Here is a 56,867-nt window from a genome sequence, read left to right on the forward strand (position 1 = left end):
TCAGTTTTTCTAAAAGATGTTCCAAGATTTGCTCCGGCTAGTTGATGTGGCTGATGTTGAAAATTAAAAAATGCAAAAATTAAAAGCGGGCAGAACCAAGCTGCCCGCAGATTTTATAGCTTAATTATTAAGTTGTGATTATGCCGCTTGTTGCTGAATGAGGTGCACATTATTACTGTCATCAATCGCAATTTTGCGGGGTTTCAGCGCTTCGGGCACTTCACGCAACAGTTCAATGTGCAGCAAACCTTTATCCAGCTTGGCGCTGAGGACTTTTACATGGTCAGCTAACTGAAAGCTATGCTGAAAGTCTCTGGCCGCAATGCCACGGTGCAGATAAGTAGCGTCATCAGCATCATCTTTCTGCTTACGGCCGACAATTTTCAGCGTTTGCTTTTCGGTTTCAATCTCAATCTCTGAGCGGTCAAAACCAGCCACTGCCATCACAATACGGTATTTATCTTCGCCCAATAACGCAATGTTATAAGGCGGATAGTTGGTTTCATTTTCGCCGCGTTGGGCTTCATTAATCAGTCTTGCCAAACGGTCAAAACCAATAGCAGAGCGGTAGAGTGGACTTAAGTCATAAGTACGCATGATGTATCCTTTCAAAAAATAAGCGATTATCAAAAGTGCGAACCTCAATTGAGCATTCGCTGAAACTTAAAATATGTGCGCTCGCTTATTTTTCAAGAGGATTACAACAAAAATCAGCTATTTTTTTGCAATAACTCTTCCCAGCGCCCCATGAGTTTTGTCACCTTTTCGCTAATTTCATCAAGGCGAGCTTGATATTGTTTCACCTGCGCAGGGGCGTCACGATAGATGTTGCTATCAGTCAGCGAAACGTTGATTTTAGCCTGTTCAGTTTCCAGCACTTCAATCTGGTCTGGCAGCTTTTCCAGTTCCTGCGTTTCTTTAAAGCTTAGCTTTGTCGCAGGTTTACCAACGGATTTGCTGGCTTCAGATTTTTTGGGTTCAGCTTTGGTTTTACTTGCAGCTTCTTCAGCTGCGCGTTGTGTAGTAAAGCGCTGCCAGTCGTCATAGCCGCCACCGAACTCGGTCAACACGCCATTACCTTCAAACGCAATTACCTGTGTGACGGTGTTTTCGAGAAATGCGCGGTCATGGCTGACCAGGAATAGAGTGCCAGCAAACTCTTGCAACAGACTTTCCAGCAATTCCAGTGTGTCAATATCCAAGTCATTGGTTGGTTCATCGAGCACCAGCACATTGGCTGGACGCGCAAACAAACGCGCCAGTAGCAAGCGGTTACGTTCGCCGCCTGACAATGATTTGACTGGTGAACGTGAACGCTGCGGCGGGAACAAAAAGTCTTCCAGATAGCTGATGACATGTTTGCGCTCATTGCCGATCTGCACGAATTCAGAGCCTGGACTGATGGTGTCTGCGAGTGTAGCCTCGTCATCCAGTTGCTCACGCATCTGGTCGAAATAGGCAATATTGAGGTTGGTGCCGCGCTGGATACTGCCGCTATCAGCCTCCAGTTCGCCCAGTATCATTTTTAGCAGCGTTGATTTTCCAATGCCGTTAGGCCCTAACAGGCCGATGCGGTCGCCACGCAGAATGCGGGTGCTAAAGCCATTGATCAGTGTTCTATCACCATACGATTTCCGCACATCTTCAAGCTCGGCTACCAGCTTGCCAGAGCGGTCGCCGCTATCCAGTGTTAGTTTCACATTGCCTTGACGCTCGCGTCTGGCGGCGCGCTCTAGGCGTAGCCTTTCAAGCTGTCTTACGCGGCCTTCGTTACGGGTACGGCGTGCCTTGATACCTTGGCGGATCCAGGCTTCTTCTTGTGCCAGTACCTTATCAAATTTGGCAGCATGCGTAGCTTCGACCGCTAGCAACTCTTCTTTTTTCACCAGGTAATTCGAGTAAGTGCCAACAAAATCGGTCAAGTTGCCGCGATCCAATTCGGTGATGCGGGTAGCCAGTCGATCCAGAAAACGTCGATCATGGGTGATAAACAGCACGCTACCATTGAAGCCTAGCAACAGTTCTTCCAGCCATTCGATGGCTTCTAAGTCCAGATGGTTGGTTGGCTCATCCAGTAACAGCACTTCAGGCTCCGCGACCAGCGCACGACCCAAAGCCACACGTTTGCGCCAACCGCCAGAGAGGCTAGCCACAGGGCTGTCAGCATCAAGCTTGAGGCGCGTTAGTACTGCATCAACACGTGCCTGTGATTGCCAGCCATTCTTGCTATCCAGCTCATGCTGCAAAATTTGCATGCGCTCTAGCAATGCTTCGATGTCGGCATCTGGTTCGCCCATTTGGTGCGATACACTGTGGTAATCCACCAGTATCTGCTGCAATTCGCCCAGACCTTCAGCCACAGCTTCAAATACGGTATGTGTTTCGATTAGCACGGGTTCTTGTGGCACATAAACTACACGAGCAGATGGCGAGCGCCAAAGAGTGCCGTCATCCAGCTTGCTTTCTCCTGCGATAACCTTAAGCAGGCTGGATTTGCCAGCACCATTGCGACCAATCAAGCCTACACGTTCGCCGTTATCGAGCTGGAAGCTGGCATGGTCAAGTAGGGGGTGGTGTCCGTAAGCAAGACTAGCTTGGTCTAATGTAATAAGAGGCATAGCTGCTATTTTAACAGGCTATCTAAGTAGCTAATGAAATCTATGTGACTTTTGCCGGAATGTAGTCTGGATGAATATCGCATAGGCAATGCACACTCAGTTATAGTGATTTTGTAATTTCAGCCACGATAGACTGTAGAGATGCAAGTGGATTTGTGGCTTGAGTAATGGGTCTACCGACGACCAGGTAACTTGCACCGAGTTGCAATGCTTTAGCTGGTGTCACTATGCGAGTCTGGTCATCAGACTTTGCATCTGCTGGTCTGATACCTGGAGTCACTAGGCAAAAATCAGCGCCTAGATGTTGACGTAAAACTGGAGCTTCTTGTGCTGAACAAACCACCCCATCTAATCCAGCTTGTTGTGTGAGTTGAGCAAGCTTTAATACTTGATCTTGTAGATTGCCAGCAATGCCGATTTGATTGAGTGTAGCTTGATCCATGCTAGTTAAAACGGTGACAGCTATCAACAATGGTTGTTGGCCACTTTTTGCTACCCCTTCTTTTGCCGCTTGCATCATTGCTAATCCACCAGAAGCATGCACATTGAGCATCCACACGCCTAGTCGGCTAGCGGCTTCACAGGCCTTGGCAACTGTGTTGGGAATATCGTGGAATTTAAGGTCGAGAAATACGTTAAAGCCTTTATTGACTAGCGTTTCAACCAGATGAGGCCCTGCCGCTGTAAATAGTTCTTTGCCTACTTTCAGGCCACATAATGCTGGATTTAATTGATTAACTAGCGCTAGTGCACTGGTGGCATCTGCGTAATCTAAAGCAACTATAATTTTTGATGCGTGAATTTTAGGGTTCAGTTGACTCATATTGCTGCTTCACTTGGTTCTGGCGGTAGTGATTCCCATGCGTTACATGCAGGGCATTGCCAATGATAGTTTTTGGCGCGGAAACCGCACTGATCGCAGCAATAGGCATTACGTTTGCCAATGGCGCGGCGGACAGTTTGCTGCATCAGTAGCGTATCTTGCTGCTCATTATTATCAATTTGGGCGCGGGCTTCTAGGAGTTGGTCTAGCGTTTGTAGGCTAGGTTGTTTTGCCAGCTCATCTCTGGCCAGCTTTGCCGCATTCTCTGGGCCTTCTTCAGCGAGTGTTGCTTGGTAGACTACATTCAGCAGGGCTGGTAGTTTGTAGGTTTGCTGGTAATACTTGAGCAGTTGCAAACCCTCTTCAATTTCACCAATGGCGCGATAACTGTTTAACAGTTTGTCGGCAATCAAACTCAAAAACTCTGGATCTTGTAATTCAATCCGTTTCCAGATGGAAATCGCAATTTTATGCGTGCCATTCACGGCTTCCATATCGCCCAACATGATATTGGCGCGTACGCAGTTTTTATTGGAATCCAGCGCCTTCTCAAGCTCGTATCTGGCCGTGTGGGTATCATTATTGAAGATGGATTTTACGGCCATTTCGCAATAGAACTGGGCCACTTCTTTACGGAAAGGCACGCCGGAGATGCGCTCTAGCTCAATGGTGGTTTTTACTGCACGTTCCCATTCACGCTCTCGTGTATAGATTTCAAGTAGTGCACGCAGGGCGGGTTGTTTGTAGCGTGTGTCATCAAGCGATTTGAATAGTTCTTCTGCACGGTCAAATAAGCCAGCTTTCAGGTAATCCTGCGCTAGCTCTGCCATGACGGCGAGTTTTTGTGGTTCTGGTAACTCTTTACGATCTAGCAGGCTCAAGTGTAAGTGAATGGCTCGATCTACCTCGCCACGACGGCGAAACAGGCTACCTAGCGCGAAATGCAGCTCGAGCGAATCTGCATTGGCTTCTACAGCTTCAGTGAATGCTTCAATGGCTTTGTCATGCTGATCTGAAATCAGGAAATTCAAGCCCTTGAAATAGGCCGCAGGTAGGGTGGTGGATTCTGAGAGCAGCTGTTTGATATCCACGCGAGCTGCGATCCAGCCTAGTGTGAAAAACAGCGGCAATGCCAGCAGCCACCAGTATTCAAACTCCATCATGATTGCGCTTCTTTATGTATTGGAGGTTGATGAAGTATTAGAAGCTGAGCTATTTATCACCGAGCTACTGGTCCTGAGAGACTTCAGCTCCCGTTGTATCGCAATTAATTTGCGGCGTTGCTTGATCAGCGGGCTAACGCAGGCAATCAGGCCAAACACTAGGCCAAGCGCAAATGTTGCTAACAGTACCAATGATAGAGGTGCTTCCCAGACAAAGCCCAAGTAATATCGAATCTGCACAGGTTCTGCGTTCTTGAATGCAAAGCCCAGCACAAAGATAAACAGGACCAGGCTAATTAAATTATATAAATATCGCATATCAAGATTTTACCTAAGCCAACTAGAAATAGCCCACTAAATCGTACAAAAAAGCCATAAAAAAAGCTGACTTCTTTATTGAAGTCAGCTTTTTAATTTGGTTTTATCAACTCGACGAGTTTTTAAAACCTATTTAAACCCGCCATTTAACCGTCAACGCGTTCACGTAACTCTTTGCCTGCCTTAAAGTGCGGTACGTATTTTTCTGGTACTTGCACTTTGGAGCCAGTTTTTGGATTACGCCCGAGACGAGGAGGACGGTAGTTCAAGCTGAAGCTACCAAACCCCCTGATTTCAATGCGTTCACCAGTCGAAAGATTATCCGACATGGAGTCAAGAATGGTTTTTACAGAAAGCTCTGCATCCTTAACAACTAGTTGCGGAAAACGTGCTGCCAGATTGGCAATCAGTTCAGATTTTGTCATGGCAGTTGCCTTGCTTACTCGTTATTTTTGCCATCAAGTTTCGCTTTCAACAGGGCACCAAGATTGGTGGTACCTGCTGCACCTGCAGAAGCGTCGTTGCTGTATTTTTGTACGGCATCGGCTTCTTCAGCGATATCTTTGGCTTTAATAGACAAGGTAATTGCACGTGTTTTGCGGTCTACGTTAGTAATACGTGCTTCGATTTCATCGCCAACCTTCAATGCAGTGGTCGCATCTTCGATTTTTTCGCGTGAGATATCAGCAGCACGAACGTAACCTTCAACTTCGCCATCTAAGGTAATTGTAGCGCCCTTAGCTTCAACTGACTTAACGGTACCCTTAACGATTGCACCCTTGTCATTCACAGTGGTGTAAGCGCCGAACGGATCGCTATCCATTTGTTTTACGCCCAGAGAGATACGTTCTTTTTCAACATCAATGCTAAGCACTAATGCTTCAAGTTCGTCACCCTTCTTAAAGTTGCGGATGGCTTCTTCGCCAGTTTGGTTCCATGACAAATCAGACAAGTGAACTAGGCCATCAATACCACCTGGCAAGCCGATGAATACACCAAAGTCAGTAATAGACTTGATCTGGCCAGATACTTTGTCACCCTTTTTGTGGGCTGCAGCAAAGTCATCCCATGGGTTAGCTTGGCACTGCTTCATGCCCAGTGACAGACGGCGACGATCTTCGTCGATCTCAAGAATCATGACTTCAACTTCATCACCCAATTGAGCGATCTTAGCTGGGTGTACGTTCTTGTTGGTCCAATCCATTTCAGAAACGTGTACCAGACCTTCGATACCTGGTTCAATTTCAACGAATGCGCCGTAGTCGGTCAGGTTGGTTACTTTGCCGAACAGGCGTGTGCTAACTGGGTAACGGCGGGTTAATGCAACCCATGGGTCATCGCCCAATTGCTTGATACCTAGTGATACACGGTTTTTGTCTTGATCGAACTTGAGGATCTTAGCTTCAACTTCTTCACCAACGGTGAGGACTTCTGAAGGATGCTTAACACGGCGCCATGCCAAGTCAGTAATGTGCAACAGGCCATCAATACCACCGAGGTCAACGAATGCACCGTAGTCGGTGATGTTCTTGACGATACCCTTAACGATTGCGCCTTCTTTCAGTGAGCCGATTAGTGCTTCACGGTCAGCACCCATGTTCTCTTCAAGTACAGCGCGGCGTGAAACCACAACGTTGTTACGTTTGCGATCCAGCTTGATAACTTTGAAATCCCATTCCTTGTTTTCGAATGGTGTAGTGTCTTTAACAGGACGCAAATCAACCAGTGAACCTGGAAGGAAAGCACGGATGCTGTTAACCATGACAGTCAAGCCACCCTTAACGCGGCCATTGACCATACCCTTAATGATGCGCGCTTCATTCATCGCGTTTTCAAGGTCTAGCCATGCAGCCAGGCGTTTAGCCTTTTCACGAGATAGCTTGGTTGAACCATAGCCATCTTCAAGTGTTTCGATCGCTACTTGAACGAAGTCGCCAACGCTAACTTCTAATTCGCCGCGATCGTTATGGAATTCTGTGGTCGGGATGATACTTTCAGATTTGAGGCCTGCATTAACGATAACGAAGTCGTCGTCAATTGAGATCACTTCTGCAGTAATCACTTCGCCAGAGCGCATTTCCTGACGAGCTAAACTTTCCTCAAAAAGGGCTGCAAAACTTTCGGTGTTGGTAGTGCTGGTTGCAATGGTAGACATTAAAAAAGATACCTAAATATAATCCCGCCGAGCAGCGGGGAAAATTAAAAAAAGCCATGAACTCGTGAAGTCCACGGCGCCTATTACTCACTTCTTGTGTTACTAGTTGCTTTGATCAAGAACAAACCTCACGGCTTGTTCTATACTTAAATCACTTGTTTCAAGCAATATTGCATCTTTTGCTTGTTGCAATGGCGCTACCGTTCTTTGCTGGTCACGCGCATCACGTTGCTGCAAGTCTAACAATATATCCGCTAGATTAGCATGGATTCCTTTTGACATCAACTGCTTATACCTTCTTTCGGCACGCACTTCAGCCGTCGCGGTTAAATAGATTTTGGTGTTGGCATCGGGGAATATGACAGTTGCCATATCACGCCCATCTGCCACCAAACCAGGCGCTTTGCGGAAACTATGTTGCAGTGATACCAACTCCAGCCTCAATGCGGGATGCACGGCTACTTGTGATGCGCCTTTACCCATTTCTTCGGTGCGCACCTCTTCGCTGACATTTTGTTCATTCAGGTAAATTTCGCCATCTTTAAAGCTAATGTTGAGCTTGCTTGCTAAATCTGCAAGCGATAGTCCATCCTGCCAAGAAATATTTTGAGCTTTAGCCGCAAGGGCGACGATGCGATAAAGCGCCCCAGAGTCCAGATAGTGATACCCGAGTTTTTTAGCGACCAATTGCGCCACTGTACCTTTGCCAGATGCTGAAGGACCATCTATCGCGATAACGGGAATATGTTGTTGGTTGCTCATATTGGCTTTAGTTTTGCGTAATTTGTGCGAAACGTTCGAAGTAATCTGGGAATGTTTTAGCCACGCAACCTGGGTCATTGATGGTGATTGGCACGCCACCTAGTGAAACCAGCGAAAAACACATCGCCATGCGATGATCATCGTAGGTATCAATCACAGCGTTCGGTGTTAACTTTTCTGGAGGCGTAATTCTTATATAGTCAGCGCCTTCTTCAACCGTAGCACCGACTTTACGAAGTTCGGTTGCCATGGCTGCCAAACGGTCAGTTTCTTTCACTCGCCAACTGGCGATATTGCGTAAAGTTGTTGTGCCGTCAGCAAATAGTGCTGCTATCGCTAATGTCATTGCGGCGTCTGGGATATGGTTGCAGTCCATATTTAATGCTTTAAGCTTATTATTAGTTGGACCTTTGGAAACTATCCAATTATCGCCCCAACTAATATTCCCATCCATTTTTGATAGTGCTTCTGTAAACTTTATATCGCCTTGGATACTATTTTTAGTTATGCCCTGAACACGCACTGGCCCAGCCCCAATAGCACCTGCAGCTAGGAAATAAGAAGCTGAAGAAGCATCGCCTTCTACAAAAATTCTTCCAGGACTTTTATAGTGACTATTCGCGGTAATCACAAAACGTTGCCAACCATCACGCTCAACTTCAACCCCAAATTTCGCCATTAGGTTCAGGGTGATTTCAATATAAGGTTTGGAGATTAACTCTCCAATGACTTCTATCGTGACGGTTTGCTTGGTCAATGGCGCTGCCATCAGCAACGCAGTCAGAAATTGGCTGGAGACATCACCGCGTATCTTGATGGGCTTGGATGCATCAATGCTTGCAGGCGATATTTTTAATGGTGGGAAACCTGAATTACCCAAATACTCAATATCAGCGCCAGCTTGGAGTAATGCATCCACCAAGTCACCGATAGGGCGCTCATGCATGCGTGCCACACCAGACAGGGTGTAATCGCCACCCAAAAAGGCAAGTGCTGCCGTAATCGGGCGAAAAGCCGTACCTGCGTTGCCGAGGAAAAGTTCAGCTTGTTTTATGTCAAAAGCCCCGTTGTTTCCCGTTACTTGCCAATCACGCTCACCTGTTTTTTGCAGCTTAATACCCAGCTTTTGCAATACATCCAGCATGCGATCGGTGTCGTCTGAAGCCAGTAAGTCGCGAATCTCTGTAGTACCGCTTGCCAGCGCAGCCAGCAATAAAGTGCGGTTAGAAATACTCTTGGAGCCAGGCAAAGTGATTGTGCCGCTAGCCTTTGTGTGTGGTTTGAGTGCTAATGATTCCATTATTGCTTATCAGTTTGTTCTTTATCGGTGATAGCTTGTTGATGCGCCCAAGCATTGCGCGCTGCACTTGCTCGCTCAAATAAACTTTGCAAGCCTGCACTATCATTATTTTTCAGTAGATTTTCAATCAGGCTTAATTGCGTTTGGTAAGCAGCTAGTTCCCCCAATAAAGCCTTGCTGTTGGCCAAGCTTATGTCGCGCCACATCTCGGGTGAGCTGCCTGCAATACGGGTGAAGTCTCTAAACCCGCTGGCTGCAAACTTGAAGAAGTCCTGCGCATCTGGTCGAGTGGCTAGTTCTTCTACCAATGCAAATGCCAGCAAGTGTGGTAAATGGCTAACGGCGGCAAAAATGCTGTCATGTTGAGTAGGGGGCATTCGATTGATCACCGCGCCTGTAGCCTGCCACATAGCGGTTACCATATCAATCGCTGTTGAGTTTGTGCCTGCGATAGGTGTAATAATCACGTTTTTGCCGAAATAAAGCGTGGCATTTGCAGCAGTTACACCACTTTTTTCAGCGCCAGCGATAGGGTGTGCAGGTACAAACTGGCTAACACGTTCACCTAGGATGCTGGTTGCGTAATCCACTACATCTGCTTTCGTGCTGCCAGCATCTGTGATTACGGTGTTTTTGTTCAGGTGCGGCAAGATGAATTGCAAAATGGCTGGTGTTTGCGCAACAGGCGTTGCAATCAAAATCAGCGTGGCGCTTTCTAGTGCCTGGCCTAAATCGATGCCAATTTCATCGATGACACCTAGCTTCTGTGCTGTTTGCAGGTTGGTATCATGCAATTGCAGTGCCCGACCAATGCCAACGATATGTAGTTCTGGGTATGCTTTGCGCAACGCAAGCGCAACGGAGCCGCCAATTAGCCCAACTCCAAAAATCACCAGTTTTTTCACAGATGAAACCCTGAAAACCAAACCAGTATTGTAGCATTCTTCAAATTCACTGGCTTAGCCCTTAAGAGCAATGTAAATTCAGTATTGTTGACCTATTTGGAATATATCTAACGATGCCATTATTCAATCCATTCAGAAATCGATTGCCTACAAGCAAACGCTTGGCAATCTTTTTTGTATTTATATAGTTCTTGATTGGAGGCATTGGCCACTTTGTTAAGCCTGAGTTTTTCCTGAAAATTATGCCGCCATATTTGCCTTACCCACTTGCCTTGGTTTATATCAGTGGTTTCTTTGAGTTGCTCGGCGCGTTTGGATTGTTACTGGCAAAGTATCGAAAATGGGCCGGTAATGGCTTGGTGTTATTGACCATTTGCGTAACGCCAGCGAATATTTATATGTGGCAACACCCTGATTTATTCCGTGACATTCCTGAATCGTTGCTTGCTTTCAGGCTGGTGTTTCAGGTGGCGTTTATTATATGTATTTGGTGGTCAACTCGTCCCAACAAACGTCGCTTCTTTAATTTCTCATGATGAAATTAAAACGTAACCAGAGCCTTCGATCACTAAATTTATCAACCAAGCGCTAAATAAATATAGAATAGTGGTTCTTTAAGTTTGCCTTTCAGCCCTATCAATTCACACGGTTTATCGCCACTTTCTTAGACTACCCATGCCACGCTATTCAACCGACTTCCTGTCTCGCAAATCCGTCCTCTTTTTGGTTGTTGTTGGATTGTGCTTATTAGCGGTTATTCGTTCTGTGTATGGGTTTTATCAGCCGATTCCGTTGCAGGTGGATGAAGCTCAGTATCTGGGCTGGGCACATGATATCGCAGCTGGTTATTACTCTAAACCGCCTTTTATTGCTTGGGCATTGGGTGGCGGGGCAGCTATTTGCAACGGCTTAGGTATTCAGCAGATTGAAGGCTGTACCCGCATGCTGCAATCGCCCGCGCTTTTGCTATCAGCAATTGCCATCGCACTCACGGCTTTTCAACTGTTTGGCAGCAGAAAAATAGCGGTTGCCAGCGCATTGCTGTTTCTGACTATGCCTTTGAGTGGTTTTTACGGATTAGTGGCCAGTACAGATGCATGGCTATTTTTATGGTGGTCTTTTGCTTTACTGGCCTTTGTGGTGGCGCAGAAAGAAGATAACTCTAGTTTAGTGCCTTGGATTTTATGTGGCATTGCTCTAGGTTTTGGATTGCTAACCAAATACTCCATGGGGATATTCGTATTCAGCGCGGTCATCTGGTTATTGATGCAGAAAAGACTGTTTACCAAAGCGCCTTTTATTGCTGGTCTTACCGCTTTTATCGTATTTCTACCCAATATACTCTGGAACATAAAAACAGGGTTCCCCACACTTACGCACCATCTGGAGCTTTCACATGTAGATACGGCCGTCTCTGCGGGGTGGGATTTATATGAGCGCTTTAACGAGTTGTTCGGGTTTTTTAGCGCGCAGTTCTTGATGTTTGGCCCACTGGCATTTTTGGCATTACTGATTATCAGCAGCGGGTTTGGCGGGCAAGGGTTCACCGCGGTCGAGCGCAAAAGTCAGGGATTATTGCTGGTATTTACTTGGCCTATGCTGGGTATTATTCTGCTACAGGCGTTCATGAGCCGTGCGCATGGTAACTGGGCAGCGCCAGCTTATGTCGCAGCGAGCATTCTCGTGACCGCTTACTGGTTGGGCGTGCAAGATAACAGGCTGGGTGCAAAGCCCAAGATTGCCCTGCGTACTAGTGCATTCTCCACCACGATTATTGTTGGCCTGATTGTTTCTGTTCTTATCATGATTGCGCCGCACTGGAGTGCCAGTCATGAAGAAGTCCGCACCTCACAAAAAAACCCGTTACGTAAATTAAAAGGCTGGAAAGAAGCCGCTTTGTGGGCACAGCAACGAGTCCAGCAACAGCCGATGCATGTGATGTCTGATGATCGAGATATGCTGGCGGCATTGTCTTCTTATGGCTATCCCGAAATCTATCCTCCGCTTGCATGGAACCCCAGCCAGCATAAAGACAGCCATTACCGCTGGTTTTATGATGTTAAAGATGCGACGGAGTTGAATAAAGGCGAGATACTAGTCCTATTGGTTGGCCCATCGACTGGGATTGATTTAGGCCAGCTTGAGCGTAGTTTTGAGCAGGTCACGCCTATCGATGATGCCAATCTGGCAGCGATTCCACTGGGTGGCAACAATTACAGAGCTTGGGCATTCATCGTACGTGGTTTCAAGGGTTATCAATAATGACTAATCTAGCCCTTCAGTCTTATATTGATTTAGCCCAGAAAAGAAGTATTCAAGCCCTTAAATACGCCATTCCTTTGGCTTTATTGCTTGCTGCCATTTTTTATTTATTCCCTAGTATTGATCTTACGGCGAGTGCGTGGTTTTACGACCACCAGTTGCGCATTCATCAACTGGCGAACGCATTGAGTCAGCCTGAAACCGATTTATCCATCAACACTGGCTTTCCATTAGCGACTTCCAGATTTCTCATTTTTGTCTATGCCGCGGTTGATGTGCTTTCAAGGGCTGCACTGATTATTTCAATGTTACTATGCGTCTTTTTCGCTATCAGGAAAAACGCTCGCTTTCTGCCAGCATTAATCGTAACTTTAAGCCTGATCGCGGGGCCGATTTTAGCTGTCAACGGTGGATTAAAAGAGCATTGGGGCAGGGCGCGTCCGAGAGACGTGGTGGAGTTTGGCGGCACACAGCAGTTCACGCCAGCCTGGGTAATCTCAGATCAATGTACTCATAATTGCTCTTTTGTCACAGGGCATGGTGCTGCAGCATTTGCTGTGACCATAGGTTTTTTTGTGAGCAGGCGTAAGGCCTGGTTGGCGGGCGGATTGCTATTCGGCGGATTGATTGGCCTGACAAGAATGATGAATGGCGCGCATTTCTTAAGTGATGTGACATTTTCGTTCTTTGTGGTGTTCATTGCTGCGGCGCTTGTCGCTTTTATCGTCTCAAAAGTTTGGCCAGTAAAACAGGGTGTACTAAACACCTCAGCTAATAAGTAAAAGGGTTTTATGAAAAAAGTCTCTGTTGTTATTCCCGTCTATAACGAAGTCGAGAATATTGAAGCCATGGTCAAAGCAGTGGGCGATGCTTTACTGCCAACCAAGCGCGAATTCGAATTGATATTGATTGATGACGGCTCACGCGATGGCTCACGCAAAATCATACAGCAAGTAGCCAAAACGACTGCTTGGCTGAAACCACTGTATTTTGCGCGCAATTATGGCCAGTCAACGGCGATGCAGGCGGGTTTTGACCATGCTGTTGGTGACTATATCGTGACGCTGGATGGTGACTTGCAGAATGATCCAGCTGATATTCCCACCTTACTCAAAATGCTGGACGATGATCCTGAGATTGACTGTGTCAGTGGCTGGCGTAAAGACCGTCAGGATGCAACGCTCTCACGCAAGATTCCTTCCATGATTGCCAACGCACTCATTTCTAAGATTACCCGTGTGCAACTGCATGATTACGGCTGTGCCTTGAAAGCTTATCGTGGCCAGATTTTGCGTGACTTGAAACTATATGGCGAATTACATCGCTTCATCCCCGCATTGGCGGTGGAAGTGGGTGCAACCATTGTAGAAGTGCCAGTGAACCACAGAGCGCGTGTGGCTGGTGTATCAAAATACGGCATTGATCGTACTATCCGTGTATTGCTGGATTTGCTCTGGATCCGCTTTACCATGCGCTTCTTGCATCGCCCTATCCATGCGTTTGGTGGTATTGCCATGCTGATGCTAGTCCTAGGTCTAGGTACATTAGGCTGGCTCACCTTTGAAAAATTGATTATGGGTGTTGATATCGGTGGCCGTCCCTTGCTAATGCTGGGTGTGTTATTCACTTTGGTCGGCATTCAATTGCTTGCTACGGGCCTGATCGGTGAATTGCTGATTCGTATCTATCACGAGCCTGAAGGCCGCAAACAGTACATCCTAAAAGACATGGATAGTCATTAATTGCAGCTAAGCCATTCATATCGGGCGGTTTCAGCCTATGTTTTGCTCATCCTGATAGCACTTTGGCTAGGGTTTCTGTTTGAGAAAAGTGCACTAAACGGTGCCATTTTTACAGCAATCAATTCACAAATGCCTGTGTGGGGCGGCCCCTATATCTGGGGTTTTCTCACTTCACTAGGTGATACAGCTGTTGCCGTTGTTCTGCTATGGCTGTTGTTACCCAAAACCAAAGCTTGTTTGGCGCGCTTATCAATTGCGGTATTAGTTGGCGGCATTGCATCTAATGCGCTCAAGGCATTTTTTCACTACCCACGCCCTTTGGCATTGACGCCAGATGTAATGGTGGTAGGCCCATCCTTGCACCACAATGCATTTGTTTCGGGCCATACCCTGACTGCGTTTCTAGTCGCAGCATTGTTGATGCTGACCTACAAAAAACAGGGCTTGGCATTGATATTATTGATCGCTTGTTTTGTTGGTATATCAAGAGTGATGGTAGGGGCACACTGGCCTGCTGATGTGTTGACAGGCGCAATCGTTGGCTGGAGCCTGGGGGCTATCATCAATCTTCTCACGGACAATATTCAGCCAACATTAGAACGTGTGCTGGCTTATGCTGGCTGGGTGTTGGTCGTTATTGCGCTAGTGTTCATGCTGCTTGGCAAAATGCAGAATATTCATAAAGTGATTGTGTTCTGGCAGGCATTTGCCGTATTCGGGTTTGCTATGCTGATTCCGAAATTCCGGCATGCCTTGAGCAGGCTGTTTGCCAATAAAAAGCCAGTTTCGCCTGCTTAGCTGAATCCTTAACGTGTCTAAACACCCAATTATCAATCGAATCATCAAACGCTTTTTTCGCCCAGTGTTAGGGTTGGTACTAATTGCTTTGCTGATCAGCCAGCTTGATACAAAAAAGCTACTCAATGTGCTCGCCAATGCGGACTATGGCTGGTTCTTTCTGGCTTGTATTTTGTTAATCATTTCAAATCTACTTTCGGTCGCCCGCTGGAAAAAAATCGTTAATCATCTGGGCCTGGCGATTAGCTACATCAGGCTGGTATTCCTTTATGCGCAAGCATTATCGGCGAATATAGTATTGCCGGGCGGCATAGTGGGCGGCGATGTTTGGCGGTCGCTGGGTCTAGTCCGTTACAGGGAAAAGATTGTGACGCAAGTGCCAGCATTTACTCATGCCGATGCTGCTGCCAGCGTATTGCTGGATAGAGTAGGTGGGCTATGGAGTTTGTGCCTATTTTCTTTTGTAGCAAGCCTGCTTGTTTTAGGCATGGCGACTGAGAATAACTTACAGGGCATCACCCAGAGCTTGCTGGTTAGCTACGTTGTATTTCTCGGCGCTGCGGTAATCGTTCCGATTCTCCTTGGTTTCGTGGCATTACCATTGCTAGAAGCGGCAATCACTTTAGCTACCCATAGAGTTTTGAAAGCGGGAATTGAAACGCTACTCAAAATCGCGACAAACATGCATCTGCTTTTTAGCACTTTGATAGAGTCGCTACTAGTGCAAGCTACAGCAATTGCCGCCCTGTATCTCTGCTTAAAGGCAGTCGGAGTGGAGATGAGTTTTGCACTGGTTGCTGCGGTAAGCCTAGCGATATTTTTGGCGGCGATTATTCCAGCCGCTATCAGTGGTTTTGGCGCACGTGAATTAGCTGCTGTCGTCGTGCTTGGTTATTTAGGCGTGCACGCTGAGTCTGCTTTTGCTGCGTCTGTACTTTTCGGCCTCGCAGGTACTTTGCAAGGGTTTATCGGGATTTACTTCTGGATTAAGAAAGAACCTCAGGAAATAACTGTTTGATGCAAAACGCTAAACTCACAAACCTCTTACTTTGGGCGCTAGCCGCCATTATCATGATCTGGGGCATAGGCCATGTACCGCTCACAGATGTTGACGAAGGTGCCTTCGCTGAGGCCAGCCGTGAAATGCTTTCTCGCGGCGATTTTATCTCGCCTTGGCTGCTAGATGCACCACGTTTTGACAAACCTGCCCTGATTCACTGGCTACAGATCGCATCCATGCAGGTATTTGGTATCAATGCCTTTGGCGCGCGATTGCCATCTGCATTGGCGGGGCTGTTATGGCTATTTGTGGTAGCGCAATGGAGTAAAGACATTGCTGCCCGCGTTGGTGTTTCTGGTAACGCAAGATATTTTGGCCTGCTGATCGCCATGACTTCTATCGCAGTGCCAGCGATTTCAAGGGTAGCCACGGCGGATGCGCTATTGAATGGATTGCTGGCAGTTTCACTCTACTTTCTCTGGCGAGCTTTGCTTGCAGTAGATGATGCCAGTTTAAAAAAATATGGGCGCCTAACGGCCATATTCATAGCCCTTGGTTTGTTGACCAAAGGCCCAATTGCAGTGCTAGTGCCAGCTGCAGCAAGTTTTCTCACTGTTTTAGTCGTTCCAAGCAGATTTAAAAATTGGCGCAAAGTCGCGTTTGATCCTATCGCATGGACTTTGGTGATTGGGATTGCGCTGCCTTGGTATGTGTTGCAATACCAGGCACAAGGCATGGCATTCATTCAGGGGTTTTTCGGCAAACATAATCTCGGCCGCTACACAGGTACCATGCTCGGTTTCAGTGGTGGTTTTTGGTATTACCCAGCATGGATGCTGGTCTCGCTATTGCCTTGGATACCTTTATTGTTCCGCACGCTGGCTGAATTACTGTTCAAACGTAGTAGCCCGTTACGTCAATCTGTAGCGACCTTGCTCTGGGTGTTGCCCTTATTCGTGCTGGTATTTTTCTCTTTCTCGGCCACCAAGCTGCCCCATTATGGGTTTTATGGATTAACGGGATTATTTGTCATGATGGCACTCACGCTGGCCATCAAATCAAACCCGATTGAAGTGACAAAGCCTTCACCATTGTTGGTGGATAGACTCTGGATTTCAGCGCTATTAACGGTATTCGTATGTACCCATCTCTGGGCAGGCAAGCTTTCCAGCCTAACCAGCGAGCCATATTACAAGCTCGTGTTGGAGAATGCTGGCGCAATGCTTGTGCAACATGCAGATTGGTCGGTGGGTATCGCGGCGCTAGGTATCGCCTTATTATTGCTGCCCCAGGACCTGATTAAACGTATTGCTGGTTTACATACCATTCCATCTAACGCTTGGCGTTTAGGTGCCGGTGCGGTGAGTTTTGCTATTTGTCTGCATTTGATTTTTGTTCCTACCGTGATTGCTGCATTGAGAGCCCCGATATTGAACGCAGCGTTGGAAGTTAGAGCAATTCAAACGCCAGTAGTCAGTTGGCAACTATCAGCGCCCAGTCTTTCATTTTCTGCACAGCGGGTGATTCCATCGCAAGAGCCTAAGCCAGGCGATACGGTGGTGATGTTTGAGAAACATCACCAACAATTGATGGAGTTACTAGCGACAAAATATGCTGGCGTGAGTGTTACGCAGCTTTGGCATGAGGGTGGAGTGGAAATTGTTAAGCTTAGTGAGTAACTTAAAGCAGTTGCCATTCACCATCAATCAATGCTTCTTGCGGTACAAAGTTCTGTTTGTAGGCCATCTTGGGGCTCTCTTTTATCCAGTAGCCCAAATATAGATAATCGAGTTTGAGCCGTTTGCACCATTTGATCAGCCACATCACGTTATAAGTGCCATAGCTGGCATGAGCATCGCTGGCATCGTAAAACGTATAAACCGCAGATATGCCATCGCTGACGATATCCACTACGCTCACCATTTTGAGCTGATCGCCTAGCCTGAATTCCACCATCACGCTTTCCACATTGCTTTGAACGAGAAAATTGCGATACTGCTCGGCGGATTCCTGATCTTTGTTACCTGAATGGCGTGCTACTTGGTAAGCGGTATAAAGCGCAAAATGCTCCTCGCTGAACTCCAGTGGAATGATGGCGACAGAAAGACTCTCGTGGGACTTGACTGCACGGCGCTGGCTACGTTTAGGGATGAAATCATTGATAGGGATACGCACGGGAATACACGCATTGCAAAGCTCGCAATGTGGGCGATAAACGAATTTACCACTCCGTCTAAAGCCCAGTTGAATCAAGCCATTGTAGGTTTTGGCATCTACTAAGTGCTGTGGCGAGGCAATCAGCGATTGCGCCAATTTACTTTCAATATAGCCGCAGGCATACGGCGTAGTGACGTAGAACTGTAGCTTTGAAAGCGGAGCATCGTTAGGCAGGGTCATCTGACAAGTGTATCAATTTCGCCAGCCGTTGTGAAAATTCTGCGCGATCAATTTCGCGTGCGCCAAATGATGCCAGATGCGCAGTTTTCATCTGGCAATCAATCATCTCTACTCCTTCGGACTCTAATTTTTTGACGAGTGATACAAAGGCCAGCTTGGAGGCATCGGTCACATGATGAAACATGGATTCTCCATAAAACATGCGGCCTATTTTTACACCATATAATCCACCCACTAATTGGTTATCTATCCATGTTTCTGCGCTAACTGCATAGCCAAGTTCATGTAGCTTGCAATAGCCCTCGATAATGACATCTGTGATCCAAGTGCCGTCCTGGTCTGGTCTTGATGCCATCGCACACGCTTTCATTACCTGTTTAAATGCTGTGTTATAGCGTACTTCGTAGTCAGCTTTTTTCAGGCGTTTGTTGAGCGAGCGGGAAACGATGAGTTCATCGGGGAATAACACCATGCGAGGGTCAGGGCTCCACCACAGTATAGGCTGGCCTTCGCTAAACCAGGGGAATATGCCTTGTTGGTAGGCATTGAGTAAACGTTCGGCGGATAAATCACCGCCAATCGCCAGAAGCCCATTCGGTTGAGTCAATGCGTCTTGCAGTGGGGGAAAGGGCGTGTTTGTTTCTATTGCCGCGACTTTACCCCCATGTAGTTGATAGTAACTAGCCAACACAACGATCCTTGAGTAATTTACTTAAACAGCATCCAAAGCGCCATCGCCGCCATCAGTAAATCTTCAATAATGGTGATTGTGGACATCGGCAGATTAAATACGCTACCTAGACATGCACAGCGAATCTTCTGTCTATTTAGCACTGCGCGAATAACGCCGATTGAAGAAAAGCCCATCACCACTAGCGTGGCTAAATTAGTGAGGTTTTCTTGCCAACCAATCACATAGGCAATGCCAAGCCCTAACTCAATAAATGGGTAAATCAAGCCATAAGTATTCCAGCGCATAGCCAGTAGATCGTACATGGCATAACTATTCGCGAATTCACGCAAATTCAGTAGTTTGAAAAACGAAAATACGAGAAAGAAACCTGCCATGAAATTTGTCATGAAGTCATGGCTACTGAATTCGCCTTGAGCGATTTGTATCAATATACAAGTCAATAAAATATAACCAACAATCATTAATAGTGGCTTGTAAGTGCTGATCCACCCAGCTGCAGTGACCGCTTCTTCAGTATTCGGGGTGTTGGTACTCAAATTGCTTAATTGATAGCTACCAACAAGCGATAGCTGCTGATTGAGTTCGTTAATGCTCGATGCACTATTAGAAATGACCGCACGTGGTGGGTCTAAGCTGACCTTAACGTTTTCACCATATGGCCGCAGCGCGGCTTCTACCTTTGCTACGCAGCTACCACAGTGCATGCCAGTGACTTGAAATGTGAGTTCGTTTGGTTTTTTCATGATTGTGTTTGATTACTTGAGCCTTAGTTTCAGCTTGTTTATTAATCGGGAAGTTAATGAAATGAAAGCGCTATGATGGTGCTGATTAGTTTTGAGAGCGTCTTGTTATTACCATTTTTAAATAAAGTAATACTTTTGTATGCCGATAAGTAAATTATAAAAAGAATATTCAGTTGCCAGTACACGAGCAGAGTGAGGTTTCATGCTACGATTCAACGATATTATTTACTAACTTGTATACACTCGCTTAAAAGATACCAGCAGACATGTTAACACTGCTTAAACTGCGATATGCGTTCAAATGGATTATTGTCTGTTTAATCATCAATCTATCACTGGTTGGTACAGCCTCTGCCACTTCTGAGTTAGCCGAAACCCCCATAGAATTATCTGGGCTATGGTTTCAAGCGCCTGACCATTGGGCATATTACTATCAGTCCGATCTCTCAGATATTCATCTAACCCCAGTATTGGCGACTAAAAATACTGGCGGACATTTCTTCTTCCAATCTGATTTTACAGTTAGTAAGCCGGGCATATTGGTTGTTGATTTTAAGAACTCCAGTGTGATTGCTATGTTTCATCATTATGTATTTGATGAACAGGGAAATCTGGTTCAGGAAGTAGAAGGCGGTATCCAATCTAAAGCCAGCAATCCATTCCAGTTGAGGCATGGACGAGAACTCGATTTGCCAGTTGGCCACTATAGACTGGTTACCGAATTATCTTCGCCTTTTTATCTGGCGCAGCCGCAGCCGTATATAGATACCCACAGCCAATATGAGCAGCATATTAAAGCTGGCAATGCACTCGTCTTATTATGCCTAGGCAGCATGTTTGCCTTGATCGTTTATTTTGTTAGTCTGGCAGTGATTCGTCGCCAGATTACCGAGTTTATGTACTCCCTTTTTATTCTCGGCAATATTTTTTATAACGGCACTGCATTGCTGTTTTTCTCAGATTTATTAGGTATTCACTATTTTTACTTGATTAGCGTACCGATCCTGTTTAGCAATATTGCCTATATTTCTTTCGCGACTACGTTACTTAATATCAACAGGCGCAGCCATCACAAGCTTTACATTGTCTCTCAGGTCATAGTGGCTATCATGATAGGCCTTATTTTAATTGCGCCGTTTGCACCAAACTGGAGTCTTGAATTTGCCCGTTATGGTGTAGGCATGATGATGCCATTTGGACTTATTGCGGGTGCGATTTGTGCCTATCAGGGTAACCGCACAGCACGTACTTATCTTCTGGCGATTACCCCGTTCTTTGTAATTGGTTCATATGCCATCACAAATGCAAAACTTGATGGCATATATACGATTTACATTGAGCATATCGGTCTGCTGGCAGTGATGGTTGAAATGTTATTGCTATCGCTAGTTGTCGCCAGACAATTTGCGCAATTACATGAAGACAAGGAAATGGCATTGTATCTAGCAAAGGAACATTTGCGCGTTGCCCATACCGATGCACTGACGGGGTTGCCCAATCGCTATGCTTTGGACTTAACCTTAGCTTCGATGCCGCAAGCGGGAATGCTGGTGTTCCTGGATATGGATGGCCTCAAATTTTATAACGATAATTTTGGTCATAAAAAGGGCGATGAATTGCTTTGCACGTTCTCAACTTTAATGAGAAGCTCGCTACCCGAACCTTGTGGTCTGTATCGAATCGGCGGCGATGAGTTTGCAATCACTTGCCCCAGTGGCAATATAAAAATGATCGAACAAAAATTAGCTGACACTGTGAAAGGTGTTCACCATGCTGGCTTTGATTTTTCGGGCATGAGTTATGGTAGTGCTGTGATCAGTGAGGCTGAGGATAAAAATACATTGAAGCATTTGGCTGATACACGTATGTATGAGAACAAACGCCTGAAAAAACAAAAAGATACAGAAGATAAAAATAACGTAACTCAGTAGGTTCAGCATGTGTGTTTTAGTGTAAATAAAGGGGAAATCATGAAACAAAAGTCTGGCCTAATCTGGCCTTTTTTACTGTGCCTCGTATTACCATTGATAGCCGCATGGTTTGCTTACCCTGCAACACATGTGCCACCAGGTTACGGTGTATTTCCTCCCGAGTTCGTCCAAGCGCCACCCCCATTTAATCTTCTGGTCTTTTTAGCAGTGCTGGCTGTTGAACTAGTGTTTGCTGTGTTCTTACTGTTCCCAACCAAGTTTGGCTTTAAACCCGTGGATAGTCCTCCAGCCCCTGCGCTGATTGTTTATCCCATCTGGTTTTGGATAGGCGCTGCGTTCACCCTGTTTTTCTGGTGGCTAATGTGGGAGAAAGTCACGGTTTTTGGTGATCTGGTCTATTACGCTTTTACGCCACTATGGTGGGGGTTTATCCTGGTGCTGGATGGCTTGGTTTACAAGCGTAATCAGGGTTCTTCATTGCTGTCGAAGAAACCAAAAACTGTACTCATCAGTGCCGTGGTTTCAGTATTTGGCTGGTATTTCTTTGAATACTACAATTACTTCGCGCTGGGTAACTGGTATTACCCAAATGGCCATATGGCGGCCTTGCCACATAGCACGATAGTCTTTCTTTTCCTTATTGCTTATACGACTGTGTGGCCAGCGGTATTCGAGTGGTACACCTTGCTTAATACTTTTCCTAAACTGGTTGCACGCTATAGCCAGGGCCCAAAAATCTCTATACCGGGTAACTGGCTGATATGGCCTGCTTTGGCAGCAATTTTTATTATGGTGTTCTATCCTTATCCATTGTTCTGGGTATTATGGATTGGGCCTTTATTTGTGCTCAGTGGCGCGCTGATCAACCAGAAAGTATGGACGCCGTTTACTGCGCTGGCAGAGGGAAACTGGTCGCCTTTGCTGCTAGTGGCCATTGGCTCGCTATTTAATGGATTTTTCTGGGAAGTATGGAATTACGGTAGTGCGCATCCACAGACCTGGCTGCAGACCAACCCGAATTACTGGATTTACGATATCCCTTACGTCAATGTCATCCATATTTATGCGGAGATGCCATTGCTGGGTTATTTTGGCTATATGCCATTTGGCTTGCTGGTATGGATCGTCTTTATCTGGGCTGGGCAGCTATTCAATTTTGATACTAGCTTGGATTTGAGTGATACCAAGCCTTCATTGTGGAATAAGCTAAAAGCCTTGATAAGCAAATAGCCTGAAACCGCCATAAAATAAAAGCGCCTCTAAATGAGGCGCTTTTATTTTAAGTGAATCTTTTAAGAACGGTTGCTCTTACCACTCGCGGCTAACCATGAAGTGCAGAAATAATGCTTCGTTGCGTAATTCTGAGTTTGTACCAAATGGCAGCTGCACATTGGTGTAATCCACTTTTACCTGCGGGTCGTATTCTATGCCGCCTGTGAATGTCCATTCCGGGTCAAATTTATAGGCAGCGCCAAAAGTATAGTGGTGCTCTAGAATGGCCGCCAGATTGGGTGTGGTTGTATTGGTTGGTACCGGATTCTTTCCATAATTGTGCCCGGCGTAGAGCATGGTTTTATCATTCAGCTTATAAGCCAGGCCAGTGGCGATGACCCACTGGTTTTTCCAGTCTAGTGCCGAATTGGCCGAGAATACAGGACCATATGCGCTGGTGCTATCAGGGTCAGTTGCAGTCAAAGTGCTGCTTTTCATCGCATCAGCCCAGTTGATCCAGTTCAATTTTAATGAAAGTAAAAGATCGTCTGTCGCTTGGAAAGCTGCACCAATGGCGACTTCTCTTGGCAACGCAAAGCCTGAAATGCTGGCATTTCTATAGGTTACGATGCCATTACCAGCATCTGTTTGGTTAAATGAAATCCTGCCACCTGATAGCGGTAATTTGGTTTTATCGGTGAACGCAGCCCCAAGTGTTAATTGCGGAGTTGCTTTGTATTGCATACCGATTTTAAAGCTAGTTTTTATGGTATTAGCACCTTTTAATTCGTAGCCGTAAAAATTAGCTGGTTGGAAAGAGCTGTTAGGAAAAAGCTTCTGATCCAGGCTTGCATAGACGAGACCATAACTAATGCCCAGCGATAGTTTATCCGTTACTTGGCAGCCAATCCCAGGGGTGATTTTGGCTATGCCAAATAATGCAGAGAATCTATCTTGGCCACCACCTAAGGCAGGATTCACGTTGATATTCTTAAAAACGCCACCCGCTCCACCTTGTGCAAATAGCCCAATGCCGATGGTGCACGGCAAACTATCTAATGACATCGCGTAGCCACCACCACCCAGAGCGGTGTAGCGGTTCGATGCATTCTCGTTGTTACCAAATTGATCTTGGTGAGATAAGTCCAAGGTGCGCAACACAGATCCAAAGCCATTGAAGCGCTGGCCTTTGATTTGCGCGAGACCAGCGGGGTTCGTGTTTAGGGCGCTGGTGTCTCGGGCAACTGCTACATCTGCCCCCGCCATCAGTGTTGATTCCCCCCCAAAACCAATCAGGTTAATACCGTTAGTGGCATGGGCTGGTAAGCTAAGTGTTGTGAGTAGGCATGTGAAAGCCGCTACTTTTGAGGTAGATATATTCAATTGATTGATCATTTTCTATCAAAATGGCGAAAGTTGAAGTAATACAAAATAGACGTCTACTAATAGAACAATGCAATTGATGTTTATTGTTGTAATGCTATCAGCTTTTAACGGCGTGAATTTTGATAACCTAAGTGCTGAATGTGATTTTTATTTCTGTAATTTAATTGAAATATGTTCAGGATTTTAAAGTTCTTACTTTTGCTTACTGATTGATTCATAAGGCACAAAATCAACATTTAGTCAGACAATTGATCGCTTTGCCTGTAGAATGCGCAACTCATGGAAACATTGCGCTTAATAAATTCACATCGCCCTTACTGGGCAAAACGTTTTGGTACGGCTGGCTTTTTGCCTATGAGCCGTGCCGAAATGGATCAGCTAGGCTGGGATTCGTGCGACATTATCTTGGTGACAGGTGATGCGTATATAGATCACCCAAGCTTTGGCATGGCCTTGGTCGGCCGTTTGCTTGAGGCTCAGGGGTTTCGCGTTGGCATTATTGCGCAGCCAGATTGGCAATCCGCCGAAGCATTTAAAGCATTAGGTAAACCGAATCTGTATTTTGGCGTCACCGCGGGCAATATGGATTCCATGGTCAATCGCTATACCGCTGATCGTAAAATTCGCTCAGATGACGCTTATACTCCAGACGCAGCCGCCAATAAACGCCCAGACCGTGCCGTGTTGGTCTATTCACAGCGTTGCCGCGAAGCCTATTCAGATGTGCCTTTGGTGATTGGTAGCATTGAAGCCAGTTTGCGCCGTATCGCCCATTACGATTACTGGTCTGACAAAGTGCGGCGCTCTATATTGGTGGATTCAAAAGCCGATATCTTGCTTTACGGCAATGCTGAGCGGGCGTTGGTTGAATTGAGCCATCGTATCGCTAAAGGCGAAAAAATTGCGAATATTACTGATATTCGCGGCACTGCTTACCTGCGCAAAAACTTACCAGAGGGTTGGCAAGAAGTGGCTTCAACCAATCTTGATCGACCAGGTAAAGTTGATATGCCAATAGACCCGTATGCGATGGAGCCGGCAAAAGAACAAACGGGAAAATCCTGCGCAGAAACTTCTGCTAATGCAGCGGCAGAGGCGCCAGTTGAAAAAACCAATGTCATCCAGATTCACCGCAAACCCAAGGCTGATCGTGCCATGCAAGTCGTGCGTTTACCTGATTATGAAGAGGTCGCACGCGACCCTGTGCTATATGCGCATGCGTCACGTGTGCTGCATCTGGAAGCGAACCCTGGCAATGCACGTGCACTGGTCCAAAAACATGGTGACCGTGAAGTCTGGCTGAACCCGCCACCGATTCCACTGACGACCAAAGAGATGGATTACGTTTACGATTTGCCATACGCACGTAACCCGCACCCCGCTTATACAGGCACCAAAATCCCCGCCTGGGATATGATTCGTTTTTCGGTCAACATCATGCGCGGCTGCTTTGGCGGTTGCACGTTCTGTTCGATTACTGAGCATGAAGGCCGTATTATCCAGAGCCGTTCAGAAGAATCAATCTTGCGAGAAGTAGAAGAAATCCGCGATAAGGTAGAAGGCTTTACTGGCGTTATTTCAGACCTCGGTGGGCCTACTGCCAATATGTATCGCATGGCTTGTAAGAGCGAAAAGATTGAAAAATCTTGTCGCAAACTTTCATGTGTGTACCCTGGCATTTGCGAAAACCTGAATACTGACCATTCCGCATTGATTCAGCTTTACCGCAAAGCCCGCAGTATTAAAGGCGTTAAAAAGATATTGGTGAGTTCTGGCTTACGGTATGACTTGGCTGTGACTTCGCCAGAATATGTCAAAGAGCTGGTGCAACACCATGTTGGCGGCTACCTGAAGATCGCGCCTGAGCATTCTGAAGAAAACGTGCTCTCTAAGATGATGAAGCCGAGCATGGAGGCTTACGATAAATTCAAGGAAATGTTCGAGCGTTTCTCTAAAGAAGCGGGCAAAGAGCAATACCTTATTCCATATTTCATTGCCGCGCACCCCGGTACTACAGATGAAGATATGCTCAACCTAGCTTTGTGGCTCAAACGCTATGATTTCAGGCTCGATCAAGTGCAGACTTTTACGCCAACGCCGATGGCGATGGCCACTGCTATGTACCACTCAGGCAAAAACCCGTTGCGCAAAGTGACTGCTGACAGTGATGATGTACCTATCCCTAAAGCGGGCAATGTGCGGCGTTTGCACAAAGCCTTTATTCGTTACCATGACCCTAACAATTGGCCCATGCTGCGTGAAGCGCTAAAACGTATGGGGCGTGAGGATTTAATTGGTAGTGGCAAAAAGCATTTGATTCCTGCATGGCAGCCAATTGCAGCTAAGCCTATTGTGGCAGCATCAAGAACCAGAAAGCCAAATGAGGTGTCTCAAAAGGAAATATCTAAGCATCCAAGGCAGCCATTTAAATCTAATCTTTTTAAATCTGGCAAAACCAGTCAATCAGTTAGAACTCATATATCTGGTAGTGCCAAGCCTGCTAAGCCGAAATTTAATAATGATTGATAAGGTTTTTCGTCATGACATTAATAATTAACGGCCTCAAACGAGGCCTTTTTTCTATCTTGTTGTTGTGTTTTATTGGCAGCGCACAAGCCGCAAACACCAGCATGCTGTGGAAAGCAGTCGCCCCTAATGGCAAGGTCAGTTATCTGTTTGGCACCATGCATACCGATGATGAAAGGGTTAATGAGCTTGCTGCGCCTGTAATCAGTGCATTGAACGAGAGCCAGGTGTTTATGATGGAGGTGTTGCCAGGCAATGACCCCACTATTTATCAGATGAAAAACCAGAACCTGAAAGATTTGCTGACAGACAAAGAATGGGAGCAGGTCAAAACACTAGCGGATTTTCATTATCTGAACGGCAACATGGCCATGCACATGAAGCCTTGGCTCATGGCCATGACTTTCGACTTGCCCAAACCCGCTAGTGACTTCGCGCTAGATAACCAGTTATTGAGCATGGCAGAAGATCAGGATAAGGATGTACTCGCGCTAGAAGATACGACCCAGCATTTTGAGTTGCTGGATGATCTGACCATGAATCAGCAACTCACCATGCTGCGTGCAGTGCTAAAGCGCACGCAAGCACAAAAAGAGCGAGATTACCAAACGTTGGTAAAAGCCTATCTGACAGGTGACCCTGAGAAAACTGCAGCCATTGATGAAAAGCTTACTGCTGGCATTTTGCCGAAAGACCTCTGGTCAAAAATGCGCGTCAAGTTACTGGATGAGCGTAATCAGCAAATGGCCGCTCGTATTGCTGACCAAGGAACGCTTAATAGTTTATTTGTGGCGGTGGGGGCAGCACATTTGCCTGGTAAGAGCGGTCTGATTAACTTACTGAGAAATGCAGGTTACCAGGTTGAGCCTGTTAGTTTGAAAGCAGCATTCACCCATAAAAACTAAAGCTGCTAGTTGCAAGCAAGCTTTATGAGCTGAACTTGTTTATAAAGTAAATTTAGCTGCTTCTTCTTCAATGGTGTCTATAGCACTGTCAAAGTCCATAGATTTGTCGAAGAAATACTTCACACCAAGGTCCTTGGCACGTTGACGGTAGTGCGGGTGGGCATGGTTAGTCAGGATCATGGCGATTGGCGGGGTGAAGGGATAGTCTGGTTGCATCACATGCTTGATCACTTCAAAACCGTTACCTTGAGCAAGTTCAATATCGACGATCATGAAGTCGAAAGTCTCTTTATCTAACAAAGCAATTGCATCTGCTTGTGTAGTGGCTACATGCTTGAAGTTAAGGCTGGCGTGGGATAAGACTTCCATAATGGCTTCACGTAGCAAAGCCGAGTCTTCAATCAGCAGCACTTGCATGGGCTTGTGCTCCAAGTGATACGGTTTTTTGCTACTGACAACTGAGTTGTGTGAAGCTGTTTGCAACAGGAAAATCCTTTTTTATAGCTTACTTTTATCATAACTACTAAGCATAAATTTCTTTGCCTAGCTCTTGTATCGGTTTTTGTCCTACATATGACTACATCCAGCATTCATGCTGGTTTCAACGCCTTATGTTATGAAATCAATGCATTTTTAATTGCATAATAAGTCAGGTCTGCATTATTTTTAAGGCTCATTTTTTCGAGTATGCGGGTTCTATAGGTACTGACTGTTTTCACGCTGATAAATAATTCTTGGGCAATTTCCGTGGCTGTTTGCCCGCTCGCTAGCTTGAAAAATACCTGAAACTCACGCTCGGACAATGTTTCATGCAACATCTTGTCTTTTGGTTGTGTGATCTCATTAGTCATCAGTTCAGCCAAGATGGATGAGATATAGCGTTTGCCATTCGCAATTGCACGAATAGCAGTAATGATTTCATCGCCTTCAGCATCTTTCGATAGATAACCTTTGCAGCCACTGCGTATCAAGTTCAGCGCGTATTGTTCTTCAGCGTATCCGCTCAAAATCAGTACGGGTAAGTCAGGGGCTACATGCTTTAACTCATGCAAAGTATCTACGCCGTTTTTGTCTGGCATTGAGATATCCATGACGACTACGTCAAATTTCTGACTCCGTATCAACTTGATGGCTTCAACGCCAGAGGCGGCTTCGGCAGTCACTTCAAGATCAGACTCCAGCTCTATGAGGTTGCGTAAACCTTGACGTACGATGCTATGGTCATCAACTAATAGAATTTTTTTCATGACTTGTTTTCAGAATGTGAGATAGCAAGAGTATAAACAGTTTCGACTCAGCGCATATGCTTACAGCTTCAAACGGGTACATCCGTACCCATTTGAAGCCAGCAACTGTTAATTATGCTTCTTCAGTTGTGCCGCTTTTTGCCAGCACATAACCAAGTGCTAGGCCTGCACCAACTGCTACCGATAGTGAAAGTAGGGTGCGTGTACGCACTACTTTTTCAGTACCTGCGATGCTTGCCTTGAACGCATCAATCAACTCTTCTTTGATTGAGTCAGTAAACACAACTAGTTGCTCAGCAATTTCAGTGCTTTTGTCTGAAATTTTGTCAGAGTCTAAATTGCGCTTGATGCTGCTTAAAAAGCTCTCAGCCTCTTGTTTGGTCTCTGCAGATTTGGCTTTTACTTTTTTACCAAGTTGAGTCGCTGATTTCTTTACTTCAGCACTAATCTCTTCAACATCATCCGTGATTTCATTCTTAATTTGCTTCGCGCGCACTTTAGCGTTATCCACTAAATCTTCAGCGTTCTCTTTCAGTTCTGGATTTTTAATAAGATTAAACATAGTATTCTCCTGTGGTTTTGAAATTAAATTTTGAATGCCTGTAACTACCTGCTTTAGCTAACAATGAAGATGCCAGCAAGTAGTGAAATAATGGTGATGACCAAAAATATGAAAAACAGTATTTTTGCAATGCCAGCAGCACTTGCTGCAATACCTGAAAAACCAAAGAATGCGGCAATCAGTGCAATGACAAAAAATACAATCGAGTAATGAAGCATGATGAATCCTTCCGTGTTTGTTTTGTGTACGTAGCCATCATAGGCAGTGATCGGTTTTATATTCAGTCGATAAACACTGAAACCGTTGTCAGAACACACTGACAGCCTAAAATATCCATATCTCAACCCGTTATAGAGCCAGAGTTAATCAAGACATGAAGAAAATATTGCTGCTAGCGGACAAGATCGAAAAAATGCTGGGAGGCCGTGTAATCGCAACCTTGGCTGCTGCCATGGTGATGTCTATCATGGCTGTAGTGTTTACTGATTCAAAAATTGCTGAGCTTGGCCAGCAGGTTGAACAGATTGGTAAGATTCGCGAGAACATCAGTACCATTAATGCGCTGCGTACAAATCTATTCAGGGCAGAGAGTGCGCAACGTGGCTATATATTGACGCAACGAGAACTTTATATTGCACCTTTTGCTGATGCTATTGCTGGGGCTAGGGCGAATATCGATAAAATCAATGAATTGCTGGATGAGGAGCCATCAGCGTTAAAAAACAAACATGACAACGAATGGCTGAAGTCAGTAGGCGCCAGTCTTGAATCTAAAGTGGCTGAGATGGAATTGACAGTCAAACTTTCTAAAGCTGGCAAGTTTAAAGAGGCCAATGAGATCGTAGCGGCTGATCAAGGCTTGGCTGCCATGAATAAGTTTATGCAAAACACACAAGTATTGCTTGATCAGCGTGCTGACCTGTTAACGGTCATGCTCAAACAGCGCAAAATTTCGATTGCGGTCGTGCGCGCGTTGGTTGTTGGTAGTGCGCTTGTGTTGTTGTTGCTCGTGGTTGCGGTCATACGGCAACTGATCAATGAAATGGCCTCGCGCGAGCAATTGCGCGACCAGTTGGCTCAAGATCTCGTTAAATATGAGCGTCAAATCAGGAACAATTCACAAGAGCTCAAAATACTGGCCTTGCAATATCAGCAAGATGTAGAGCGCGAGCGCCAAAAGTTATCAAGAGAGTTACACGATGAGCTTGGCTCTATCTTGACTGCCACCAAGATGGATATTTCCTGGGTTATGCGCAAATTCAAAGAAACTGCCCCAGAGATTGGTGAAAAGTTGAGCAAAACCATGCGCTATCTTGATCAGGGCATTCAATTCAAGCGTCAGATTGTGCAGGACTTGCATCCATCCATGATTACTACCTTTGGCTTCTGGCAGGCATTGAAATCATTGATCGACGAAAATGGTGAGCGTAATCAATGGACAATGAACGTTATTTTGCCAGACGAGGACATCTCATTGGGCGAGACCATAGGCCTGATTGCCTATCGTGTGGTGCAAGAAACATTGAATAATGCCAGCAAGTACGCTAAAGCTACTAAAGTCTCTGTCCACCTGATGATTGAGTTAGATTACCTCAAGCTGGAGATTGAGGATAATGGCATAGGTGTTGATTTAAATAATATTGACACTACCCGCCATGGTTTAACGGGCATGCGCCATCGTTTGTTGGCGATTGGTGGCCGTTTAGATATCGCCAGTGCGCCTGATAAAGGCATGGTGACACGTGCCATGATTCCGCTTGACCTTAAATCAGAATAATTCAATCGCAATAATAAAGCCTGCGTTTTAAAGATAAGGTATTCAGTAGTTAAGCCCTTTCCTCACTTCCACGTATGCCGTAGTTTGTAGTCTCAATCTGACAACAGAAATTGTGTCTGTCTGACTGTGCGCTTGACCTAAGCCTCCTAGTATTCAATCTTGTTGTATCACCTGAATTTAATTAGTCAGTTTGAATATCAAGAGGGGCGCATCATGAATCAAAAGGAAAATGACAATATTTTGCGAGTGCTGACTTTGCTCATGCTCGTTTTATCTTTATTGATGTGCATTTCTGTTTTCGCATTCAAAAATGTAGATGCAAATACCTCAGTCAAGCACCCTTTAAATGCAGTAGAGAAATCACAGATTAAACCCATTAAAAATATTCAGGTGCCCGTGAAGTTTTATACGGAACCCAACATTAATTATTCAACAGAAAAGAACATCTTTGAAACCGTTCGTAGGGTGAAGGCTTAATCATGAGAATACAAAAAACTGATGTCAGCGGCTTCTTACAGATGAATCATGGACTGGCTGACTGTCAGCAAAACTAGACAGCACTAAGATGGCAACAGCACTACAGAATGAGTTTCGATAACAACCCAACCATTCAGTTAACTTTTTAATTTTAGATATGGAGATAAAAATGAAAAATCAATTTAACCTTAAGACAGTAACAGTATTAGTCGCTTTAACAACCGCTGCATTCACCAGTGCAGTTTTCGCGCAACCAGATATCAATGAGAACCCAAATGGTGTTCAGTTCCGCAAGCTTGATACGGACAATGATGGCACTCTGACCCATTCTGAAGTCGCAAGTGAAAAGTTATTCACCAAGAAAAACTTTGCTAAAGCTGACTTGGATAAAGACGGTACTTTAGATCAAAAAGAATACGATGATTTCAAATCAGAAGCACAAAATGCTGAAGTTAAACGTGTGGCTAATGACAGCGTAATCACTACCAAAGTGAAATCTCAAATCGTGAAAGAAGAAGGTTTCAGCGGCTTCCAGATCAGTGTTGAAACACACAAGGGTGTGGTTCAGTTAAGTGGTTTTGTTGATAAAGCTGAACAAATCACTAAAGCAACAGAGCTCGCTAAATCTGTTGAAGGCGTTAAATCTGTTAAGAATAGCCTGCTAGTTAAAAGTTAATCACTAGCAAGCAACCGAATACCCAATCTTCCCCTTGGGTGTAACAAAAACCCCACATACTCTAAACAAGTATGTGGGGTTTTTCATTGCTGCTTCTTAATTATCGCGTGCGATTATTAGGTCGGCTAGAGGGATTGCTGGCGGGTCGATTGCTGGGACGATTACTAGGGCGGCCATTGTTACGGTTTGGCTGTGGCGGGGTAAATAACCCAGTCTGCGGCATTGATTGATGGCGTGCAGCTTCTGACAGATGCTGGTTCTGATCTGGCTTGTTACCGTTTGCTTGGCCTCTATTGCCATGCTCTCTACCAGAGTTATCCCTATTCGCTTGTGCTGGCGCTCTCTGGCCTTGGGTTGGTGCTCGGCCTTGCGCAGCTTGCCCTTGAGGGTTTCTAGGGTTGCTCTGAGAGTTTCTAGGCTGACCTTGGCGCTGCTGCCCATCTCTGCCATTCGGCTGCTGGCCGTTGTTGGTTCTTTGTGAATTACGTGGTGGCCTGCCGTGTGGCTGGCGTGGAGGGCGCGGTGCTTCAGGTTCTATAGTAGTTGGCATCACAAAGCCTTCTACTGAAACGCGTGGAATCTCACGCTTGATCAGCTTCTCAATGTCTTTCAGGTATTTCGCTTCTTCATTATCTACCAATGAAATAGCGGCACCACTAGCACCTGCACGGCCTGTACGGCCAATACGGTGGACGTAATCTTCAGGGATGTTTGGCAGCTCGAAATTCACCACTTGTGGCAACTGGTCAATATCAAGGCCACGTGCAGCAATATCAGTCGCTACCAGTACACGCATGCTGCCATCCTTAAACTGGGCTAGAGCTTTAGTACGTGCGCCTTGGCTCTTATTGCCGTGGATCGCAGCGGCTTCAATACCATCTTTTACCAACTTCTCAGTCAGGCGATTCGCGCCATGCTTCGTACGGGTGAATATCAGTACTTGCTTCCAGTCATGGTGCTTGATCAGGTAGCTCATCAGCTCGCGCTTATGGCTCTGATTCACCATGTGCACGGTTTGCTCAACCATCTCTGAGGCGGTATTGCGGCGCGCCACTTCTACAAAGCCTGGGTTATGTAGCAGGCCATCGGCCAGTGTCTTGATCTCGTCAGAGAACGTAGCGGAGAACAGCAGGTTCTGGCGTTGCTTAGGTAACATAGCCAATATCTTCTTGATGTCGCGGATAAAGCCCATGTCCAGCATGCGGTCAGCTTCGTCTAGCACCAGGATTTCTACGCCTGAAAGATCAACGGATTTTTGTTCAGCCAAATCCAGCAGACGGCCTGGTGTTGCTACCAGAATGTCCAAATGACGGCTCAGGCGATTGATTTGCGGGTTGATGCTCACACCGCCAAAAACCACCATCGATTTTAATGGCAGGTGTTTGCCATAGGTTTTAACAGATTCTTCGATCTGTGCTGCAAGCTCTCGCGTTGGTGTGAGCATCAGGCAGCGTGGGCGGCCTTTGCTAGGCGCAATTGGTTTAGTGCTCAGCAATTGCAAAATAGGTAAGGTAAAGCCAGCCGTTTTGCCAGTGCCAGTTTGCGCACCAGCCAGCAAATCACCACCGCTTAATACTTGCGGAATGGCTTTGGCTTGAATGGGGGTAGGGGTGGTGTAACCCGCGTCGCTAATGGCGCGCAAAATGGGTTCGGATAAACCTAACTCGTTAAAGTTAGGGGTAGTTGTTTGTTCTGTAGACAAGGTAATACTCCAGCTATAGGCAAACTCGACAAACCTACTGAGCAATTCATCTGCTGCGTTGCGCGGTGCTCAAACACTCGCCGTACTCATGTACTGTCTCGTGTTTTGCGCTCCGTGCGCCTTGCATATGAACCGCTCGCTACGGTTTTCGGGTTTCCCTGAATTTAGTGAAGTGCTGAAAACGAATCTGCAAAATTTAAGATGCACTGTTCAGAATTCAAAACTTCTAAAACCAGCCCATTACTTTTGAGGCAACACCAATCGAGGCAGGCGAATGTTTAATCATTCATGATAGCTTTGAGAAAATCAGGAAGATCAGGTTTTAATGACCGCTGCGCTGATTGGTTGGCGCAGGGAAACTGGATTATACGGAAGAATGGGATTAAAGCGAGAAATAGATTTTTGTAGTAAAAGGGTATAACTGGTAATAGCTATTTAACTATATTTTGGCGGACAATAGTTTTAGAGAACTCTTCAATTGCATACCAATTATGTTCTGGGAATTTATCAATATCCCATAGCCAGTGAGGTTCCTCAAATAACAAGTATATGAATTTATGGTACTTGAAATAAAAGATGGCTAAATTAAATTGGGAGCGGTCGCTGCTAGCATGTGATCGAATATTTCTTACAGAGCGGAACTGTAAGCCAAACTCTTCTGGTACTTCTACTTGATAAGTAGATATGTCATTTTCATATGATGGAGCATCACCACGAAGAATTCTATCTCTTCTAATATTTAGGAGTTTTTTTACTTCGTTGTTTAATACTTTGTCTACCGCTGCCCCTTTGATGTGTTTTGGAAATCTACCGTCGCGCCTAATACAGCCTAAATAAAACTCATAAAGATGGGAAACGAAATCAGAGTAAGCGTTGTAAGAAGCGATAGCGATTTTTTTATCCTGATTTCCTGTTGCTAGTATCAAGTGTAATCCTGCAAATAAATTAAAAGCATCTCTGCATCGTTGAAACTCATGAGCAAGGGCATTTGTTAATAGCTCATTCTGCATTTCCTTTGAACTCCTATATTTATAGCTAACTATTTATAAGCTTAGCCCAAGATACCTCATAAACTTTTCAACCTGATCCGTGTAGTCACTGGGCAATCCCAAATTTTCATTGATCTCACCATGAGATAACGCCTCTGGCAGGGTGCTGGCTTTAGTGCCCAATGCTACTGCTTTATCAACAAATGGCTGCGCCTGTTTTGGGCAGGGTTGGTCTTTTCTTTGCGTTGAGCAGACTGCCAACATAGGCACGGTTTTCTGGGTCATCTGGTCGCTGGGGGAGGCTTTGTGCCAGAAACTGGTATCGGTGCCAAAGGCGTTGTCGTACAAGCCCATGTGTTTGGATGTCATGACTTTTTCAATGTCGTAGCCTGCGCTATCCAGCATCACTGTACCTAGCCATGGCTGTGCGCCTTGCTGTTTTGCGATGCTGGGGCTGGCAGTGATGAGTGCAACCAGATGCGCACCAGCAGAGTGGCCCATGATGACAAAGCGCTTGCTGTCCCCACCCCAACTGGCAGCCAGACTTTGCGCCTTGGCAAGCGCGAGGGCGACATCATTGGCTTGTACTAGTGGGTCAGCATCGGGCAGCATGCGGTAGTTGGTGGATACAAAGATGATGCCCTTGGGCAGCCAGCGGTTGACCTTGTTTTCTACCACGCGGTTCATGGCTTTATCGCCGCGTTTCCAGCCGCCGCCGTGCACCATGAATATGACAGGCGCGTTTTGAGCGTTTTGCGGGATATAGACATCCATGCGCTGCGCTTTATCGCTGCCGTAAGGGATGTCACTTTTTAGTGTGGCACCAGCAGGTAAAGTGAATGATTGGCTGCTGCCCATGCCGCCATCATCGGCTTCAGTACCTTGCTGCCGCTCAGCCATGCGCGCTTTTAATTTATCTAAAAACGGCCCAGCATTAGCCGTTTGGTAAAGGCAGGTCAGGATTAAAAATGCACCACAGAATTTGAGCAGTTTCATAATAATTACCTTGGCTGTAAGTAGTATTAAACGGTGTAGTCAGCGGTATCCGTCGCTGAGTATTATTTGTTTATATTCTTTCTGCCGAAGTCAGCATCTTCATTTCTGCCTCAGTCAGCCAGCGCCATTCACCTTCAGCCAAATCATCTGGTAAATCCAGCTCGCCTATCTTGATGCGCTTTAAACCTTCTACCCGATTGCTGACTGCAGCTAGCATGCGTTTTACCTGATGATATTTGCCTTCAGCCAGCGTCAGGTGGATGACGTTATCGCTGACGACATTGCAGGCAAGAGCGGCGGTGATGCCAGTCTCATCGACCAGTTGCACGCCTTTGATCAGCGCGCTGACTTGCGCTTCATCTACTGGGTGTTTGGTAGTCACTTCGTACACCTTGGGCACTTTCCATTTGGGTGAGCTCATGCGATGGATGAACTGGCCATCATCGGAGAGCAATATCAGCCCAGTGGTGTCTTCATCAAGACGGCCTATGCATTGTGCATCACGCTCTGTAAGCGCTGCAGGTAGCAGCATAAATACGCTGGGGTGATGCTTGGGTTTGTGCGAGCACTCGTAATTTGCCGGTTTATTGAGCATGAGATAGGCTTTCTCATGGTATTGCCAGGCCTCACCATTCACCGTGAATTCAAGCCCAGCAGGATCAAACTCGGCAAACGGGTCATCACATGGCTTGCCCTGAACCGTAACGGCATGATGCCGCACCAGCGAGCGACAGCCTTTGCGGGAGCCAAAACCTTGGGAAAAGAGGATACGTTCGAGTTGCATAGGGGGGTAACACTTTCTTGCTTTAAAAATGGATGCTAGTTTAAAGCAGGTTGTAAGATTGCTATGTGGAATTAATCCGCCAGCCGCGTTTCTATCTTGCCTTCATGCGCAATCAGCACCGTGCCAGCTAGGCCTTCAAAAATGCCGTGTTCAACAATGCCTGGCGTATTGTTCAAGATGATATTTAACTCGCTGCTGCTGAGCTTAGCGTCAAAGGTCATTTCCAGCACCAGGCTGCCGTGCGAGGTCATCGCCAGGCCGTCTTTACTTGCATTGGGGCGCAATTCGCCGATGGCACCTTGAGCTTGCAGCGAGGCTTGAACCAGCTGCCATGCAAACGGCATGACTTCAATCGGGATGGCATATTTTTCACCGATACGGCTGACCAGTTTGCTTTGGTCAACCAGCACGATGAATTCAGCACTGGCACGCGCTAACAACTTTTCTCTTACCAAGTCTGAGCCACGCCCCTTGAGCAATGCAAGACTGGGGGTGACTTCATCAGCGCCGTCGACATAAATATCCAGCTTGCTGATCTGCTCCATCGCTAACAAAGGCAGCCCAACTTCACGCGCCTTGATTGCGCTGATGTAAGAGCTGGAGACAGTAGTGACTTTCAGGCCTTCACTGGTGTATCGGTGTGCCAGCGCTTCAATAAAGTAGTTTGCAGTTGAGCCCGTGCCCAAGCCAACTACCATGCCGTCTTCGACCAGGTTGGCCGCGTGTTGTGCTACCAGTTGTTTATCGTTCATCGCTTTATCACTCTTGATTGTTTATTGAAGTATGGCGCTAAGCTAATTCGGTTAAAATGAGACCTTCAGTAAATCTATAAAACTCATGACATTTAAGCATATTACATCGCGCGATAACGTACTTTTCAAGCAACTGAAAAAGCTGGCAGAATCTTCGCGCGAGCGTAGCAAGCAGAATCAGACCTTGCTGGATGGCGTGCACTTGGTGAATGCTTATATCGACCAGTTTGGCATGCCTGAGCTACTGATTATTGCCGAGGGGCAGTCTAGCAATGAAGTGAATGGCCTGATACAGCATTTGGTGGATATTCCTACCGTGATGTTCACCACACTCATGTTTGCCGAGCTGACGCCTGTCGCTTCACCCACTGGCATACTGGCGCTGATCAAAATCCCACAACTGGATGTGCCCGAAGCGCCAGACTTTGTGCTGATGCTGGAAGATATTCAAGACCCAGGCAACCTCGGCGGCATCTTACGTACCGCGGCAGCGGCTGATGTGCAGGCAGTTTATCTTTCCACTGGCTGTACTGATGCATGGTCGCCTAAAGCCTTGCGTGGTGGGCAGGGCGCGCAGTTTGTACTGCCGATTATTGAACGTGCCGATTTGATGGCAGAAGTACAACAATTCAAAGGCCAGACCTTAGCAACTGCTATGGATGGCGAATCTCTCTACGAGCAAAGCTTGACTGAACCTACAGCTTTCCTGATTGGTAATGAAGGTGCTGGACTGAGCACAACTTTGCTACAAGCCGCTAGCCAGAAGGTACATATCCCCATGTCGGGTAAGGTCGAGTCGCTGAATGCAGCTACTGCCGCTGCCATTTGCCTGTTTGAGCGGGCACGTCAGGCAGCAAAACTGTAGGCCTAGCTGCCTGCAGACTTCGCCTATTTCTTTGCCTGCGGGCCATCAGTTTCGTAATTACAACTGCCTATTTTTTTGCCGTTAGCCGTCATGTTCATATTGCCCTGAGCAGTTTGGGTCTTCATTTTGATGGTGTATTCATTGGCGGTGGCATTCATTTCAGCGCTACCTGACATCGGTTGAGCGCCAGTACATTTGTACTTCCAGCTAGATTTAGTCCCTGCGTTTTTGTAATCGCTCACAGTGCAGCCATCTTGACCTTTCATCGCATCGTTAGGATCCATCGACCTGCCGGCTTGGGTACAGATTTTTTGAGATGGAATAGCCATTCCCATCATCTCCATGCCTTCAATCGAAATTTTGCTTTCCCAAAGGTCATCCTTACCCGCAGCATTCGCTGTTGAACTGGCTAAAGTGAGTAATGCAAATAAGACTGAGATGGTTTTTTTCATAGCGCAGCTTTCATAAAAATAGAGAGTTCAGTGTTCGTAATTGATATTGACTTGGCCAATCTAGTGCTGTGTTTTTGGTGCTTCTGGCACTACGTCAGCTTTAAGCAATAATGCCGCATCCACTTTATCAAAAGCGTAGTAGGCATTACAAAAGTCGCAGTTGACTTCAATTTTCCCGTGTTCACTTAATATGCTGTTGATTTCTTCTTCGCCCAGCATGCGCAACATATTCGATACGCTGTTTCTTGAGCAACTGCACTTAAACGCTATCGCTTTGGCGTCAAATAGGCGGATATCTTCTTGGTGAAACAGCTTCAGCAATAGCGTTTCAGCATCTGTAGCCAGCAACTCATCATTGCTTAATGTTTCGGCAAGGATGCAGGCGCGATTCCAGGCATCTTGATCGTGCGTTGGCTGGTCAGGTAGTTTTTGCAGTAAAAGTCCGGCTGCGTTTGATTGGTCACAGCTTAGCCAGATGCGGGTTTCAATCTGCTCGGAACGATGCATGTAGTTTTCAAGAATCTCGCTGATGCTATCACCCTCAAGCGGCACAATGCCTTGGTAGGATTGCTCGCCATTCTTGGGATCCAGGGTAATCACAAAATAACCGTCGCCAACCAGCTCTGCAAAAGAAAGATCATCTAGCTCACCTGACCACTTGGCAGTGGCACGCAAAGTGAGCTCAGCGGTGCATTCAACCACTAACAGGCTGACAGGGCCTTTACCTTGAATTTGCACGACCAAAGCGCCGCCTTCAAGCTTAAGCGTAGCCGCCAATAAAGCGCTGGCTGCCATTAATTCCCCAAGTGCTTGGCGCAGTATGGGTGGGTAATCGTGATGTTGCAGGGCAGCGGCAAAGGTTTTGTTTAAGTGCACGGTATTGCCGCGTACTGGCGTATTTTCAAAAACAAAGCGGTGGAGTTGGTCGGTTTTTGGCATTGAATCATCTAGCAAAAATAAAACAGTATTGTAGCACTCGCTTGTAATGGGTATTCCCCAAGCTCATTTTTTGCTAATAGCTATCTCAGGAATAACGGCCATTTAGCAGTTGTGATAAGTGTTTGATATTTATATACTTGGTGTTGTAATAATATTCTCTAGTTTCTTGAGCTGACCATAATTCGCATGTCTCGTTTACGCACTTACTTTAAATCTCAGCACCTCTCTTTTTTTCTGGCGATGGCGGTTGTGCCCGTATTGTTGTGGCTATTCCATCAATCCAGCCATGAGCTTGCGCAGTCTCGTGCATGGGTATCACATTCAAATACGGTGTTAATTACCCTGGACCATATCAGGATAGATGCGGGTGCCGTGGAAGGTGCGCGACGTGGATATTTCATTACCAAACAAGATTCATATCTCCCCGCATATCTCCAGGCGAAGAAAACACTCCCACGTAATCTAGCAGATTTAAAAAGCCTGACTGCTGATAACCCCGACCAGCAGGGACGTCTTGAACTGCTTACGCCTGTTATTAACGAATTATTGAGTATGGCTGATAGCGAGATTACCGGGCCAAGCTATGATGCCTCGCAATCTGGGCTACGAATGGCACATGCTAGAGAATTGCTAGAGCAGATGCGCTCACTTTATGCGCAAATGTCATCTGAAGAAGAGGTCTTGCTACGCATTCGCGAGCAGGATACGCGCAATAAACTGCACAACCTTAACCTATGGCTGATAGGTATCAGTATTGGATTTATCACGCTGATTGTATTGGCTTTTGTGAATGGACAACGTGAAATCAAACAACGTCGATTGGCTGAGGCAGCGCTGCTTGAAAGCGAAGGCCTGAACCAGTTAACTGTACGTAATTTGTCATTGATGGGTGAAATGACCAGCCTGCTGCAAGCATGCTCAGATGCTGACGAGTCTCTCGATGTAATTTGCCAATATGCCGCAAGACTGCTTAATACGGATTCTGGCGCATTGTTTCTGTTTCGCGAGTCGCGTAACCAAGTAGAGCTCAGCGTTAGCTGGGGTGAGGAATCTAAAAGTGATGTGATATTCCAACCTGAAGATTGTTGGGCCTTGCGCCGCGGTGAGCTTCATGTGCTCGATCACGTAACCCACTCAATTGCTTGCCGACACTTGCAAGATTGGGGTGATATCTGCAGCGTATGCGTACCGATTGTGGCGCAGGGTAATGTGATGGGTACACTCTATCTCGAGAATCGTCATAATCGCGAAATCAGGCTGGATGAGCGTAATCTTGCGCACAACTTAGCCAACCAGATCGCGCTGGCGATGTCCAGCATCAAGCTGCGCGATACTTTGCGTAATTTATCCGTGCGCGACCCACTCACTGGCTTATTCAACCGTCGATATATGGAAGAATCGCTACAGCGCGAAATCGCTACGGCAAAACGTAAGAATCGTCCGCTGGGCTTGGTGATTCTTGACCTGGATCACTTTAAGACTTTTAACGATACCTTTGGTCATGACGCCGGCGATATGCTGCTACGCGAAGTGGGTTCAGTGCTTGCCAAGAACTCCCGTGCTGGTGATGTTGCTTGTCGTTTTGGTGGCGAAGAGTTCGTGATTATTTTCCCTGAAGCGGCACCTAATATCGTGGTGCAACTCACCAATCAGCTACGCGAGACTATTTTTGCCATGCAACTCCAACACTTCGGACGCTCGCTAGGTCAAGTATCAGCTTCTTTCGGAGTTGCAGCATTCCCTGATCACGGCGGTACTACAGAAGAGTTACTGCGTGCTGCTGACAAAGCTTTATATCGTGCTAAAGCTGCGGGTAGAAACAGGGTGGAGATGGCTGGCAACCATGCGCCTATCGCCACTGAGAAGCCTGTATAACTTTCAAGCTAGCTAGACTTAAAAACCTCGTACTATTTGATGCCTTAATGCGGGCACATTCGATATGCGCCAGTAGCTATTCGCCCAATCCCATAAGGTAGGCAAACTTGCCGTTTGTAAGCCTTGTGGCGGCGACTGCCCCAAAAAATCCAGAGCCTGCCAAAGATGCAATACGGGTTTGGTTTTATCCAGCGGATTTGCCTGCGTAGTTTTGCTTAGTTTTTCGCCTTGTACATTCACTGCAATGAGGGTGTGGGTGTAGTGAGGTGTTGCAAAGCCTAGTACTTGCTGCAGATAGATCTGGCGGGGTGTTGAGTCGATTAAATCTGCACCCCGCAGCACGTGGGTGATATGTTGCGCCTCATCATCGACCACGACTGCCAATTGATAAGCATAAAAGCCATCTGCACGTTCTAATACAAAATCGCCAATCTCGTCTGCTAAGTGTTGCCCGATTTCACCTTGTAGCGCATCGATAAAGCTGATGTGTGAGTCTGGTACTTTAATGCGCATGGCTGGTTTTCGGCCTTGTTTCGCGAGGGCTCCATTTCTGCAAGTGCCAGAATAAATCAAGCCATCCAAGCCATGCATTGCCGAATCGGCGATTTCTTTACGTGAACAGCAGCATGGGTAAACTAATTCACTGTTTACCAACTTTTCCAATGCTGCGGCGTATTCAGCGTGTTGTTTGCTTTGATAGATGACGGCTTCATCCCATCTGAAACCAAATTGCTCAAGGGTAAACAATATGTCATCCGCAGCACCAGGTACTTCGCGTGCAGTATCAATATCTTCCATACGAACCAGCCACTGCCCATTATTTGATTTGGCTTCCAAGTAGCTGGCTACTGCCGTGACGAGCGAGCCAAAATGCAGTGGCCCAGTGGGGGATGGCGCAAAACGCCCTCTATAACTCCAGGTTTGCAAGCTTAATGCAAGGCCTGTAAATAAGGCGGAATGTGCCATGACTGCAATTGATTGCCGAGTAAAGTCAGGTTGCACGATAAACGCTCGCCACCACTGGCACTCACTTCAAACTCATAAGTGCGCAGCAACTGCACATGACCACGATGGTTTCTTGCCAGTGATACACGGCTGCATGCGACGGATTCATCCAAAAACTGCAAGTTGGTACGCTCAGCAAGGCTAGTGCCTTGCTTGATGGCTATTTCGCGCGTGCCCATGCTGTCAAACCAGAACCAGGCTAGTAAAACTAGAAGGATAGTGAAGCCAATTTCTAACATAAGGAGTATCGATGATGGATGGTGAAAGAAAAGATGAATGTTGATTTGTATTTTAGCGCTTAATTAGTGTTTACCTAACGACGGATTTGCCATGAACCTTACGTTTAATCGTTAACATCTGATTTTTTACCAAGGCTGGCATTGTCTGGGGTAGGAAATATAAGAATGTGAAATAGTAGCCTGTACAACTGACTTTAAGAAACCAAACTTAGGAGCTCCAAAATGAATAAATATCTAGTTTCTATTATCACACTTGCCGTTTCAGTAGCCTTTGTTAGTTCTGCCGCCGCAGGTACCAGGGATCCACGCATCAATGCTCGCCAACATCACGAACATGAGCGTATTGGCCAAGGCGTAAAGTCTGGAGAGTTAACCCGACCTGAGGCAAAAGATTTGCGCGGTGATCAACGCAATATTCGTCAGGAAGAGCGTGCCTATAAGTCAGACGGCAAATTCACAAAAGATGAACGCCAAGATGTTCGCCAAGATGAATCTGCTGCCAGTAAAGAAATCTACCAAGAAAAGCATGACGAAGAAGTACGCACTCCAAAGTGATTTCAGTCGCTTAATAGCCCAGATTATAAAATCTGGGCTTTATCATATCGTTACACTCAAATCACAGGCTTCATTAAGTATTTAAAATGCCAGAGAGTGGTTTACTAATATTGCTTTCTGGAAAGAGTGTTTTTGCCACTTTGTTGGGGTCTATCCCAAAGCGTTCGCCCGTGAGTGACGCAATCAGTTTATCTAGCCCCAGCGTGGGTTTAAGGTCGCGGCCTTCATACAGGGCGCTGTTGCTTAGGCCTGGCCAGTCGGTTATTACACGGCCACCTTTTACATCACCACCCAGTATCATGGCGGTGGATCCAGTGCCATGATCTGTACCGCCTGTACCATTTGCTGCTGCCGTGCGGCCGAATTCGGTAGCGACAACGATGGTAGTTTTCTGCCAACTATCGCCTAGCCCGTTACGAAGCGCAGCAATCATGGTGTCCAGCGATTTCAACTGCCTGTCTAGCCTGGCAGTTTCGGCTGTATGCGTATCCCAACCACCAGTTTCTATCATGGCGATACGTGGCCCATTGGCGCGTGCCAGAAATGAGGCCGCGAGTTTGCCCAAGCTAGCTGGATCTTGCCTGGCACTAGCATCATCCCCCATGTTTCGCGTATCCATCGCGGCTGTCCAAATGGCATTCAACTGCTTATCTTCGGTGTAGAGTTGTGATACACGCATAAGCAGATCATCTGATGCCTGTGGCAAGGCTGATGGTGCATAAGAACTGACTTCTATTTTGCCACGCAATGCCATCGGTACAGTCGAGGCGAACGCGATAGCTTCATTTTGCGCACTGGGTAATAAAGTCAGTAGCCGATTTAACCAGCCGTCTGTCAGTTGGTAAGGAGATGTACCGCCTGTTTCCAGCACGTTTTGACCATCGAAGTGGGAGCGATCACGGTATGGCGAGGCAACCGCCTGCACAAATAAAGCCTGGCCAGAGGCATACATTTTTGCCGTTTCTGCCAATGCGGGGTGCAAGGCAAATAGGCCATCCAGCTTGATGGCTTGAGAAACATCAATGGCAAGTTCGCCGCGTAACTTGGCATAAGCAGGGTCAGCATAAGGGATAACCGTATTCAAGCCATCTGCCGCGCCGCGCTGGATGATAAAAATAAAGCGGCGGTCAGTATCGGCGCTCGCAAAGGTGATGTACGGTGAGGCAAAAGCAAGGGCGCTGCCAGCTGCAATGTAGCGCAGAAAATCTCGGCGGTTGATGGAGTTTGTCATCATCTATCTCCTTAAAAACTCTGGCGAAACCAATAATAGAGCTAGGCCTGTGGCGGCGCTCTCCGATCTGGCGATGGCGGTTTTTGTTTGCTGACTGATGCTGCCAAGCAGTAATTGGTCACCCAGTATTCGTGCATCCAGTTTGTCACCGAGTGGGTTTGCCAGGCGTTGCGCAAGCTCAACCCGCCTGATGAGCGCATCGGGCGCGGCCCAACTATCGGCGATGTCATCGTAGCCAGCAGGTGAGCCTGGTTTCCAGACCTGTTGCCCTAGCTGGTTCATAATCTGGGCTGTATTAATACCACTAAGATTCTGGCGACCAGTGCCACGCAGGCTTGATATTAGCCATTCCCAGGGCGTTTTGAATTTAACGGGTGTTGGTTGCCAAGCTTCAGGGGCATCAATCAGCACGCGGTAAAGGCTGACCAAATTGCCGTTATTTCGCATGTAAGCATCAGCCAGTTTTTGTACTAGCGTATCTGGTGGCGAATCGCTCACAAAATGGCGTGCCAACTTGGTTGCAATATGGGTGGCAGTGGCTGGTGAATTAGCAATGTCACGCAATACTGCGGCAGCCTGGTTTTTTCCATATTGGCTATAAGTGCGCCCCATGATGTTGCGCGTGCCTGGCTCATGCAGGGCAGGCCTGAACATAAAGCCGTTAGCTTCCACTACAGCATTCTTGTCTTTGCCAACTCCACCTATGCTCCAGCCTGTCATGGCGCGGGCAAACTCGGTGACATCAGTCTGCGTATAACCGCTACGAACGCCTAGTGTATGAAGCTCCATGATTTCACGCGCCAGATTTTCATTCAGCCCGCGCTTTTTATCTGGGTCACGCTCGGCCAAACGTTCTGCGGCTTTGCTATTCGGACCTATGGATTTTGCCTGGTCAAGATACAAAAGCATGGCGGGGTGTGTTTCTACTGCCATCAGCATATCGGTGAAATTACCCAGTACATTAGGTCTGATGGCTTCGAGCTCGAATGCGCCAGCGAATTCGGCCACAGCTGGCTTTTCGATAGAGATGGCAAAATGATTCGCCCAGAAATGCACCAGTCTTTCTATAAATGGTGTTGGTGTTGTAAGTGCAGATTCTGCACGGGCGGTGACTGCCGATTGATAATCACCTTTTACTTCACGCCTTAGCATTAATTGTGCGGCTTTTTTATCATCTTCATTGGCATTACGCATTTGCTGTTGTTTGTCTGCAAAATCAGCTACCAAGTCAGCCGTTTTAGCTTGATTGGCCCACGCGCTGGGGGCAACTTCATATTGATTGAATTGCGCAAGCAGCCATTTTTTAGGTTCGGTTGGTGCTGGCTCATCAGGCCTGGCACCGAGGCCAAAACGGTTAACGGCAATTGCAGCAGGTGTCATGTTGGTAGTCATGGCGTTGTGGCTGCTTCTGCTTGCTGATTGCGCAATAAAGCCTGGCGCAATGGGCCTTGTTTGGCTAAGCCATCTGCGAACGTTGCACGCTCTTCTGGGGACAATATTTCTACGAAATCGAGCAAACTTTGCTCAATGCGGATACGCAGTGCCATGTCAGCTTCGTGGGTTTTGTTTAATGCGGCTGTGACTGCATCGCGGTCAAATGTAGGTGCGGCAAGTAATGTTCTAACTTCACTGCGAGCATCCTGCCCTGATTTTATCAATGGTCTGGCATCTCGCCTTGCTTCGCGTAATACCTTGCGATACATGTGCTGGCGCTCGGTAGGCAGGTCATCTGCAGCAAAGCGCAGGCCGCGCTGTGCTTGATTGCCAAACACTGCATGGTCAGATAAAAACAGGCGGTATACACCACCCACAATGCCGCTGATTAGAAACAGATTGAGAATGAGCGAGGCTGTTAACAGCCACTTAATTTTGCGTGGCTTCACGTTCATATTTGCATTATCTGCCATGCTTATCTCCAGTCCGTTCCAAAATCAATCACGTCTGCTGTTCCATTCGAGCCATCCCCAATATCAGGCGTGCTCATGGTTGAAGTGAGTAGTGATACACAAAAAATACCAGCGATTGCCCCAGCCAAGCTTGCGCTGGCAAAGCCGATACTTGGCCACAGTGTGTTGTTCCACCACCGAGGTGAAGACTGCTTGTGCGATTCGCTAGCAGGTTGATGCGGCAGGGCATGGTTGATGATCAAATCTGCTAATCGTCGATCAGCAGATACCACATGGCTGTTCAGTATTTCATCCAGCATATTGGCTTGTTTCAAGGCCGTTTCTACCTCTGCTGAGCCCTCGGCAATAAGTGCCTTTGCGGCGGCCTGATAATTGTCTGGCCAACGCTTGAGATCAGCGCCATAGCTTTCAGCAAGTGATCTAAATTGTTCAGGTGACATGATGACTCCTTTTCAACAACATCTCGTTTAATCCTTTTCTGCTAATAGCAGCGATCGCATATTGCGTCTTGCCCGCGATAGCAGGCTCTCTAATGCATCTACGCTAATTTCCATCAGGCTTGCTGCCTCAATGTTAGATAGCTCCTGGTAATACTGCAGCACTAGGGCTTCGCGCTGCCTCAAGGGTAATTTGGCTAACGCGTAGGCAACCTGGTCGCGTTGTTGCATCGCCATCATGGTTTCGTCTGGTTTTAACGCTGCATCAACCTGATCTGCACTTTCTTCATCAAGCTCCTTAAGCTCAGCTTGTGGCTTGCTGCGCAGTTTGTCATAGCAGAGGTTGAGCGCTACGCGATGCACCCAAGTATCAAATTTGGCAACGCCTGGTTGCCAGTTTGGTGCATGTTTCCATATGCGGATAAACGTCTCCTGTGCCACATCCTCGGCTTCTCCACGATCATTGAGCATGCGCATCGCCAATGCCAGCAATCTTGGCAGTTTGCGGGCAACCATCTCCCTGACTGCCGATGCGTCGCCCTTTGCTACGCGTGCAAGCAAATCTATATCAGGGTCAAATTCAGTCAAGCCAGCTCCCATACTTTATTAGCCAGGTGTATCCATATAACTATATTTGGCGACTTTGGTTGTCTTGAGGGCTGAAATACATCAATAGTTAACTTTCTTTATCATTGAACGGAGTATTCGAGAGTATCCGTCGCATTACTCAAGAAAAACTGGAATGATTGTTGCGAGCTATTAATGACAACTCTATGTTTAATTCGCTTCTACGCTAAAATTTTATAGGCTAATATGTTTTAAACCTTCTGAACTCTCTCAAAACGCTTTAATTACCTCAACTCAAAACCCATCAAATAAGGAAGCACATGTTGAGTTTGCTTTACCTGGAACAAGCGATATGACCCAAAATACCAGCCGTGAAAATGAAGCCCGCGATGCCTACTTCAAGCTTTTAGAAAACAAAGGCGCTGATAATGAAACGCTCATGGAGCGTAATAAATTCTTGCATAAACTGATTCAAGAGCTAGTGGGTAAACCTGCAGATGGGTTGGTTTACCGCGAGGTTGTTGAAACAGTGATAGAAGGCACTGAAAAGTCAGAGTGGGCATTCAAGCTAGCTGTTGCCCGCGAATACTATCCATTCTGGATCAAAGATATCAAAGTGATTGCTGCCATGAATGCGGGCAAAGGCTTTGAGATTGAACCTATCAAGTGGCAGCCAGTGGATTACACCCTCAAGGTGCTATGGAATATGCTGGATAAAGAAAAATTCAGCACAGTAGAAATATGGGCTATGAAGGCTTACACGCTAGCCTTGAAGCAAGAGGGCGCAGAACAATCCATTATTGATACGCGCATTAAGCTAGCCAAGCTTTTACTGGTGCGCTTGCGTACCGCGCCAGAGAGTAACCCTAAGTTTTACAGAATCGGTGTTGGCGCTACTTGCCCATTGTTTGAGTTGCGAGATACACGACGCTTGTTTCTTGCGGTAGTGCGTGAGTTTTATTACTTCTGGATAGGCGATCCAGAAGCGGCGAAATATATCAATAATGAGCATCCGCCTAATTATTTTTAGGGTTACTGATTTTAAACTGGAAAAAATTTACGATGACTACTTTACATTAGGGTTCGATATGTCACGACAATTTATTTTGGTTGTCGCAATAGTTGTAGGGCTACCGCAAGTCGCTTTTGCAGCGAGCTTTGGCTGTTATGGTGAGCTTTCAGCTCAAGAGCGCTTAATCTGTAGTGATAAGTCACTTTCAGCATTAGACATCCGCCTCAATTCTCTCTACTCGGTGGCTGTGCTGGTAGCAAAGCCTGCCAGCTCCATTCGCACAAAACAGCGCGAATGGCTGCAAACCGTGCGAAACAAATGCAACGACGCCCAATGCTTAACAAATGCATATCAACAACGTGTTGATAGCCTCATGATTGATGTGCGAGAAGTAGCAAGTCCAATTCCAGCTGCCCTGAAAGTAAAAGTGCAACATAAAGCTACAAATAGTCCATATTGCCAAATGGGCGGCGATGGGGATTGGTTTTCAATTACGGCCACTGTCAAAGATCAAGGCATTTCTGGAAGTATTGATGGTATTTGGGATTGTGGAAGAAAAGTCTGGGGGGAGATTGATTTCAAGGGGAAGCTATTAGGTAATATTGCTTTCGTAGAATTTCAACCAGGTTTTTCAAGTGATCAAGGCCCCCTTGCTGAAGCCCTAATAATAGCTACGCCTAATCGCATTTACTGGCGGGTTTTAAGCGAGAGATATGGGGAAAGCTATGTGCCTAGCTCTGAAGATATTGTTAGCTCGCGTAGGGCGCAATAACTATAGGGCATTGCCCCGTATTGATTGATGGTTTCCGGCGTTGCGCTACGCTTATTACTCCATAATTGCTTAATTGAAACGTTCGGACACACATGGCATTTTCATTCACCAACTCTGAAGGCCAACTTCGCTACGAAGAGCACGTTAGCATGGGAGCACTACGAACGGTGTTTGTGGTCGTGGGCCTTGCAGCGATTGCATGTTCCTACATTTTTATTGAGATTATCCAGAGCATGGGCCAGATTGTCGGCGCAGCGAAGATCGGCGGGCTTGCCGCCTCAATTTTATCAATAATCGCATTCTGGCTTTTTGGCGGATATTGCTTAAGGATGGGGCTACTTATCCCGAGACAAACAGTCATTTTTGACAAGGTGCACAGGCAGATGGTCTACATTGCCCGCACGCCGCTGCTTGGAGTAAGAGAAATAAAGTATGAGTTTGATGCAATTTCTAAGATAGAGGTTGTGGCTAATGTGTCTGAAGACGATGACACCTCATACAGCGTGGTAGTTGCCGTCTTGCCAGCCAAATCGATTGTGATGGGTGTTTTTCACGATCAAGCGCAAGCAGAAAACACTCTCCATCAAATACGTCAGGCAGTTGGGTATGTTGCCTGAAACACTGTTCATTCTGTGTAGCTCGCATAGGGCGCAATAACTATCAGGCATTACGCCGTAATGTTCGGCGTAATGCAGAACGTTTACTACGCCCTACTTGCTAACTAACAGAGCTAATATTGCCGGCCTTCGTCAAGTTCTTAAACCCCAACCATGCGATATACGCATAGCACACTACTGGCAATATAAATGCGTGATGCAGCCCCAGACTATCTGCCAGCAAGCCAGTAAACATTGGTACGACTGCTCCGCCCAGAATAGCTGTGGCGAGTAAACCAGAGCCCTTTTTCTCTTGTCCTGCTTTAAGGTTTTTAATGCCTAGGGTAAAGATGGTGGGGAACATGATGGAGTTGCACAAACCTACCAACACCATGCTGTAAACCGCCAACATGCCAGAGCTGTTCATGGAAACTATAATCAACGCAATTGAGAGTGCGGCATGCACACTGAGAACTTTAGCTGGCGCAAAGGCTTTGAGGGTGAAAATGCCGATAAAGCGGCCGACCATGGCGCCAGCCCAATACAAAGCGACTAGAGATGCGGCTTGTGTTTCGGGCATTTGCGTGAGGCTGACTATGTAGTTGACCAGAAAGCTGCCGATGGCTACTTCGGCACCCACGTAGGAAAAAATACCTACCATGCCGAGCATCAATCCTTTTTCACTGACTACTTCGCGCCATGTGCTCTCATCTTTTTGCGCAGAATCCAGCCCAGTCAGATTGATGCGCGATAGCACCACAGCGATGATTACTAGCACCAGCGCAATCATCAGGTATGGATACACCACGCCTGCTGCGTTGGTGGAATGCGCGAGTGTTGAGAGTATGAAATAGGCGCCGAAAAAGGGCGCGACAAAAGTGCCAAATGAGTTAAACGCCTGCACCATGGTTAAGCGCGAAGATGCAGTTGCTTGTGGGCCTATGACCGCAACGAATGGGTTGGCGGCTACCTGTAACAACACAATGCCAGAAGCAAGTACGAACAGCGCCCCAAGGAACAGCACATAGGTGTGCATGACCACTGCTGGGTAAAATAACAAGCAGCCAAGTGCGGCCAAGGCAAAGCCGATGACCATGCCTGTTTGATAGCCTACGCGCTCAATCAATTTGCTGAACGGAATAGAGGTCAGGCCATAGGCGGCAAAGAAGCAGAATTGCACCAGTGCAGCCTGCGCATAATTGAGGTTAAAAATCGCTTTGAGGTAGGGCACCAGGATGTCATTAAGACAGGTGATAAACCCCATCATAAAAAACAATACGGTGAGCGAAGTCAGTGCTTTTTTATACATATATCCCCTTTAGATTACTAAGTGCTTTTCTATGTTTGAACTGCCGTTACAGCTTGTTTAACTTTGCTTCTAATAGATTGCAGATGTGGCGCAATATTTTGATGCGTGCATCGTTTTTATCATTGGCTTCAATCAGCTTCCATGGCGCAACTTCAGTGCTGGTGCGCTCTATCATGTCGCACGCGGCTTGCTGGTAGTCATCCCACTTTTTGCGGTTGCGCCAGTCTTCCTGCGTAATCTTGTAGTTCTTGTAGGTGATCTCTTGACGTTTTTCAAAGCGTTTGAGTTGCTCTTCCTGATTGATTTGCAGCCAGAATTTAATGAGTAATACATTGCTTTGAGCAAGCTGCTCTTCGAAATCATTAATCTCGGCATAGGCACGTCCCCAGTCCTGCGGGCTGCAAAAAGCTTCGACTCTTTCTACCAGCACACGGCCATACCAGGAACGGTCAAATATCGTAATGCGGCCTTTGCTCGGAATGTGCTGCCAAAAACGCCATAGATAGGGCTGCGCGCGTTCTTGCTCATTGGGCGCAGCGATGGGGATTACTTTGTATTTGCGTGCATCAATCGCTTGAGTGATGCGGCGTATGCTGCCGCCTTTGCCCGCTGCATCTACACCTTCAAATGCAATGACTAATCCAATTTGATTGAATTTCGGATGCCTTGTTAGCAGGTTTAGCTGGCCTTGCAAAGCTTCTAGCTGTTCTTTGTAAACGCTATCTTCCAGCGTTTGGTTCAGGTTAAGAGTATCCAGAATGCGCACGCCATCGATGGGCGGCAGGGCTGGCATAACGGAACCGCTTGCAGTGGTTTTTTTAGACTTTTTGCTATGTGCGGCAATATGCGATTTGATGGATTCAAGGATATATTGGCCTGCCGTCAGGTTGCGGTAATTAGCATCCAGCCCCTCCACAAGAAACCATGGCGCATTGGCAGTGCTGGTCTCTTTAATCATGTGGTCAGCAATCCCACGAAATTTGTCATACATTTTGAGATGCTTCAGGTCTTGCTCATTCACTCGCCATGCGGTTTTGGGATCTTTTTGCAGGGTTTTGATACGTGCTTTCTGTGCCTCTTTAGAAAGGTGCAGCCAAATCTTGATAATAAGTGCACCTTCATCAGTGAGCATGCGCTCGAAGCGCACTATATCGTGCAGTTTGCTATCAAGTTCTGGCTGTTTAATTTTTCCGTAGGCTTTGTCGATAACAGGCGCTGTGTACCACGAACCAAAGAAAATGCCGATTTCGCCTTTAGGTGGCAATGCCTGCCAAAAACGCCACATAGGCGGTTTGCTCGCTTCATCTGCAGTTGGCGCGCCGAATGCATGAGTATCAATGTGGCGTGCATCCATCCATTCGTTGAGCAGGTTGGCAGTTTCACCTTTACCCGCGCCATCCACACCGCCAATCAGAATGATTACAGGGAAAGGTTTGTGCTCAATCAGCTTTTGCTGGATCGCAATAAGTGATTCCCGCAATTGCGGCGCTTGTTGCTTATAGATTTCTTTGGAGATTTGGTGATCAAGTTCTACTGATTCAAACATGTCACGCCTTTGGTTTTAATTGTTAGGGAAGGCAGAATAAGTCGTTGAGCGGGATGAAGTGCAAGGCGCACGGAACGCAGTAACCGAGATAGTATGAGGTATACAGCGAGGTTGCGAGTGCCGCGCAACGCAGCAATTCGCCCGCGCAGACACTTATTCAGTGTTTCCGTAGATTCAGCCGCAAATTTCGACTGGTGGTAGATGTTGCCATTCTTCATCACTGTATAACCTGGAACGAATGATGAATCTTAACCCAGTAGGGCGCTCAAGTGAAAACTGGCCACCAGTGCCAGTAATTGCATCTAACGTGAGATGGGTGTGCTCCCAATATTGAAACTGGCTCACGCTCATGTGAAAAGGTACCCCAGCCACTTCGCCGATTTTAACGTCTGAGCTACCCAGATAAAATTCGCCTGCGGGGTAACACATAGGTGCACTGCCATCGCAACAGCCACCCGATTGGTGAAACATCAAATCGCCATGCTGCGCTTTTAATGTATTAATCAGATTAACTGCTGCTTCTGTTGCAGTGACTCTTGAAGCAATCATATAACTCCTTTAAGTCAACGAGGCAGATGAAGTGCAAGGCGTGGGTTGGGCAAAAATCGAAGACAGTACAAATTGTACGGCAATATTTTTGCCCAACCCACAACGCAGCAATTCGCTGTCGCAGTGACTTAAAACTAGAAGAAGCCCAACTTGTTAGGGTTGTAACTCACCAACAAGTTCTTGGTTTGTTGGTAGTGATCCAACATCATCTTGTGGTTTTCACGGCCAATACCAGACTGCTTGTAACCACCAAATGCAGCATGTGCGGGGTAGAGGTGGTAACAGTTAGTCCAAACGCGACCAGCCTGAATGCCACGACCCATGCGGAATGCACGGCTACCATCACGCGTCCAGACGCCAGCGCCCAAACCGTACAAGGTATCGTTGGCAATCGCCAGGGCTTCAGCTTCATCCTTGAAGGTGGTCACGGAAAGCACTGGGCCAAAGATTTCTTCCTGGAAAATACGCATCTTGTTGTGGCCTTTAAACAAGGTAGGCTCAATGTAGTAGCCACCACCCAAGTCGCCGCCAAGTTTGGTGGCTTTGCCGCCTGTGAGTAGCTGAGCGCCTTCTTCTTGACCAAGCTTGATGTAAGACATGATCTTTTCAACTTGTTCGCTAGAAGCTTGTGCACCAATCATGGTCGACATTTCCAGTGGGTTGCCTTGCTTGATGGCTTTTACGCGTTCAATCGCACGGGCAATGAAGTCATCGTAGATTGATTCCTGAATCAAGGCGCGTGATGGGCAGGTACAGACTTCACCCTGGTTCAGTGCAAACAGCGCGAAACCTTCCAGGCACTTGTCGAAGTAGGCATCATCAGCATCCATGATGTCTTCAAAGAACACGTTTGGTGATTTGCCACCCAGCTCCAGTGTGACTGGGATGATGTTCTGTGAAGCATATTGCATAATCAAGCGGCCAGTGGTGGTCTCACCCGTAAATGCAATCTTTGCGATACGGCTTGAGCTCGCCAGCGGTTTACCAGCTTCAAGGCCAAAACCATTGATAATATTCAATGTGCCTGGTGGTAACAGATGACCAATGATTTCCATCACGATCAGAATAGATACAGGTGTCTGTTCTGCTGGTTTCATGACGATACAGTTACCAGCAGCCAGTGCTGGTGCCAGTTTCCAGGCTGCCATCAAAATCGGGAAGTTCCAAGGAATGATCTGACCAACGACGCCTAGTGGCTCATGGAAATGGTATGCCATGGTGTCATGGTCAATCTCGCCAATAGAGCCTTCTTGCGCGCGAATACAGCCTGCAAAGTAGCGGAAGTGGTCAATGGCCAGTGGAATATCGGCCAAAGTTGTTTCACGTATTGGCTTACCGTTATCAATGGTTTCAGCGATGGCAATCTTTTCCAGATTAGCTTCCATCGCATCAGCGATCTTATTCAGGATGTTGGCTCGATCTGTAGTCGAGGTTTTGCCCCAAGCATCTTTGGCGGCATGTGCAGCATCCAAGGCTAGATTGACGTCTTTTTCAGTTGAGCGGGCAACTTGGCAGAACACTTTGCCAGTGACTGGGCTGACATTATCAAAATATTGACCATCTACAGGGGCAACCCATTTGCCACCAATGTAGTTGTCATATTTCGCTTTATAGGGATGTGCTACGCCCAGATTTTTAAGGCTTTCTAAACTCATGATTTACTCCTCCTAGAGAGTATTTTGCTAGTTGAGACTAAAAGTTATTTGTATATTTTATGGTTTGATTGTTGATGGATTTAAACAGCTGCATTAAACAACGTTGGCTTAAACCCAACCCTCACCTGAACAGCTAGTTTATTCCTCAACGCCAAGTTTTGACTACTACAATTTACAATTAATTTACAATTTAGACTTTAGTAAAAAATAGCTAAATACTTGTCTCAATTATTTAAACTATATTTTTACTGAACTTGAACACTGTATTGGTTTCTAAGGTTGTATCAGGATGTAACAAGGCGTAATATCATCAATAATAAAAATTATTTGATGCAGTACAGGAGAGTAAGTTGTCACAAAATCAATTAGCACAGATTCACTTGAAGATTACTCGGCATATTGAGAAGCATAGTCAGTTGCCAGGCGCATTATTGCCTTTGTTACACGCCATTCAAGATGACCTCGGTTTTATTCCTGAAGACAGTTACAGCCTGATTTCTAAAGCACTTAATCTTTCTGTTGCTGAAGTGCATGGCGTTGTCAGTTTTTATCACCATTTCCGTACGCAAGTGCCAGGCAAGCATATCTTGCAGGTATGTCGTGCTGAATCTTGCCAAGCCATGGGTAGCGAGGCCTTGGAACAGCATATTAAATCGCATTTATCTGTGGATTTTCATGAGACTACCGAAGATGGTGCTATTACCTTGGAGCCTGTTTACTGTTTAGGCAATTGTGCCTGTTCCCCAGCGGTGATGCTGGATGGCGATGTTTATGGGCGAGTTAGTGCCAGTAAGATCGACGGCCTGATTGCTTGTGCTAGAGAGACTGTAATGAATAGCGAGGCAGCATGACTATTAAGGTATTTGTTCCGCGTGACTCCAGTGCTTTATCTCTTGGCGCAAACCAGATTGCGGAGTTCATCCAGGAAGAAGCAGCCAAGCGCAATATTGAAATTCAGCTTGTTCGCAACGGTTCACGAGGCATGTTCTGGTTAGAGCCTTTGGTCGAGGTTGAAGCGGCGGCAGGGCGTATTGCCTATGGCCCAGTGGAACCAAGTGATGTGGCGAGTCTGTTCGATAGCGACTTCTTGCATGGCGGCGATCACGCATTAAAACTGGGCATTACTGATCAGCTGCCTTGGCTTAAAAATCAAGAGCGCCTGACTTTTGCGCGTGTTGGCATTACCGACCCTGTTTCGCTGGATGACTATATTGCGCACGATGGCTATAAAGGCCTTAAAAACGCGCTGAATCTTGCACCAGTCGATATCGTTGCACAAGTCACTGATTCAGGCTTGCGAGGCCGAGGTGGCGCAGCGTTCCCGACAGGCATCAAATGGAAAACCGTACTGGATTGCAAAGTTGACCAGAAATACATCGTCTGCAATGCAGATGAAGGCGATTCTGGGACTTACTCAGATCGCATGATTATGGAAGATGACCCGTTTGTGCTTATTGAAGGCATGACGATTGCCGCAGTCGCAGTGGGGGCAAGCCAGGGCTATATCTATCTGCGTTCAGAGTATCCGCATGCGGAAGTGGCCTTGAATGAAGCCATCCGTAATGCCTATGAGGCTGGTTATCTTGGCCGTAATTTACTTGGTAGCGGCCGTCATTTCGATCTCGAAGTTCGCCGTGCTGCGGGTGCTTATGTCTGTGGTGAAGAAACAGCATTGCTCGAAAGCCTGGAAGGCAAGCGTGGCCTGGTAAGATTCAAGCCACCACTACCTGCGATTGAGGGTTTATTCGGCAAAC

At 46.6% G+C, this 56,867-nt stretch carries 59 protein-coding genes (2 of these 59 cut by a window edge); 22 read left to right on the forward strand and 37 right to left on the reverse strand.

Annotation, left to right across the window (positions count from 1 at the left end; all coding sequences use genetic code 11):
• The 11 genes from ZMTM_RS05050 to ZMTM_RS05100 form a co-directional block, all read right to left on the reverse strand.
• On the reverse strand, positions 1-25 hold the 5' end (the start) of the coding sequence (locus tag ZMTM_RS05050; RefSeq protein WP_225907105.1) for a TIGR00645 family protein. It extends 491 nt beyond the left edge of the window; the window shows 25 of its 516 coding nt (coding positions 1-25); its start codon is at positions 23-25; the stop codon falls past the left edge of the window.
• Between the two features lie 113 nt (positions 26-138).
• A complete protein-coding gene (locus tag ZMTM_RS05055) occupies positions 139-597 on the reverse strand; it encodes an Hsp20 family protein (protein WP_221765216.1) in 459 nt (152 codons plus the stop codon).
• Positions 598-710: 113 nt separating this feature from the next.
• Positions 711-2,618, reverse strand: a complete 1,908-nt coding sequence (locus ZMTM_RS05060) for an ATP-binding cassette domain-containing protein (protein WP_221765217.1) — start codon at positions 2,616-2,618, stop codon at positions 711-713.
• A gap of 100 nt (positions 2,619-2,718) precedes the next feature.
• Complete coding sequence (gene pyrF, locus ZMTM_RS05065) at positions 2,719-3,441, reverse strand: orotidine-5'-phosphate decarboxylase (RefSeq protein WP_225907106.1); 723 nt, start codon at positions 3,439-3,441, stop codon at positions 2,719-2,721.
• Complete coding sequence (lapB, locus tag ZMTM_RS05070) at positions 3,438-4,601, reverse strand: lipopolysaccharide assembly protein LapB (protein ID WP_221765592.1); 1,164 nt, start codon at positions 4,599-4,601, stop codon at positions 3,438-3,440. The genes pyrF and lapB overlap by 4 nt, the downstream gene beginning before the upstream one ends.
• Before the next feature lie 15 nt (positions 4,602-4,616).
• Positions 4,617-4,922 carry a LapA family protein gene (locus ZMTM_RS05075; RefSeq protein ID WP_221765218.1) on the reverse strand — a complete coding sequence of 102 codons (306 nt, stop codon included), beginning with the start codon at positions 4,920-4,922 and terminating at the stop codon, positions 4,617-4,619.
• A 146-nt stretch (positions 4,923-5,068) separates the two neighbouring features.
• Positions 5,069-5,347 carry an integration host factor subunit beta gene (locus tag ZMTM_RS05080; protein WP_221765219.1) on the reverse strand — a complete coding sequence of 93 codons (279 nt, stop codon included), beginning with the start codon at positions 5,345-5,347 and terminating at the stop codon, positions 5,069-5,071.
• Positions 5,348-5,361: 14 nt separating this feature from the next.
• Complete coding sequence (gene rpsA / locus ZMTM_RS05085) at positions 5,362-7,077, reverse strand: 30S ribosomal protein S1 (protein WP_221765220.1); 1,716 nt, start codon at positions 7,075-7,077, stop codon at positions 5,362-5,364.
• Between the two features lie 102 nt (positions 7,078-7,179).
• Complete coding sequence (gene cmk, locus ZMTM_RS05090) at positions 7,180-7,839, reverse strand: (d)CMP kinase (RefSeq protein WP_221765221.1); 660 nt, start codon at positions 7,837-7,839, stop codon at positions 7,180-7,182.
• 7 nt (positions 7,840-7,846) lie between these two features.
• Entirely contained in the window at positions 7,847-9,139 is a 1,293-nt protein-coding gene (gene aroA, locus ZMTM_RS05095) for a 3-phosphoshikimate 1-carboxyvinyltransferase (protein WP_221765222.1), read from the reverse strand.
• Positions 9,139-10,044, reverse strand: coding sequence for a prephenate dehydrogenase (locus ZMTM_RS05100; RefSeq protein ID WP_221765223.1), 906 nt, complete (start codon positions 10,042-10,044; stop codon positions 9,139-9,141). Before ZMTM_RS05100 ends, aroA begins: the two co-directional genes overlap by 1 nt.
• Positions 10,045-10,235: 191 nt before the next feature.
• Here ZMTM_RS05100 and ZMTM_RS05105 point away from each other — a divergent pair, with 191 nt between their 5' ends.
• The 7 genes from ZMTM_RS05105 to ZMTM_RS05135 all read left to right on the forward strand — a co-directional run bounded on the left by ZMTM_RS05105 (position 10,236) and on the right by ZMTM_RS05135 (position 17,525).
• Positions 10,236-10,580 (forward strand): DoxX family protein, encoded by a 345-nt coding sequence (locus ZMTM_RS05105; protein WP_221765224.1) that lies wholly within the window; start codon positions 10,236-10,238, stop codon positions 10,578-10,580.
• 139 nt (positions 10,581-10,719) lie between these two features.
• Entirely contained in the window at positions 10,720-12,306 is a 1,587-nt protein-coding gene (locus tag ZMTM_RS05110; protein WP_221765225.1) for an ArnT family glycosyltransferase, read from the forward strand.
• Positions 12,306-13,088 carry a phosphatase PAP2 family protein gene (locus ZMTM_RS05115; protein WP_221765226.1) on the forward strand — a complete coding sequence of 261 codons (783 nt, stop codon included), beginning with the start codon at positions 12,306-12,308 and terminating at the stop codon, positions 13,086-13,088. Before ZMTM_RS05110 ends, ZMTM_RS05115 begins: the two co-directional genes overlap by 1 nt.
• A gap of 9 nt (positions 13,089-13,097) precedes the next feature.
• Positions 13,098-14,048, forward strand: coding sequence for a glycosyltransferase family 2 protein (locus ZMTM_RS05120; RefSeq protein ID WP_221765227.1), 951 nt, complete (start codon positions 13,098-13,100; stop codon positions 14,046-14,048).
• On the forward strand, positions 14,049-14,846 hold the full coding sequence (locus ZMTM_RS05125; RefSeq protein ID WP_221765228.1) for a phosphatase PAP2 family protein: 798 nt from the start codon (positions 14,049-14,051) through the stop codon (positions 14,844-14,846).
• Positions 14,847-14,859: 13 nt separating this feature from the next.
• Positions 14,860-15,864: a lysylphosphatidylglycerol synthase transmembrane domain-containing protein gene (locus tag ZMTM_RS05130; RefSeq protein ID WP_221765229.1), complete on the forward strand. Its 1,005-nt coding sequence runs from the start codon at positions 14,860-14,862 to the stop codon at positions 15,862-15,864.
• On the forward strand, positions 15,864-17,525 hold the full coding sequence (locus ZMTM_RS05135) for an ArnT family glycosyltransferase (RefSeq protein ID WP_221765230.1): 1,662 nt from the start codon (positions 15,864-15,866) through the stop codon (positions 17,523-17,525). Before ZMTM_RS05130 ends, ZMTM_RS05135 begins: the two co-directional genes overlap by 1 nt.
• Position 17,526: 1 nt before the next feature.
• Here ZMTM_RS05135 and ZMTM_RS05140 read toward each other — a convergent pair whose 3' ends face one another.
• Genes ZMTM_RS05140 through ZMTM_RS05150 form a run of 3 tightly spaced genes read right to left on the reverse strand, consistent with a single transcriptional unit; the run spans position 17,527 to position 19,680 of the window.
• Positions 17,527-18,243, reverse strand: a complete 717-nt coding sequence (locus tag ZMTM_RS05140) for an arginyltransferase (protein ID WP_221765231.1) — start codon at positions 18,241-18,243, stop codon at positions 17,527-17,529.
• Positions 18,230-18,934 carry a leucyl/phenylalanyl-tRNA--protein transferase gene (aat, locus tag ZMTM_RS05145; RefSeq protein ID WP_221765232.1) on the reverse strand — a complete coding sequence of 235 codons (705 nt, stop codon included), beginning with the start codon at positions 18,932-18,934 and terminating at the stop codon, positions 18,230-18,232. Before aat ends, ZMTM_RS05140 begins: the two co-directional genes overlap by 14 nt.
• 17 nt (positions 18,935-18,951) lie before the next feature.
• The gene (locus ZMTM_RS05150) at positions 18,952-19,680 is read right to left on the reverse strand and encodes a heavy metal translocating P-type ATPase (protein ID WP_221765233.1); all 729 of its coding nucleotides are present in this window, start codon (positions 19,678-19,680) and stop codon (positions 18,952-18,954) included.
• A gap of 266 nt (positions 19,681-19,946) precedes the next feature.
• Here ZMTM_RS05150 and ZMTM_RS05155 point away from each other — a divergent pair, with 266 nt between their 5' ends.
• Together ZMTM_RS05155 and ZMTM_RS05160 are read left to right on the forward strand one after the other, a co-directional pair.
• Entirely contained in the window at positions 19,947-21,611 is a 1,665-nt protein-coding gene (locus ZMTM_RS05155) for a sensor domain-containing diguanylate cyclase (protein ID WP_221765234.1), read from the forward strand.
• 39 nt (positions 21,612-21,650) lie between these two features.
• A complete protein-coding gene (locus ZMTM_RS05160; RefSeq protein ID WP_221765235.1) occupies positions 21,651-22,841 on the forward strand; it encodes a mechanosensitive ion channel protein MscS in 1,191 nt (396 codons plus the stop codon).
• Positions 22,842-22,919: 78 nt separating this feature from the next.
• Here ZMTM_RS05160 and ZMTM_RS05165 read toward each other — a convergent pair whose 3' ends face one another.
• Positions 22,920-24,206 (reverse strand): OmpP1/FadL family transporter, encoded by a 1,287-nt coding sequence (locus ZMTM_RS05165; protein ID WP_318840542.1) that lies wholly within the window; start codon positions 24,204-24,206, stop codon positions 22,920-22,922.
• A gap of 282 nt (positions 24,207-24,488) precedes the next feature.
• Here ZMTM_RS05165 and ZMTM_RS05170 point away from each other — a divergent pair, with 282 nt between their 5' ends.
• Together ZMTM_RS05170 and ZMTM_RS05175 are read left to right on the forward strand one after the other, a co-directional pair.
• On the forward strand, positions 24,489-26,735 hold the full coding sequence (locus ZMTM_RS05170; RefSeq protein WP_221765237.1) for a YgiQ family radical SAM protein: 2,247 nt from the start codon (positions 24,489-24,491) through the stop codon (positions 26,733-26,735).
• A gap of 14 nt (positions 26,736-26,749) precedes the next feature.
• The gene (locus ZMTM_RS05175; RefSeq protein WP_221765238.1) at positions 26,750-27,640 is read left to right on the forward strand and encodes a TraB/GumN family protein; all 891 of its coding nucleotides are present in this window, start codon (positions 26,750-26,752) and stop codon (positions 27,638-27,640) included.
• A 39-nt stretch (positions 27,641-27,679) separates the two neighbouring features.
• On the opposite strand, the gene ZMTM_RS05180 is transcribed toward ZMTM_RS05175, so the two are convergent.
• The 4 genes from ZMTM_RS05180 to ZMTM_RS05195 all read right to left on the reverse strand — a co-directional run bounded on the left by ZMTM_RS05180 (position 27,680) and on the right by ZMTM_RS05195 (position 29,667).
• Complete coding sequence (locus ZMTM_RS05180; RefSeq protein WP_225907107.1) at positions 27,680-28,123, reverse strand: response regulator; 444 nt, start codon at positions 28,121-28,123, stop codon at positions 27,680-27,682.
• Between the two features lie 131 nt (positions 28,124-28,254).
• Positions 28,255-28,887 carry a response regulator gene (locus tag ZMTM_RS05185; protein WP_221765239.1) on the reverse strand — a complete coding sequence of 211 codons (633 nt, stop codon included), beginning with the start codon at positions 28,885-28,887 and terminating at the stop codon, positions 28,255-28,257.
• Positions 28,888-28,999: 112 nt separating this feature from the next.
• Entirely contained in the window at positions 29,000-29,449 is a 450-nt protein-coding gene (locus ZMTM_RS05190) for a hypothetical protein (protein ID WP_221765240.1), read from the reverse strand.
• A gap of 53 nt (positions 29,450-29,502) precedes the next feature.
• Positions 29,503-29,667 carry a DUF1328 domain-containing protein gene (locus ZMTM_RS05195; protein ID WP_221765241.1) on the reverse strand — a complete coding sequence of 55 codons (165 nt, stop codon included), beginning with the start codon at positions 29,665-29,667 and terminating at the stop codon, positions 29,503-29,505.
• A gap of 155 nt (positions 29,668-29,822) precedes the next feature.
• On the opposite strand from ZMTM_RS05195, the gene ZMTM_RS05200 reads away from it, so the two are divergent.
• The 3 genes from ZMTM_RS05200 (at position 29,823) to ZMTM_RS05210 (ending at position 32,379) form a co-directional block, all read left to right on the forward strand.
• Positions 29,823-31,226, forward strand: coding sequence for a CHASE3 domain-containing protein (locus ZMTM_RS05200; protein ID WP_221765242.1), 1,404 nt, complete (start codon positions 29,823-29,825; stop codon positions 31,224-31,226).
• Between the two features lie 213 nt (positions 31,227-31,439).
• Positions 31,440-31,703 (forward strand): hypothetical protein, encoded by a 264-nt coding sequence (locus ZMTM_RS05205; protein WP_221765243.1) that lies wholly within the window; start codon positions 31,440-31,442, stop codon positions 31,701-31,703.
• Positions 31,704-31,872: 169 nt separating this feature from the next.
• Positions 31,873-32,379 carry a BON domain-containing protein gene (locus ZMTM_RS05210; protein ID WP_221765244.1) on the forward strand — a complete coding sequence of 169 codons (507 nt, stop codon included), beginning with the start codon at positions 31,873-31,875 and terminating at the stop codon, positions 32,377-32,379.
• Between the two features lie 100 nt (positions 32,380-32,479).
• Here ZMTM_RS05210 and ZMTM_RS05215 read toward each other — a convergent pair whose 3' ends face one another.
• The 5 genes from ZMTM_RS05215 to rpiA form a co-directional block, all read right to left on the reverse strand.
• Entirely contained in the window at positions 32,480-34,081 is a 1,602-nt protein-coding gene (locus ZMTM_RS05215; protein WP_221765245.1) for a DEAD/DEAH box helicase, read from the reverse strand.
• Between the two features lie 431 nt (positions 34,082-34,512).
• The gene (locus ZMTM_RS05220) at positions 34,513-35,091 is read right to left on the reverse strand and encodes a hypothetical protein (RefSeq protein WP_221765246.1); all 579 of its coding nucleotides are present in this window, start codon (positions 35,089-35,091) and stop codon (positions 34,513-34,515) included.
• Positions 35,092-35,124: 33 nt separating this feature from the next.
• A complete protein-coding gene (locus ZMTM_RS05225) occupies positions 35,125-36,066 on the reverse strand; it encodes a carboxylesterase family protein (protein ID WP_221765247.1) in 942 nt (313 codons plus the stop codon).
• Between the two features lie 70 nt (positions 36,067-36,136).
• A complete protein-coding gene (locus ZMTM_RS05230) occupies positions 36,137-36,850 on the reverse strand; it encodes a pseudouridine synthase (RefSeq protein WP_221765248.1) in 714 nt (237 codons plus the stop codon).
• 71 nt (positions 36,851-36,921) lie between these two features.
• Positions 36,922-37,602 (reverse strand): ribose-5-phosphate isomerase RpiA, encoded by a 681-nt coding sequence (gene rpiA, locus ZMTM_RS05235; RefSeq protein ID WP_221765249.1) that lies wholly within the window; start codon positions 37,600-37,602, stop codon positions 36,922-36,924.
• Between the two features lie 85 nt (positions 37,603-37,687).
• Between rpiA and ZMTM_RS05240 the strand changes: the two genes are divergently transcribed.
• Positions 37,688-38,467, forward strand: coding sequence for a TrmH family RNA methyltransferase (locus ZMTM_RS05240; protein WP_221765250.1), 780 nt, complete (start codon positions 37,688-37,690; stop codon positions 38,465-38,467).
• A gap of 23 nt (positions 38,468-38,490) precedes the next feature.
• On the opposite strand, the gene ZMTM_RS05245 is transcribed toward ZMTM_RS05240, so the two are convergent.
• Together ZMTM_RS05245 and hslO are read right to left on the reverse strand one after the other, a co-directional pair.
• Positions 38,491-38,919, reverse strand: coding sequence for a DUF3617 domain-containing protein (locus ZMTM_RS05245; protein ID WP_221765251.1), 429 nt, complete (start codon positions 38,917-38,919; stop codon positions 38,491-38,493).
• Between the two features lie 60 nt (positions 38,920-38,979).
• Complete coding sequence (hslO, locus tag ZMTM_RS05250; protein WP_221765252.1) at positions 38,980-39,858, reverse strand: Hsp33 family molecular chaperone HslO; 879 nt, start codon at positions 39,856-39,858, stop codon at positions 38,980-38,982.
• A 186-nt stretch (positions 39,859-40,044) separates the two neighbouring features.
• On the opposite strand from hslO, the gene ZMTM_RS05255 reads away from it, so the two are divergent.
• The gene (locus ZMTM_RS05255; RefSeq protein WP_221765253.1) at positions 40,045-41,733 is read left to right on the forward strand and encodes a sensor domain-containing diguanylate cyclase; all 1,689 of its coding nucleotides are present in this window, start codon (positions 40,045-40,047) and stop codon (positions 41,731-41,733) included.
• Between the two features lie 18 nt (positions 41,734-41,751).
• On the opposite strand, the gene gluQRS is transcribed toward ZMTM_RS05255, so the two are convergent.
• Both gluQRS and ZMTM_RS05265 read right to left on the reverse strand, forming a co-directional pair.
• On the reverse strand, positions 41,752-42,699 hold the full coding sequence (gene gluQRS, locus ZMTM_RS05260) for a tRNA glutamyl-Q(34) synthetase GluQRS (RefSeq protein ID WP_221765254.1): 948 nt from the start codon (positions 42,697-42,699) through the stop codon (positions 41,752-41,754).
• Positions 42,663-42,977 carry a DUF3301 domain-containing protein gene (locus tag ZMTM_RS05265; RefSeq protein WP_221765255.1) on the reverse strand — a complete coding sequence of 105 codons (315 nt, stop codon included), beginning with the start codon at positions 42,975-42,977 and terminating at the stop codon, positions 42,663-42,665. The genes gluQRS and ZMTM_RS05265 overlap by 37 nt, the downstream gene beginning before the upstream one ends.
• A gap of 222 nt (positions 42,978-43,199) precedes the next feature.
• On the opposite strand from ZMTM_RS05265, the gene ZMTM_RS05270 reads away from it, so the two are divergent.
• Positions 43,200-43,532 (forward strand): hypothetical protein, encoded by a 333-nt coding sequence (locus ZMTM_RS05270; RefSeq protein WP_221765256.1) that lies wholly within the window; start codon positions 43,200-43,202, stop codon positions 43,530-43,532.
• 73 nt (positions 43,533-43,605) lie between these two features.
• Here the strand turns inward: ZMTM_RS05270 and ZMTM_RS05275 are convergent, their stop codons facing one another.
• Genes ZMTM_RS05275 through ZMTM_RS05295 form a run of 5 tightly spaced genes read right to left on the reverse strand, consistent with a single transcriptional unit; the run spans position 43,606 to position 47,695 of the window.
• A complete protein-coding gene (locus ZMTM_RS05275; protein WP_221765257.1) occupies positions 43,606-44,766 on the reverse strand; it encodes a DUF1501 domain-containing protein in 1,161 nt (386 codons plus the stop codon).
• Entirely contained in the window at positions 44,767-46,155 is a 1,389-nt protein-coding gene (locus tag ZMTM_RS05280; RefSeq protein WP_221765258.1) for a DUF1800 domain-containing protein, read from the reverse strand.
• Positions 46,152-46,670 carry a periplasmic heavy metal sensor gene (locus ZMTM_RS05285; protein WP_221765259.1) on the reverse strand — a complete coding sequence of 173 codons (519 nt, stop codon included), beginning with the start codon at positions 46,668-46,670 and terminating at the stop codon, positions 46,152-46,154. The genes ZMTM_RS05280 and ZMTM_RS05285 overlap by 4 nt, the downstream gene beginning before the upstream one ends.
• Before the next feature lie 2 nt (positions 46,671-46,672).
• Positions 46,673-47,110 (reverse strand): hypothetical protein, encoded by a 438-nt coding sequence (locus ZMTM_RS05290; protein ID WP_221765260.1) that lies wholly within the window; start codon positions 47,108-47,110, stop codon positions 46,673-46,675.
• 27 nt (positions 47,111-47,137) lie between these two features.
• Positions 47,138-47,695: an RNA polymerase sigma factor gene (locus ZMTM_RS05295; protein ID WP_221765261.1), complete on the reverse strand. Its 558-nt coding sequence runs from the start codon at positions 47,693-47,695 to the stop codon at positions 47,138-47,140.
• A gap of 331 nt (positions 47,696-48,026) precedes the next feature.
• On the opposite strand from ZMTM_RS05295, the gene ZMTM_RS05300 reads away from it, so the two are divergent.
• From ZMTM_RS05300 to ZMTM_RS05310, 3 genes are all read left to right on the forward strand, one after another.
• Positions 48,027-48,704 (forward strand): hypothetical protein, encoded by a 678-nt coding sequence (locus ZMTM_RS05300; RefSeq protein ID WP_221765262.1) that lies wholly within the window; start codon positions 48,027-48,029, stop codon positions 48,702-48,704.
• Entirely contained in the window at positions 48,679-49,458 is a 780-nt protein-coding gene (locus ZMTM_RS05305) for a lysozyme inhibitor LprI family protein (RefSeq protein WP_221765263.1), read from the forward strand. The genes ZMTM_RS05300 and ZMTM_RS05305 overlap by 26 nt, the downstream gene beginning before the upstream one ends.
• Positions 49,459-49,550: 92 nt before the next feature.
• Positions 49,551-50,075, forward strand: coding sequence for a hypothetical protein (locus ZMTM_RS05310; protein ID WP_221765264.1), 525 nt, complete (start codon positions 49,551-49,553; stop codon positions 50,073-50,075).
• Positions 50,076-50,175: 100 nt separating this feature from the next.
• Here ZMTM_RS05310 and ZMTM_RS05315 read toward each other — a convergent pair whose 3' ends face one another.
• From ZMTM_RS05315 to adh, 4 genes are all read right to left on the reverse strand, one after another.
• Complete coding sequence (locus ZMTM_RS05315) at positions 50,176-51,363, reverse strand: sugar MFS transporter (RefSeq protein WP_221765265.1); 1,188 nt, start codon at positions 51,361-51,363, stop codon at positions 50,176-50,178.
• A 46-nt stretch (positions 51,364-51,409) separates the two neighbouring features.
• Positions 51,410-52,909 carry a polyphosphate:AMP phosphotransferase gene (gene pap / locus ZMTM_RS05320; protein WP_221765266.1) on the reverse strand — a complete coding sequence of 500 codons (1,500 nt, stop codon included), beginning with the start codon at positions 52,907-52,909 and terminating at the stop codon, positions 51,410-51,412.
• Between the two features lie 174 nt (positions 52,910-53,083).
• Positions 53,084-53,455 (reverse strand): DUF779 domain-containing protein, encoded by a 372-nt coding sequence (locus ZMTM_RS05325; protein ID WP_221765594.1) that lies wholly within the window; start codon positions 53,453-53,455, stop codon positions 53,084-53,086.
• A gap of 137 nt (positions 53,456-53,592) precedes the next feature.
• A complete protein-coding gene (gene adh, locus ZMTM_RS05330; RefSeq protein ID WP_221765267.1) occupies positions 53,593-55,113 on the reverse strand; it encodes an aldehyde dehydrogenase in 1,521 nt (506 codons plus the stop codon).
• 350 nt (positions 55,114-55,463) lie between these two features.
• Between adh and ZMTM_RS05335 the strand changes: the two genes are divergently transcribed.
• Together ZMTM_RS05335 and ZMTM_RS05340 are read left to right on the forward strand one after the other, a co-directional pair.
• Positions 55,464-55,964, forward strand: a complete 501-nt coding sequence (locus ZMTM_RS05335) for a formate dehydrogenase subunit gamma (RefSeq protein ID WP_221765268.1) — start codon at positions 55,464-55,466, stop codon at positions 55,962-55,964.
• Positions 55,961-56,867 carry the 5' portion of a formate dehydrogenase beta subunit gene (locus tag ZMTM_RS05340; RefSeq protein ID WP_221765269.1) on the forward strand. It continues 647 nt past the right edge of the window, so only the first 907 of its 1,554 coding nucleotides appear in the window; it begins with the start codon at positions 55,961-55,963; its stop codon lies beyond the right edge, outside the window. Before ZMTM_RS05335 ends, ZMTM_RS05340 begins: the two co-directional genes overlap by 4 nt.

This window comes from Methyloradius palustris (assembly GCF_019703875.1).
GTDB classification, from domain to species: domain Bacteria; phylum Pseudomonadota; class Gammaproteobacteria; order Burkholderiales; family Methylophilaceae; genus Methyloradius; species Methyloradius palustris.

Bases quoted from the DNA above. Each gene is read 5' to 3' on its own strand.
- ZMTM_RS05055 (WP_221765216.1), bottom strand. From the start codon at position 597: ATGCGTACTTATGACTTAAGTCCACTCTACCGCTCTGCTATTGGTTTT.
- ZMTM_RS05060 (WP_221765217.1), bottom strand. From the start codon at position 2,618: ATGCCTCTTATTACATTAGACCAAGCTAGTCTTGCTTACGGACACCAC.
- pyrF (WP_225907106.1), bottom strand. From the start codon at position 3,441: ATGAGTCAACTGAACCCTAAAATTCACGCATCAAAAATTATAGTTGCT.
- lapB (WP_221765592.1), bottom strand. From the start codon at position 4,601: ATGGAGTTTGAATACTGGTGGCTGCTGGCATTGCCGCTGTTTTTCACA.
- ZMTM_RS05075 (WP_221765218.1), bottom strand. From the start codon at position 4,922: ATGCGATATTTATATAATTTAATTAGCCTGGTCCTGTTTATCTTTGTG.
- ZMTM_RS05080 (WP_221765219.1), bottom strand. From the start codon at position 5,347: ATGACAAAATCTGAACTGATTGCCAATCTGGCAGCACGTTTTCCGCAA.
- rpsA (WP_221765220.1), bottom strand. From the start codon at position 7,077: ATGTCTACCATTGCAACCAGCACTACCAACACCGAAAGTTTTGCAGCC.
- cmk (WP_221765221.1), bottom strand. From the start codon at position 7,839: ATGAGCAACCAACAACATATTCCCGTTATCGCGATAGATGGTCCTTCA.
- aroA (WP_221765222.1), bottom strand. From the start codon at position 9,139: ATGGAATCATTAGCACTCAAACCACACACAAAGGCTAGCGGCACAATC.
- ZMTM_RS05110 (WP_221765225.1), top strand. From the start codon at position 10,720: ATGCCACGCTATTCAACCGACTTCCTGTCTCGCAAATCCGTCCTCTTT.
- ZMTM_RS05115 (WP_221765226.1), top strand. From the start codon at position 12,306: ATGACTAATCTAGCCCTTCAGTCTTATATTGATTTAGCCCAGAAAAGA.
- ZMTM_RS05120 (WP_221765227.1), top strand. From the start codon at position 13,098: ATGAAAAAAGTCTCTGTTGTTATTCCCGTCTATAACGAAGTCGAGAAT.
- ZMTM_RS05135 (WP_221765230.1), top strand. From the start codon at position 15,864: ATGCAAAACGCTAAACTCACAAACCTCTTACTTTGGGCGCTAGCCGCC.
- ZMTM_RS05140 (WP_221765231.1), bottom strand. From the start codon at position 18,243: ATGACCCTGCCTAACGATGCTCCGCTTTCAAAGCTACAGTTCTACGTC.
- ZMTM_RS05150 (WP_221765233.1), bottom strand. From the start codon at position 19,680: ATGAAAAAACCAAACGAACTCACATTTCAAGTCACTGGCATGCACTGT.
- ZMTM_RS05155 (WP_221765234.1), top strand. From the start codon at position 19,947: ATGTTAACACTGCTTAAACTGCGATATGCGTTCAAATGGATTATTGTC.
- ZMTM_RS05160 (WP_221765235.1), top strand. From the start codon at position 21,651: ATGAAACAAAAGTCTGGCCTAATCTGGCCTTTTTTACTGTGCCTCGTA.
- ZMTM_RS05170 (WP_221765237.1), top strand. From the start codon at position 24,489: ATGGAAACATTGCGCTTAATAAATTCACATCGCCCTTACTGGGCAAAA.
- ZMTM_RS05175 (WP_221765238.1), top strand. From the start codon at position 26,750: ATGACATTAATAATTAACGGCCTCAAACGAGGCCTTTTTTCTATCTTG.
- ZMTM_RS05185 (WP_221765239.1), bottom strand. From the start codon at position 28,887: ATGAAAAAAATTCTATTAGTTGATGACCATAGCATCGTACGTCAAGGT.
- ZMTM_RS05190 (WP_221765240.1), bottom strand. From the start codon at position 29,449: ATGTTTAATCTTATTAAAAATCCAGAACTGAAAGAGAACGCTGAAGAT.
- ZMTM_RS05195 (WP_221765241.1), bottom strand. From the start codon at position 29,667: ATGCTTCATTACTCGATTGTATTTTTTGTCATTGCACTGATTGCCGCA.
- ZMTM_RS05200 (WP_221765242.1), top strand. From the start codon at position 29,823: ATGAAGAAAATATTGCTGCTAGCGGACAAGATCGAAAAAATGCTGGGA.
- ZMTM_RS05205 (WP_221765243.1), top strand. From the start codon at position 31,440: ATGAATCAAAAGGAAAATGACAATATTTTGCGAGTGCTGACTTTGCTC.
- ZMTM_RS05210 (WP_221765244.1), top strand. From the start codon at position 31,873: ATGAAAAATCAATTTAACCTTAAGACAGTAACAGTATTAGTCGCTTTA.
- ZMTM_RS05220 (WP_221765246.1), bottom strand. From the start codon at position 35,091: ATGCAGAATGAGCTATTAACAAATGCCCTTGCTCATGAGTTTCAACGA.
- ZMTM_RS05225 (WP_221765247.1), bottom strand. From the start codon at position 36,066: ATGAAACTGCTCAAATTCTGTGGTGCATTTTTAATCCTGACCTGCCTT.
- ZMTM_RS05230 (WP_221765248.1), bottom strand. From the start codon at position 36,850: ATGCAACTCGAACGTATCCTCTTTTCCCAAGGTTTTGGCTCCCGCAAA.
- rpiA (WP_221765249.1), bottom strand. From the start codon at position 37,602: ATGAACGATAAACAACTGGTAGCACAACACGCGGCCAACCTGGTCGAA.
- ZMTM_RS05240 (WP_221765250.1), top strand. From the start codon at position 37,688: ATGACATTTAAGCATATTACATCGCGCGATAACGTACTTTTCAAGCAA.
- ZMTM_RS05245 (WP_221765251.1), bottom strand. From the start codon at position 38,919: ATGAAAAAAACCATCTCAGTCTTATTTGCATTACTCACTTTAGCCAGT.
- hslO (WP_221765252.1), bottom strand. From the start codon at position 39,858: ATGCCAAAAACCGACCAACTCCACCGCTTTGTTTTTGAAAATACGCCA.
- ZMTM_RS05255 (WP_221765253.1), top strand. From the start codon at position 40,045: ATGTCTCGTTTACGCACTTACTTTAAATCTCAGCACCTCTCTTTTTTT.
- gluQRS (WP_221765254.1), bottom strand. From the start codon at position 42,699: ATGGCACATTCCGCCTTATTTACAGGCCTTGCATTAAGCTTGCAAACC.
- ZMTM_RS05265 (WP_221765255.1), bottom strand. From the start codon at position 42,977: ATGTTAGAAATTGGCTTCACTATCCTTCTAGTTTTACTAGCCTGGTTC.
- ZMTM_RS05270 (WP_221765256.1), top strand. From the start codon at position 43,200: ATGAATAAATATCTAGTTTCTATTATCACACTTGCCGTTTCAGTAGCC.
- ZMTM_RS05275 (WP_221765257.1), bottom strand. From the start codon at position 44,766: ATGATGACAAACTCCATCAACCGCCGAGATTTTCTGCGCTACATTGCA.
- ZMTM_RS05280 (WP_221765258.1), bottom strand. From the start codon at position 46,155: ATGACTACCAACATGACACCTGCTGCAATTGCCGTTAACCGTTTTGGC.
- ZMTM_RS05285 (WP_221765259.1), bottom strand. From the start codon at position 46,670: ATGGCAGATAATGCAAATATGAACGTGAAGCCACGCAAAATTAAGTGG.
- ZMTM_RS05290 (WP_221765260.1), bottom strand. From the start codon at position 47,110: ATGTCACCTGAACAATTTAGATCACTTGCTGAAAGCTATGGCGCTGAT.
- ZMTM_RS05300 (WP_221765262.1), top strand. From the start codon at position 48,027: ATGACCCAAAATACCAGCCGTGAAAATGAAGCCCGCGATGCCTACTTC.
- ZMTM_RS05305 (WP_221765263.1), top strand. From the start codon at position 48,679: ATGAGCATCCGCCTAATTATTTTTAGGGTTACTGATTTTAAACTGGAA.
- ZMTM_RS05310 (WP_221765264.1), top strand. From the start codon at position 49,551: ATGGCATTTTCATTCACCAACTCTGAAGGCCAACTTCGCTACGAAGAG.
- ZMTM_RS05315 (WP_221765265.1), bottom strand. From the start codon at position 51,363: ATGTATAAAAAAGCACTGACTTCGCTCACCGTATTGTTTTTTATGATG.
- pap (WP_221765266.1), bottom strand. From the start codon at position 52,909: ATGTTTGAATCAGTAGAACTTGATCACCAAATCTCCAAAGAAATCTAT.
- adh (WP_221765267.1), bottom strand. From the start codon at position 55,113: ATGAGTTTAGAAAGCCTTAAAAATCTGGGCGTAGCACATCCCTATAAA.